At 39.3% G+C, this 56220-nt stretch carries 46 protein-coding genes, 1 pseudogene and 1 riboswitch; of the genes and pseudogenes, 27 read left to right on the top strand and 20 right to left on the bottom strand.

The window, feature by feature from the left end:
- Nucleotides 1-59: 59 nt before the first annotated feature.
- From RM529_RS03560 to RM529_RS03540, 5 genes are all read right to left on the bottom strand, one after another.
- On the bottom strand, nt 60-3152 hold the full coding sequence (locus RM529_RS03560; protein WP_311483380.1) for a type I restriction endonuclease subunit R: 3093 nt from the start codon (nt 3150-3152) through the stop codon (nt 60-62).
- Nucleotides 3153-3568: 416 nt separating this feature from the next.
- Nucleotides 3569-8059, bottom strand: coding sequence for an excinuclease ABC subunit UvrA (locus tag RM529_RS03555; protein WP_311483379.1), 4491 nt, complete (start codon nt 8057-8059; stop codon nt 3569-3571).
- Nucleotides 8060-8610: 551 nt separating this feature from the next.
- Entirely contained in the window at nt 8611-9228 is a 618-nt protein-coding gene (locus RM529_RS03550) for a hypothetical protein (protein WP_311483378.1), read from the bottom strand.
- 55 nt (nt 9229-9283) lie between these two features.
- Complete coding sequence (locus RM529_RS03545; protein WP_311483377.1) at nt 9284-9634, bottom strand: hypothetical protein; 351 nt, start codon at nt 9632-9634, stop codon at nt 9284-9286.
- A 1057-nt stretch (nt 9635-10691) separates the two neighbouring features.
- Nucleotides 10692-11222 (bottom strand): DUF4494 domain-containing protein, encoded by a 531-nt coding sequence (locus tag RM529_RS03540; RefSeq protein WP_311483376.1) that lies wholly within the window; start codon nt 11220-11222, stop codon nt 10692-10694.
- Between the two features lie 205 nt (nt 11223-11427).
- Between RM529_RS03540 and RM529_RS03535 the strand changes: the two genes are divergently transcribed.
- From RM529_RS03535 to RM529_RS03510, 6 genes are all read left to right on the top strand, one after another.
- Nucleotides 11428-11724, top strand: coding sequence for a type II toxin-antitoxin system HigB family toxin (locus RM529_RS03535; RefSeq protein ID WP_311483375.1), 297 nt, complete (start codon nt 11428-11430; stop codon nt 11722-11724).
- Nucleotides 11725-11726: 2 nt separating this feature from the next.
- Entirely contained in the window at nt 11727-12086 is a 360-nt protein-coding gene (locus RM529_RS03530) for a helix-turn-helix domain-containing protein (protein WP_311483374.1), read from the top strand.
- Between the two features lie 478 nt (nt 12087-12564).
- Nucleotides 12565-14031 carry a glycosyltransferase family 2 protein gene (locus RM529_RS03525; RefSeq protein ID WP_311483373.1) on the top strand — a complete coding sequence of 489 codons (1467 nt, stop codon included), beginning with the start codon at nt 12565-12567 and terminating at the stop codon, nt 14029-14031.
- Nucleotides 14032-14917: 886 nt separating this feature from the next.
- Nucleotides 14918-17179 (top strand): catalase/peroxidase HPI, encoded by a 2262-nt coding sequence (gene katG, locus RM529_RS03520; protein WP_311483372.1) that lies wholly within the window; start codon nt 14918-14920, stop codon nt 17177-17179.
- A gap of 259 nt (nt 17180-17438) precedes the next feature.
- The gene (locus RM529_RS03515) at nt 17439-18935 is read left to right on the top strand and encodes a GFO_1087 family putative carboxy terminal peptidase (RefSeq protein WP_311483371.1); all 1497 of its coding nucleotides are present in this window, start codon (nt 17439-17441) and stop codon (nt 18933-18935) included.
- 170 nt (nt 18936-19105) lie between these two features.
- Entirely contained in the window at nt 19106-19273 is a 168-nt protein-coding gene (locus tag RM529_RS03510; protein ID WP_311483370.1) for a hypothetical protein, read from the top strand.
- A gap of 51 nt (nt 19274-19324) precedes the next feature.
- On the opposite strand, the gene RM529_RS03505 is transcribed toward RM529_RS03510, so the two are convergent.
- Nucleotides 19325-20725 (bottom strand): exonuclease domain-containing protein, encoded by a 1401-nt coding sequence (locus tag RM529_RS03505; protein ID WP_311483369.1) that lies wholly within the window; start codon nt 20723-20725, stop codon nt 19325-19327.
- A 459-nt stretch (nt 20726-21184) separates the two neighbouring features.
- On the opposite strand from RM529_RS03505, the gene RM529_RS03500 reads away from it, so the two are divergent.
- From RM529_RS03500 to RM529_RS03470, 7 genes are all read left to right on the top strand, one after another.
- The gene (locus RM529_RS03500) at nt 21185-21973 is read left to right on the top strand and encodes a PhzF family phenazine biosynthesis protein (RefSeq protein WP_311483368.1); all 789 of its coding nucleotides are present in this window, start codon (nt 21185-21187) and stop codon (nt 21971-21973) included.
- 199 nt (nt 21974-22172) lie between these two features.
- Nucleotides 22173-23978: a mechanosensitive ion channel family protein gene (locus RM529_RS03495; protein ID WP_311483367.1), complete on the top strand. Its 1806-nt coding sequence runs from the start codon at nt 22173-22175 to the stop codon at nt 23976-23978.
- A gap of 199 nt (nt 23979-24177) precedes the next feature.
- Nucleotides 24178-25257 carry an endonuclease/exonuclease/phosphatase family protein gene (locus tag RM529_RS03490; protein ID WP_311483366.1) on the top strand — a complete coding sequence of 360 codons (1080 nt, stop codon included), beginning with the start codon at nt 24178-24180 and terminating at the stop codon, nt 25255-25257.
- A gap of 98 nt (nt 25258-25355) precedes the next feature.
- Nucleotides 25356-26684 carry an exodeoxyribonuclease VII large subunit gene (gene xseA, locus RM529_RS03485; protein WP_311483365.1) on the top strand — a complete coding sequence of 443 codons (1329 nt, stop codon included), beginning with the start codon at nt 25356-25358 and terminating at the stop codon, nt 26682-26684.
- A complete protein-coding gene (gene xseB, locus RM529_RS03480; RefSeq protein ID WP_311483364.1) occupies nt 26677-26895 on the top strand; it encodes an exodeoxyribonuclease VII small subunit in 219 nt (72 codons plus the stop codon). The genes xseA and xseB overlap by 8 nt, the downstream gene beginning before the upstream one ends.
- Nucleotides 26896-26928: 33 nt before the next feature.
- Nucleotides 26929-27708 (top strand): HipA family kinase, encoded by a 780-nt coding sequence (locus tag RM529_RS03475; protein ID WP_311483363.1) that lies wholly within the window; start codon nt 26929-26931, stop codon nt 27706-27708.
- Nucleotides 27698-28081: a DUF3037 domain-containing protein gene (locus RM529_RS03470; RefSeq protein ID WP_311483362.1), complete on the top strand. Its 384-nt coding sequence runs from the start codon at nt 27698-27700 to the stop codon at nt 28079-28081. The genes RM529_RS03475 and RM529_RS03470 overlap by 11 nt, the downstream gene beginning before the upstream one ends.
- 308 nt (nt 28082-28389) lie before the next feature.
- Here the strand turns inward: RM529_RS03470 and RM529_RS03465 are convergent, their stop codons facing one another.
- From RM529_RS03465 to RM529_RS03455, 3 genes are all read right to left on the bottom strand, one after another.
- On the bottom strand, nt 28390-28785 hold the full coding sequence (locus RM529_RS03465; RefSeq protein ID WP_311483361.1) for a helix-turn-helix domain-containing protein: 396 nt from the start codon (nt 28783-28785) through the stop codon (nt 28390-28392).
- Between the two features lie 4 nt (nt 28786-28789).
- Complete coding sequence (locus RM529_RS03460) at nt 28790-28978, bottom strand: type II toxin-antitoxin system HicA family toxin (protein WP_311483360.1); 189 nt, start codon at nt 28976-28978, stop codon at nt 28790-28792.
- A gap of 164 nt (nt 28979-29142) precedes the next feature.
- Entirely contained in the window at nt 29143-29835 is a 693-nt protein-coding gene (locus RM529_RS03455) for an arylesterase (protein ID WP_311483359.1), read from the bottom strand.
- A gap of 60 nt (nt 29836-29895) precedes the next feature.
- Here RM529_RS03455 and RM529_RS03450 point away from each other — a divergent pair, with 60 nt between their 5' ends.
- On the top strand, nt 29896-30582 hold the full coding sequence (locus RM529_RS03450) for an ABC transporter ATP-binding protein (RefSeq protein ID WP_311483358.1): 687 nt from the start codon (nt 29896-29898) through the stop codon (nt 30580-30582).
- On the top strand, nt 30579-33137 hold the full coding sequence (locus RM529_RS03445; protein WP_311483357.1) for an ABC transporter permease: 2559 nt from the start codon (nt 30579-30581) through the stop codon (nt 33135-33137). Before RM529_RS03450 ends, RM529_RS03445 begins: the two co-directional genes overlap by 4 nt.
- 119 nt (nt 33138-33256) lie before the next feature.
- Here RM529_RS03445 and RM529_RS03440 read toward each other — a convergent pair whose 3' ends face one another.
- Complete coding sequence (locus RM529_RS03440; RefSeq protein ID WP_311483356.1) at nt 33257-33751, bottom strand: VOC family protein; 495 nt, start codon at nt 33749-33751, stop codon at nt 33257-33259.
- Nucleotides 33752-33876: 125 nt separating this feature from the next.
- Nucleotides 33877-34491 (bottom strand): NAD(P)H:quinone oxidoreductase, encoded by a 615-nt coding sequence (gene wrbA, locus RM529_RS03435; protein ID WP_311483355.1) that lies wholly within the window; start codon nt 34489-34491, stop codon nt 33877-33879.
- A 261-nt stretch (nt 34492-34752) separates the two neighbouring features.
- On the opposite strand from wrbA, the gene RM529_RS03430 reads away from it, so the two are divergent.
- Entirely contained in the window at nt 34753-35310 is a 558-nt protein-coding gene (locus RM529_RS03430; RefSeq protein ID WP_311483354.1) for a hypothetical protein, read from the top strand.
- Nucleotides 35307-35735: a hypothetical protein gene (locus tag RM529_RS03425; RefSeq protein ID WP_311483353.1), complete on the top strand. Its 429-nt coding sequence runs from the start codon at nt 35307-35309 to the stop codon at nt 35733-35735. Before RM529_RS03430 ends, RM529_RS03425 begins: the two co-directional genes overlap by 4 nt.
- Here RM529_RS03425 and RM529_RS03420 read toward each other — a convergent pair.
- The gene (locus tag RM529_RS03420) at nt 35732-36835 is read right to left on the bottom strand and encodes an acyl-CoA dehydrogenase family protein (RefSeq protein WP_311483352.1); all 1104 of its coding nucleotides are present in this window, start codon (nt 36833-36835) and stop codon (nt 35732-35734) included. The genes RM529_RS03425 and RM529_RS03420 overlap by 4 nt on opposite strands.
- Before the next feature lie 185 nt (nt 36836-37020).
- Here RM529_RS03420 and RM529_RS03415 point away from each other — a divergent pair, with 185 nt between their 5' ends.
- From RM529_RS03415 to RM529_RS03395, 5 genes are all read left to right on the top strand, one after another.
- Nucleotides 37021-37371 carry a SpoIIAA family protein gene (locus tag RM529_RS03415; protein ID WP_311483351.1) on the top strand — a complete coding sequence of 117 codons (351 nt, stop codon included), beginning with the start codon at nt 37021-37023 and terminating at the stop codon, nt 37369-37371.
- 128 nt (nt 37372-37499) lie between these two features.
- Nucleotides 37500-38459, top strand: a complete 960-nt coding sequence (locus RM529_RS03410; protein WP_311483350.1) for a ring-cleaving dioxygenase — start codon at nt 37500-37502, stop codon at nt 38457-38459.
- Nucleotides 38459-39070, top strand: coding sequence for an alpha/beta hydrolase (locus RM529_RS03405; protein WP_311483349.1), 612 nt, complete (start codon nt 38459-38461; stop codon nt 39068-39070). The genes RM529_RS03410 and RM529_RS03405 overlap by 1 nt, the downstream gene beginning before the upstream one ends.
- A 680-nt stretch (nt 39071-39750) precedes the next feature.
- On the top strand, nt 39751-41898 hold the full coding sequence (locus RM529_RS03400; protein ID WP_311483348.1) for a M3 family metallopeptidase: 2148 nt from the start codon (nt 39751-39753) through the stop codon (nt 41896-41898).
- Nucleotides 41899-42200: 302 nt separating this feature from the next.
- Nucleotides 42201-42776: a pseudouridine synthase gene (locus RM529_RS03395; protein ID WP_311483382.1), complete on the top strand. Its 576-nt coding sequence runs from the start codon at nt 42201-42203 to the stop codon at nt 42774-42776.
- Here the strand turns inward: RM529_RS03395 and ggt are convergent.
- The 5 genes from ggt to RM529_RS03370 form a co-directional block, all read right to left on the bottom strand.
- Nucleotides 42773-44482, bottom strand: a complete 1710-nt coding sequence (gene ggt / locus RM529_RS03390) for a gamma-glutamyltransferase (protein ID WP_311483347.1) — start codon at nt 44480-44482, stop codon at nt 42773-42775. The genes RM529_RS03395 and ggt overlap by 4 nt on opposite strands.
- A 113-nt stretch (nt 44483-44595) precedes the next feature.
- Nucleotides 44596-45207 (bottom strand): GFO_1091 family lipoprotein, encoded by a 612-nt coding sequence (locus RM529_RS03385; protein WP_311483346.1) that lies wholly within the window; start codon nt 45205-45207, stop codon nt 44596-44598.
- A gap of 11 nt (nt 45208-45218) precedes the next feature.
- Nucleotides 45219-45746: a DUF4252 domain-containing protein gene (locus tag RM529_RS03380; protein WP_311483345.1), complete on the bottom strand. Its 528-nt coding sequence runs from the start codon at nt 45744-45746 to the stop codon at nt 45219-45221.
- 5 nt (nt 45747-45751) lie between these two features.
- Nucleotides 45752-46201 (bottom strand): PG0215 family putative anti-sigma factor, encoded by a 450-nt coding sequence (locus RM529_RS03375; protein WP_311483344.1) that lies wholly within the window; start codon nt 46199-46201, stop codon nt 45752-45754.
- Nucleotides 46182-46697 (bottom strand): RNA polymerase sigma factor, encoded by a 516-nt coding sequence (locus RM529_RS03370; protein ID WP_311483343.1) that lies wholly within the window; start codon nt 46695-46697, stop codon nt 46182-46184. Before RM529_RS03370 ends, RM529_RS03375 begins: the two co-directional genes overlap by 20 nt.
- Nucleotides 46698-46826: 129 nt before the next feature.
- Here RM529_RS03370 and RM529_RS03365 point away from each other — a divergent pair, with 129 nt between their 5' ends.
- A complete protein-coding gene (locus RM529_RS03365; RefSeq protein ID WP_311483342.1) occupies nt 46827-48266 on the top strand; it encodes a GFO_1087 family putative carboxy terminal peptidase in 1440 nt (479 codons plus the stop codon).
- 153 nt (nt 48267-48419) lie between these two features.
- On the opposite strand, the gene RM529_RS03360 is transcribed toward RM529_RS03365, so the two are convergent.
- The 3 genes from RM529_RS03360 to RM529_RS03350 form a co-directional block, all read right to left on the bottom strand.
- The gene (locus tag RM529_RS03360) at nt 48420-49457 is read right to left on the bottom strand and encodes a YncE family protein (protein WP_311483341.1); all 1038 of its coding nucleotides are present in this window, start codon (nt 49455-49457) and stop codon (nt 48420-48422) included.
- Between the two features lie 257 nt (nt 49458-49714).
- The gene (locus RM529_RS03355; RefSeq protein WP_311483340.1) at nt 49715-50755 is read right to left on the bottom strand and encodes a YncE family protein; all 1041 of its coding nucleotides are present in this window, start codon (nt 50753-50755) and stop codon (nt 49715-49717) included.
- Nucleotides 50756-50768: 13 nt separating this feature from the next.
- On the bottom strand, nt 50769-52604 hold the full coding sequence (locus RM529_RS03350) for a TonB-dependent receptor plug domain-containing protein (RefSeq protein ID WP_311483339.1): 1836 nt from the start codon (nt 52602-52604) through the stop codon (nt 50769-50771).
- Between the two features lie 31 nt (nt 52605-52635).
- Nucleotides 52636-52922: riboswitch (cobalamin riboswitch) on the bottom strand.
- Nucleotides 52923-52993: 71 nt separating this feature from the next.
- On the opposite strand from RM529_RS03350, the gene RM529_RS03345 reads away from it, so the two are divergent.
- The 4 genes and pseudogenes from RM529_RS03345 to RM529_RS03330 all read left to right on the top strand — a co-directional run.
- Nucleotides 52994-54133, top strand: a complete 1140-nt coding sequence (locus RM529_RS03345; protein WP_311483338.1) for an ABC transporter substrate-binding protein — start codon at nt 52994-52996, stop codon at nt 54131-54133.
- Nucleotides 54134-54166: 33 nt separating this feature from the next.
- On the top strand, nt 54167-55198 hold the full coding sequence (locus tag RM529_RS03340; protein ID WP_432264525.1) for an iron chelate uptake ABC transporter family permease subunit: 1032 nt from the start codon (nt 54167-54169) through the stop codon (nt 55196-55198).
- On the top strand, nt 55195-55989 hold the full coding sequence (locus RM529_RS03335) for an ABC transporter ATP-binding protein (RefSeq protein WP_311483337.1): 795 nt from the start codon (nt 55195-55197) through the stop codon (nt 55987-55989). The genes RM529_RS03340 and RM529_RS03335 overlap by 4 nt, the downstream gene beginning before the upstream one ends.
- Before the next feature lie 49 nt (nt 55990-56038).
- A pseudogene (locus RM529_RS03330) lies at nt 56039-56220 on the top strand (hypothetical protein); the annotation flags it as partial.

The following is a 56220-nucleotide window of genomic DNA, read 5'->3' as shown; positions in this document are numbered from 1 at the left end:
AGATTTTGTTTTTATTGTATTTTCTAAGGTCATTTTATTTTCTAAAATGTATAATTTTTTTAAGCGGGACGCTCATAATACTCGTCCAAATATTCCTTTACAATAACGTCTGATACAAACATGACTGTATCATAATCTAATTTTTGATTGAGTGTATTATTAAATTCCTTCATCACCATTCGGGCGACTTCTTTTTTAAAGTAATTTTCATTACTCAAACTATCCTGGCGTTGCAAAACAGTAAGATCTGTTTGTTCTTTAATACGTTGTAAGGCTTCCATTATTTGAGATTTGATCTTTGATGGTTTGCCTGCCTCAATCAAACGTTTTTCTGTACGAGCATATTTTGGATCACCCTTATATTTTGACTTGAGTAAATCATTCTTTCTATTTAGCTCTTTAACTTTATTATGAATTAGCTTCAAAGATTTCATATTTTCCTGCATCTCTTCCTGGCTTACTTCATTCAAATTTTTGTTTTGAAAGAGTCTGCGAAGTTCGTCATATAAACTGACCCATTCAGGATCTTTCGTATCAAAATTACTTGCAAGTCCTTCTCGAGTTTTTTTGAGAATATCTTTAAGCTTATCAGCTAAAATAAGTTCTTCTTCACCTACCTTTTTAAAATTGAATAAAATATCTTCTAAAGCAACATTTAGAAGGTTACCCATTTCTTCATTGTGTTCAAAAGCATGCTTGGCGTTAATAAGTTGCAAACGATTCGCAGCTTCATTTCTTAAGGTGCTAAGTTGCCGGAAATCTAATTCTTCAAGAAGATCATATTCACCAACTAATCGAATAATATTATACAAAGATCTTGAATCTTCAAGTGCTTTTTTAATTTCAAGCATTGTCTTCCTGTCATCAATTTGAGAAACTTGTTGTTGAAATATTTCGGCATTTTTTAAATCATAATCAATCAGCGTTTCTTTGATTTTTTGGATGGATTCCAGCATTTCCTCCCTGGACATAAAAAGGTTGGAATAGCTTTCCATTTCATCACCAACCGTTTCCTGTAGCTCATCAAAATAAGCTCTGTTGGTTTGGTCAAATTCTGTAGATATATCTGCAAAGTCAACTACGTATCCGTATCGATATGTTTTATAGGTTCGGTTAACACGAGTTAAAGCTTGAAGCAAATTGTGTTTCCTAATTACTCTACCTAAATAAAGCTTTTTTAAACACTTCGCATCAAAGCCAGTAAGCAACATATTATAAACGAAAAGGAAATCTATTTTCCCTGCTTTAAATGCATCACGCCACCGGGCTAAGTCATCCTTTGAACCGGAATCATAGAGAATTAAACCGGCGACTTTTGGTTTATAAGAAGCTTTTCTCTTTGCGTTGTAACTTTCAGAATCTTCTGCGGCCAGATCGTGGCTATTTTTCTCAAATGTATTTTCTATGTCCTCAAACCCACAGCCATATTTATTTTTAAAAATTTTATATAATTCTTCAGCCTGTTCACTACTATCGCAGATCACCATTCCTCCCAATCCGTTATCGTCATGTCTAGATCTGAATTGCTCAAAATCGTCTACCATATAATCGAGCATTGGTTCCACGAAGGATGGGTGTGCATAGAGTTTTTTCTTATCTGTATCTCCCCTTCTTATATCAATCTGATCTAAAGCTTTCTTTAACTTAATTTGATATTCTGTGGCTATTTCTTCTCTAATTAAACGTAAGGTATATCCATCGGCTATAGATTTATTGTAATAATACTTATGAATATAGTCGCCAAAAAGTTCTTTTGATTTAAGATCTGAACCAATTAGAGGCGTTCCCGTTAATCCTATTTTTATCGCATTGTTATCACTTTCTTTTAGATTAGCTAAGAAACTACCTTCCGGATTATAACTGCGATGAACTTCATCAAGAAAATAAACTCGCTGTATGGCTAGATTATAATCCTGATTCTGAAGTAAATCATGGTCATTTTCAAATTTCTGAATGTTAACGACTGTAATTTCAGTTTGTCCCTTATCGTTATTTATTGCGGTGGTTTTCTTTAAATCAGATAAAAACTCAGTTTTAGAATTAACCGTATGAACTTTTAATCCCCGTGCTGTAAATTCATCCCTAGCTTGTGTTAATAAATCTAATCTATCAACAATAAAATAAAATTTTGGAATGATATTTTTCTGCTGAAAATAATGCTTTAGATAATGTGTGTTATAATAGGCTAATGCCGTTTTACCACTCCCTTGAGTATGCCAAATAATTCCTTTTCGAATTCCATCATCTAATTTTCTCGCTATAGCTTTGGTTGCAAACAATTGTGGATACCGCATTATATGCTTTTGAATTCCAGCAGATTCTTTGACATAGGCCAGAGAAAATGACAACATGAATTTTAGACGATCTTTAGATAGTAAGGAAGTTAGCACCCTATTGGTCGGTGAATTCGGATTCTTGTTCGTTTGAAATTCCGGACTGGTTTTTACTACCTGATAATTTGTATCCTTTAAAAGATAATCCTCTGCTCCAGGCTCTAAAGGTTTAAGGATTTGTGTATAATTGAATCCGATTTCCTCTCTAAAATAATTGAATATAGGCTTGTGATAAGAAGGAGAAGCATAAAAAGCACCTTGCCATGGTTGAATCTCATTTTCATCATATTCCATATTATTAGAAAAAATCATAAACTGGGTAAGATTTACGAACTTTCTAAATTTCTTATTTTGAAAACGTCTATTTATACGCTCTCTCTCTGCAATAACTCCATCTTTATTATTAGGCTTTTTTACCTCGATAAAAACCAGAGGCATACCGTTAATCAAACAAATAATATCTGGCCTAAACTCATCTTCCCCATTTTTATAGGTTAACTCGGTTACTACATGAAAACTATTATTCTCAAAATTTTTAAAATCAATTAGTCGAACTCCAGATGTAGAAGTAAGCCTTTCATAAAAGGCCTTACCAAGATCGTCATTTTCCAGTTTTATACTAATATCTTGGTAAAGACGGTTAATCTCATCACTTCCCATTTTAGGATTAATCCTTGTAATAGCTTCTATAAATAATTCGGTGAATATATTAGTATCATTATCCCATTTAGCATCCTTGAGGGATATATACTTATATCCCACTTGCATAAGGTGTAAAATTGAAGGAAGCTTTACTCTTGAGTCTTCGTTAAATGCCATATTTGGTTAGTCGGTAGCGAAAGATAGGTTTCTTTCGGAAAACTTCAAACTTTTGGTAGTGGTTTGCTTAATCGGTTGTAACTAACACTTTGAGGTAAAATGAATAATAAATAATAATCAAGACTAAAAAATTTATCACTCCTAATATATAGGTTATTACTAGATTTAAATTATAACCATTAATAGCTATTCATATAGTGAAATATTCACTATACTATATCAAATTAGGTACTGGAGAAATTACCGGTGAATTCACCAATGATTACATATTTGAAAATATTTTGTGACTTTTTTTCAACATGTTAAAATGGCTTTGTACCTAGATTACACCTCGTTTTCGCCTAAGTCCAGTAAAAACGGGAACTGGTAACTTCTGTATTGGCAAATAGAAAACTGTATAGAAATTCTTGTTTAAACTATTTCAAAACCACCCCTGTTCCAATTTTCCCTAACAAATAAGGATTATGATCAATCACCAGAATATCATTCACATCACTGAGTTTTTTGAGTATCTTATACAAAAGATCAATATCAGCATAATGAAGTCCCGTGCTGGGTTCATCTAAAATATAAAGCACATCATTTGTCCGGTCCTGTAGCCAGTTCAGTAATAATAATCGTTGCTTTTCTCCCGAAGAAAGGGACTGTACCAGCTGATCCAGCCGAAGATGTTTCAAGCCTATTTCCTCTAACTGACTCAGTAATTCATAGCTTTTCAAAGCCAATTTAGCTTCCCTTAACCATGATTTTAATTCTGTAATATTCAGGGCGAGCACCTCAGCTATATTTTTGGAGGCTACAGTATAAGCCAATATATGTTCCTGGTAACGTTGCCCGTTACACACCTCGCATATTTCAATAGCATTCGCCGCCACATCCAGGCTGGTTTCCACATAGCCATTGCCTTTGCAGTTAGGACACTGACTCGTTTTTGTTTTATAGGAAAAATCACGAGGCTTAAGTGCTGTCTCGGTTGCAAAAATTTTGCTCAAATCCTTCAGCAGATCCAGGTAGGAAACTAATAATGTATTTGCGTGGGACCGTAGTTTTTTCGTTTCAAAATAATGTGCTCCAGTGTATTCCTTCGGAAACTTTATGCTCTTACAATTCACCGGTGTGCCCGTCTCTAAGCTTGGAATCAGGATCTCTTTCACCAGGGTAGTCTTTCCTATTCCCGATTTTCCAGTAATAGCTGTAATTCCACCCACGGGAAGGTCTAACGATTCCTTTACTAAAGTATGTTTAGAGAGATTGCGAATTACAATTGATTCCTTTCCTTCTTTTAAACTCACCCCCCTGGAAGGTTCCCGCAAGTAAGGATGAGACTCCGCCTGACTTAGAAAATCCGGGGGTGTGCCCTGGTAGGTAATATAGCCACCTAACTTACCTGCCTGTGGCCCAAGCTGAACCAAATGATCTGCCGCCAGCATGATCTCTTTATTATGCTCGATCACCATCACCGTATTGCCTTTGTCAATAAGTTCTTTCAGGATGTTAATCAGGTCGGGGATATTATCACTGGATAGTCCTGCGGAAGGTTCATCCAGGAGATAAGTAATACCTTGAAGCGGACTGTTTAGCTGTTTAATAAGCGCTACCCGCTGATTCTCTCCGCCGGAAAGTGTGGCTGATTTCCGATTTAGCTGAAGGTGATCTATATGTAACTGTTTTGCTCTTTTTATCGTATTGATCAAAAGAGGACGCATTCTGGAGAGTAGTTTTTCATCTATTTCTTCTCCCAGATCATCAGTAGAAAGCCATGGTTCTAAAAATTTAAAATCCATTGACCTTATTTGATGAATGGACTTCCCTCCTATTTTAAAGTCCAGGCGTTCCGGTTTTAATCCGCTTCCCGAACAATGGCTGCATTTTTCAAGAGAAAAAAGCGCCTTTAGTTTATCTATGTGCTTATTTTTCCGGGTCTTGTAATATTCTTCTTTTAGATAATGAAAAAGTCCTTCCCACGGCATACTAATCTCCTGTAGCCCCTGTCGGGTTTTTGTTCTAAAAACCCAGTTGGTCTTCCATACAGTTTCGCCCGTTCCATTAATTAATATATCTTTTTGCTGATCTGTGAGTTCTTTAAAAGGGGTTTCCGGTCTAAATCCGTACGTTGCTCCTACTTCCTTAACAATCGCCATATACTGGCTACCGGCATGGCCATAATAAGCCAGCGATTTGTTGTGTTCAAAGAGCCCGTCAGCGATGCTCTTTTCCTCATCAATTACTATTTTATTGGTATCTGGCAGCAACTCCTCGCCAATCCCATCACAAATTGCACATTTGCCCAAGTCGTGGTTATTGGAAAAATGACTGGCAGAAAGTTCTTCTCCGTCGTACTGAGCTTTACGGGAAAAAGCAAAACGTAAAATCTTATCTATACCTGTTTGCTTGGCAATATCAGAACGCTGGGTAAAGCCCTTCTCTTTTCTAGTAATACAGATAGTGGGACTAAGGCCCTGGATATGATCTACTTCAAACTGAAAATTCACACCTACCCTTGACTGCTGATAGCTTGAAAATTGTTTGGTCATTTCCTGCAGGCCATAACCATGCAACGTATCAATCACCAGGGACGATTTACCCGAACCGGAAATTCCGGTGATCACTGACAACTGGTTTTTAGGAAAATCTATATCGATGTCTTTAAGGTAATGCGTTCTGACCCCCTTTATGGAAATCTCATCCCTGCGCTCATCTACCATCTCTATCTTTTTTGTTGTACGGGCTTTTGGAGCATTATTTAAAAACCTGTCGCAGGAAGTTTGGAATAGCGGATGATTTTCAAAGCAAATAATACCTGCGGTCTGCTTCTTTAATTCGTGCAGAGCTTTAAGCAACTGCCTCACATTTTGCTGATGCAATCCAATCCCGGGTTCTTCCAGCACCAGAAGCGTCCTTTTTGATTGCTTCGCGAAATGTTTGGTAAGTTTAACGCGCTGTGCTTCTCCACCAGATAATGTGTTAGAAGGTTGCCCCAGTTTAATATACCCCAGGCCAAGCTGCTGCATTAAAGACAGGACTTTTGTAATCTTCTTTTCTTCTGAAAAATAATCGGATGCTTCAGATATACTCAAATCATATATCTCTGAAATATTTTTACTATTCCAGTGAACCTGTAATACCTCAGGCTTAAACCGTTTGCCATTACACCTGGGACAAACCTGGTTAATAGTACCCATTATATTCATCGAAAGGGTAATTACACCCGCTCCTTCACAGGCTTCACATCTTCCGGTTTTGTTATTGAAAGAAAAAGCTCCTTTTTTTAGGTTCCGGGATTTTGCTTCAGGGGATTTAGCAAGCAGGTCCCGAATTTTATCGGCTAAACCAGTATAGGTAGCCGGGTTACTTCTAGGGGTTTTTCCGATAGGTTGATCAGACACAGTAAGCATCTTTAAACCCTCTTTTTCAACATATACTGAAAGCTTTTTGAGGATTTGAGGTGTCTTCCTGCTCACAACCGTCAGCTCTTCCAAGGCTGGCTGAAACTTATCTGCTGATGACGATTCAGACGTCACTTCCTTCTTACCCGTTGCAGTTTTTAATTCAGCTAAAGTGGGGCTTGTAAGGTCTTCCGAATCTAAAAATTCCTTTATACTTCCATTAAAAATTATTTCTCCCCCATTCACTCCCGCTTCAGGACCCAATTCGATAACCCAGTCTGCAGAACGGATAAAATTCAGGTCGTGCTCCACCACCATCACCGTATTTCCCCGTATAATTAACCGGTCTAAAATACTGCGCAGGTAATGCTGATAGTCTTCAGATAGACCAATAGAAGGTTCATCAAATACATAAAGAATACCCTGCAGGCTGCTGTTTACCTGCTTTATCAACTTAATACGCTGGCCATCGCCGGAAGAAATAACTGTACTTGGAGTGCTTAGCTGATAATCTTCCATTCCCAACCTTATAAGGTCGTACAATTGTGTACAAATTTTTTCAACCAGTACTTCTTCCCCGGGAATCAACTCCAGACTTTTTAACCTGCTGTACAAATCATTTAAAGGGAGATCCAGCCATTCCTGAAAATTCAGACCATTCCATTTGAATTTAAGATGTTCCGGTTTTATACGAGCGCCTTTACAATTGGGACAAATACTGGAACTGGTAAATTTTAAGATACTGGGGTTGCGGTCCAGCCTCAAAATATTGCTCATAATGGGAAGTATACCTTTATAGAACCCCTCTTCCCTTGGCTTGGCCTTAAAGCCTTTCCACCTCAACCGCGACTCTATGCTATGTTTCCCATAAAAGACCTTAATCTTTTCACTTCCATTAAGCACTACATCTTTTTGTGCTTCAGACAGTTCTTTCCAGGGGACATCCACATTAAAGCCATGCGCTTCACACACCTTGTTTAATTCATCTACGGTAATCTGGGAGTATACAATGTAGCCATTAGGCAAGGTGGTTGTGATTGCTCCTTCCCTAAGAGTTTTGTTTTCATCACCAAGCAGCTTCTCCAGGTCAATATATTCTGCCTCCCCAATCCCGCGGCAACGTTCACATGCGCCTTTTGGATGATTAAAGGAAAACAGAGATTTACTCATTGCCTCCTCTGCGGAATAGCGGGCAAACAAAATCCGGAATAACGGTGCCAGCTCAGACAGAGTACCAAAAGTGGTGTTAATAGACTGAAAGCGTTTAGACTGTTCCACTTTAATAACCGGCGGCAAACCTGCAATATCATCTACATCTGCAGTGGGTATTAAGTTCCCGTTTTGTTGGTTATATGCAGGAAGGCTCTCTAAAAAATATCGGTATCCTTCATTTGCAATAACATCCATGGCCAGGGATGATTTTCCTGAACCGGATAACCCGGTTACCACAATCAATTGATTTTCAGGAATGCTTAAACTTATATTTTTGAGATTATTCTGGTGGGCATTGGTAATGCGCATAGAGGCTTTTATTTTCGCTTTTCAAAAAATTAAATATAAGTAGATAATAAAGCTTACCAGGGGATTTCCAGCCAAACAAAACACAAAGTTTGTGTATAAATTAATTTGCTACAGCCTATCGTATTGTACCTGCAACTTTTAGCAATTTTATTCCTGCTTCTTATACTCTTTGCAGTTTTTTAATAGAATTTTATAAATTTATACCCCCAAGTAATCTGCAGAATCTGCTCCTACCCTACCAGGTGAATTTTTCCAGTGGCAATCTATTCTATTTTTAAAAAGATATTCCTGCTTATGTTGTTGCTTTACAACTATTCTCAGTTGTGGATTGTCTCTCCAAACTCCGATCTAAAAAGCTTTAAACTCTTAATTGTCGAAAATTGACATTTTGGAGACACCATCTCTTTCAACTGTTGTCAGTTGTGGGTTGCTGAATATCGTAATAAAAGCGCTCCGGGCTGCATTCTTTCTGGTTTTACAGAAGTGTATTGCTCCTTTGCTTATATACCTTAATCTTAAAAAAGCTTTAATTGAAAAGTAATTCGTCCCTATTATTCACAAGTTGGCTCAAAATAAGGAACGCCATTTCTCGTTTCCATAACATAACCATTGTCCAGCATATGGTCAATATCCTTTTCCAGGGAAAGGTGCCACAACAAAAAGCCATAGCTACATTGGCTAATGCGCCCTGCCTTATATTCTTTTCTCATCAACCTTTTTATCTTTTTCCAATAACTTCTGGGAGCGTTCTGCAGGAGAACAAAAGGACTAAAATCGGAATTTCTGAATTTCTGGTCTGTATACTGGCTGATCCTTTTTATGGATGGAAAACCATATTTTTTAATAATGGCTATCATTCTGGCTGTATGTTCCTCTTCTTTACGCTCAATTTTTTTTCTGAAATTTTCCCTGCTGAAGTCCCCGCCCCCCAATTTTCGGTTAAAAGATTCTGATATTTGCATGCTGTCCGGCAGGTTTTCTGTGCGCTCAATATTACTCTTATCCAAAATTCTGAAATGGGCATAACTTTGCAGAAGCTCATCATATTCGTAGATTAATTCCATTTCTTCAACCACTGCCGCCAGATCCCGTTTAAATAGTTCTTCTTTAGCCGATTGGGAATAAACTGCTGGGCTAATAAATAAGAAAAGAAGTAAAAAAATTTTCATTAGGTTTTAATCTGGCTAGTTGTTGTGCGATTCTTTAGTAACTCCCAATCTCCTCCTAAGCCACTTCTGCCTGGCTCCGGCTGCTGTCTGCTGCATTAATGCGTTTAAAAGAATTGAGCAGTATATAAAAATCGATTCCTAAAATCGCCAGGGATGACACTAAATGAAATATTTCCTCCTGGAAGGAACTAAGGACAATGGAAGCACCGGCTATTTCTGTAAAGGCCTTGACGAGCACTATTATAAAGGTAACGCTAAAGACCAACACCGCCACGCGTATATTTGCGACAAAAGATATGGAAATGAAGCGTTTGAAGTAATCCCTGTTATCCCCTTGCTGATTAATTTCAAAAGTCTTTTTCACTCCCCAAATAACCGTGATCAAACTTACTATTAAATAAACCATGGCTACCCAAGGGTCATCATCACTTGAAATAGAGCCTGCAATGGTTATGAATATGAGATGGATTTATTAATAGTATTCTGTTTTTTTAACAATCCATATTTACGCACATTTCGCGGAGCAAGTATTTGAAGCTTCCTGAATTTAATTTCTGTTCCGTCTGCATGCAGAAATGGTTGCTAATAACAAGCAGCGTGTAGGGAATGCGGCTGTAGAGTAAACCAGATTTTCGCTTTTACGCTTCGCCTAAACTAATCAGCATTTCGGCTGCGTTAATTTTTTAACAATATAGCAAGAAGATTACAAAAGCCATGCGGGGGTAATAAAAAATCTTTCAACAACAAAAGTTAATAAAAGATTTACTGGCTTATTAAATCAATTAACCCAAAATTCTGACTAGAATTAAGAACCTACAGTGTGGAAAACTATACGATTTTGTGAAAAATATGGACAATTTTATAGCTTTATACTGTTCTGGTATTTCCTTATTTTTGTAAGAATTCTCAAAAAATTGTCTCTCACTCACTCCCCGTAATTCCAAAGAAACAAGAACCAACTCCTGCGACCACAGCGGTTTACCTAGTATCTTGTGCGTTATAACTGCGGCCAGGCCCCCTCCAAAATAGGTTGAGTTTTAAACTTTCTAGTAAGTTGTAGGAATTTTTGGTGCTAAATTTGCGTTTCTCCTATGTATATCTTAAAATCCTGTGAATCATGGAAGCAAAAAGAAAAAAATTCAGCAAAAAAGAATTTTATCTGTCTTATGCGGAACAGATTAGCTGGGACTGGCTTTTTTCAAGAGCTCTGTCAATATTCGGGATTATCTTCTTAGCGGGTTTGATTTGTTTTGTGCTATGGTTTACAAGCTAACTACCGGAAATTTAATGCAAACTAAAATTTGACTTTTTAAAGCCTCTTTTCTGTTTCAGAGCTTACAAAAACTACATTTTTTATATACTCCCGGATTATCACTAAAATATTTCAAAAAAACACCTCCCGATATCAAGAGGTGTCTTCACTGATGACCAGTTATTATCAATAGAAAATAATTAGAACAATTTTATTTTTCCTCGTCTTTCTGCTCTACCATTTCCGAAGTTGGTTGTGCTGTGGTTTTGGAAGTTTCCAGTACTTTAAATTTTTCTAACTGCTCTTCTTCTCCTGTAAAATATGGAAATACATCCAGAATAGGAGATTCTGTAATAGCAGGAATGGTATAATCGCCCATGGTAGTTTCCATAGCAATGCCGGTATTTTCAAAAGCTTCTTTTACATCATTGGCCTGCACAAGCAGATAAATATTCGTTTTCTTTTCCTTTCCGCTTTCCTCATCAAGTGCTACCAGCGAAACCTTGGACTTAAACCAACGATCGGAATTTTCAAAAGGATGCACCTCTGCAAAGTTTGCAACTTTTATATTCATAATCCTGAATTCCTCACTCGTGTAAGCCATCATCTCTTCGGTAATCCTGGATTCTGCTTCTGTATAAGATACCGCGTCCAGCAAATAAGTAACCGTAGTCATTTTCTGTTCTCCTGAATCGTGTGTTTTTCTGTATTTCACCTTACATTCATACCAGGTTGCGCTCATAATATAATTTTAGGGAGGCAAAAATATAATTTAAAACAGATCGGCTATTCAATCTGGCAAAGAGATATTCACAATTTTTTCCCGCAGTTTCATTTGATGGAGTTGTCAGGAAAAAGTAAAAACGAATGAAAGTTTTATTTTTCAAACTATTATCTCAAATTACAAAATATAGTATCTTTGCCAATTATATTCGGGTCGTTACATAATGAGGGTCGTTACTTACAAAAGGATAAAGGAATTTCTGGAAATTCATCCAGATGCTGAAAGCCCTTTAAAATTTTGGTATCACACTGTAACAGCAAAGAACTGGGATAATATAAATGATTTAAGACAAGATTTTAATTCTGTGGATTATGTTGGGAACCACCGTTTTGTTTTTAACATTAAAGGGAATGATTACAGACTTATTGCCGTTATTTCATTTAATGCTAAAAAGGTTTACATCCGGTTTTTAGGAACACACGGGAAGTATGATAAGATCAAGGATATTAAAAATATTTAGCAATGATACAGACAGAAAAAGAATACAATGCTATAGTTGAACGAATGGAAGAACTTTTACAGCTTTCTGAAAATATAGAGAATCAGGATGCTAAAGGTTATATTGAATTAAACCTCTTGTCTGAACTGGTGGCAGATTATGAAGAACTAAACCATCCGGTTCAAAGACCCTCTCTTACTGAAGTTATTAAATTGCGTATGGCTGAAATGGGATTGAACCAGAAACGCCTTTCTCAATTACTAGGAGTAAGTACTTCAAGAGTGAGTGAATACCTGAACGGTAAAAGCGAGCCTACTTTAAAGGTGGCAAGGGAAATAAGCCTGAAATTGGGAATTGATGCTTCTATTGTTTTAGGCGTGTAACTCCAGGAGACTATCCGGAAAGATTGAATTCTTTAAAATTAATTCTAAACCGAAACAATACAACCAGGAACATCCCAGTCTATATTACTACGCCGTAAACACAGCGTGAAATACTCAGCGGTTCGCAGCGAAGAACTTAAAATCCGTTGCGTTTTGTAATAAATCTTAAAAAATTTGGCCACGATTTAGCTTAGTAGATAGCTAAATATGGGCATCTGTACCCTTGTTTGAAATCCTGTCAATTACTTCATCAACCCTCACAGGATCCTCTGAGACTACTTTTATTGTGGATTTAATCCACATATTTTTCAGCTGTACCAGCATTTATTCCACATCACTCAAGATAAACAGCCTGATTTTCAACACCGTTACTCACGGTACAGAAATTGGTTTCCGCACTTCAGAAAAATGGAATAGTCTGTTTATTCTTTTTCAGTTAAGAAGCACGAAGAAACAGATGTGAAATAAAAAACTAAAGATGATAACACAAGAGCTTAAATTACCCCCGTCAACTTCGGGTAAAGATTTAAAAACAAATAATAACACACCACAAAAAAATAACATACTATCTGGCAACGAAAAAGAACAGGTTTCCGAAAGCTACCGCAAGGCAAGCTTTACCAAAAGGCATATTTTTACTTTGGCAGGTACGCTATTACTTTTAATTGCGGGAGCCTTTTCAGTTTACCTGCTGCAACCTCAATTTCAGGAAATGAATTTAAGCAGAATGAACACCGTGGGAGGAATGATCCTGCTAGCGCTTACAAGTTTCCTTCTAATATTCAGACTGAGCTTTTTAGCCTATATTTCCAGACTGTTCTTTCGCTATAAACCGGTCAATTCTGTTACAGATGAGGAGCTGCCATCCTGTACGGTTATCGTACCTGCCTATAACGAAGGCAAACAGGTTTATTCCACTTTACTAAGCCTGGTGAATAGCCTCTATCCTGCAGAAAAACTACAACTAATCGCTATTGATGATGGTAGTAAGGATGATACCTGGGGATGGATGAAGAAAGCCAAAGAGGAATTGGGGGACCGTGTTGCTATTTATCAGCAGCCGGTAAACCAGGGAAAAAGACATGCTCTTTACCGCGGATTCAAAATGGGTACAGGTGAGGTTTTTATAACTGTGGACAGCGATTCTATTGTAGAGAAAGATACGTTGCGCAACCTGGTTTCGCCTTTTGTAACCAATAAAAATTGTGGTGCAGTGGCAGGAAATGTTCGGGTTCTTAATAATGAGAAGGCAATCATTCCGCGTATGCTTAATGTGAGCTTTGTATTCAGTTTTGAATTTATACGATCTGCACAAAGTGTGTTGGGATCTGTATTATGTACCCCGGGCGCGTTGGCAGCCTATCGCAGTAAAGCTGTAAGGAACTGCCTGCCCGAGTGGATCAATCAGACTTTTATGGGGCAGCCCAGTGATATTGGTGAAGATCGCGCCATGACCAATATGATCCTGAAGCAAGGTTATCACGTTTTATTTCAGCGGAATGCCTATGTGCTTACCAACATTCCCGAAAAGTTCAGCAGCTTGCATAAAATGTTTACCCGTTGGGAAAGGAGTAATGTGCGTGAAAACCTCATGATGTCAAAATTTGCCTTTAAGACCTTTAGAGATGGATCAAAATCGGGTACGCGTCTTTTATTGGTAAATCAATGGATGCATATGATCACGGCTTATCCCCTGTTCCTGATGATGCTTGTTCTATTGCTTTTACATCCTGTATTATTCATCAGTTCCACACTGCTGAGTATATTGATATTTTCAAGTCTCCCTGCCTTCTTTTATGCCAGGAAGTACAATATTTCTGAAGCATTCTGGGCCTATTCCTACAGTATTTTTTATACGTTCAGCTTGTTTTGGATCACGCCTTATGCCATGGCCACGGCCAATAGAAGAGGTTGGTTAACTCGTGAATTACCGCAAAAGAAATAGTCAAAATTTCCATCTCTCTTCGTGCAATTTTCTGCGGAAGTAAACTGCTTCGGGGCAAACCCACGGAGCATTAAAATCTCGATTATCGAATAAAAAAGTTACCGGTACATTCTCGGTAACTTTTTTTATTTGGCAGAATGCCGGGTTTGTTTATTCTGAAGTATCAAAAATCCGGATTTTAACTGAAATATCTATTTCTTCTGAAGAGGTGTAGTAACTGAGAATACATTTAGAAAAGGTCAGTCTTCAAATTTGGCAAATATCGATCTTAATTGCTCAAATTGGTTAAGAAAACCGGTATTTGAGAAAGAAATCAAGTTTATAACTACCTGAATATTCAATTTCCGTGGTTTCCCTTCAGAAATTGAAAAAATTCTCCTGGTTTATTATAATGAGAAAGAAGACAGCTCTCAAAATTTGGCAAATATCGACCTTAATTGCTCAAATTCGTTAAGAAAACCGGTTTTTGAGAAAAAAATGAAGTTTATAACTACCTGAATATTCAATTTCCGTGGTTCCCCTTCAGCAATTGAAAAAAATTCTCTTGATTTATTATAATGAGGAAGAAGACCACTCTCAAAATTTGGTAATTTTCGACCTAATGATTGGAGCCGGACAGAAAAATTATGTTCAGAAAGAAAAAATGAAATTTATAGTTCACCGAATATTTCATTTCCTTATCTCTTCAGCATTGCAGGAAATCTTTAAGTAAAAATTCCTGGGAAAGGAACATCCTGTGATTTCCCTGGATTGTTTCCAACATATTTTTTATCTTACTACAATAGTTTTTCGCCTCCGGATTATAATTTATTTTTATAGATATATTAATTCCATAGTTAAAAATTATAGTAATTTTATCCTGTTAATCTTTAAAAACCATCCAAAAATGGAAAACAACGAACATCGCAATTCCCCCGGCACACATAAAGCCTGGGAAGTAAACGACTCCAGCAGGTGCCCTTTTTTAGGCGGGGCACTGGATAAATCTGCCGGTAGTGGTACTACAAACCGCGACTGGTGGCCAAATATGTTAAACTTACGTATCCTTAGACAACATTCCAGCTTATCTGACCCTATGGACGATGGCTTTAATTACGCCGAGGAATTTAAAAGCCTGGACCTGGCTGCTGTTAAAAAAGACCTTCACGATCTTATGACCGACTCCCAGGACTGGTGGCCGGCAGATTATGGCCACTACGGCGGATTATTTATTCGTATGGCCTGGCATAGTGCGGGAACCTATCGTATAGGCGACGGCCGCGGTGGAGCGGGTACTGCCGGGCAGCGATTTGCTCCTTTAAACAGCTGGCCAGATAATGCCAATCTTGATAAAGCCCGACTCCTTCTCTGGCCAATCAAACAAAAATACGGAAAGAAAATCTCCTGGGCAGATCTCTTGATCTTAACAGGGAATGTCGCATTAGAATCTATGGGACTGGAACCGTTTGGATTTGCAGGCGGCCGTGAAGATATATGGGAATCTGAAGAAGATATTTACTGGGGATCTGAAGGTGAATGGCTTGGTAATGAAGAACGCTATGCCGATGATAACAACCTGGAACAGCCTCTGGGAGCCTCTCATATGGGCTTAATTTATGTTAATCCTGAAGGACCTAACGGAAATCCCGATCCTCTTGGATCTGCAAAGGACATCCGAGAGACCTTTGGCCGTATGGCAATGAACGATTATGAAACTGTGGCTCTTATTGCCGGTGGGCATACCTTCGGAAAAACCCACGGAGCAGCCGATGCCAACGAATATGTAGGAGCAGAACCTGCAGGTGCGCCTATGGAAGAAATGAGCCTTGGTTGGAAAAATAAATTCGGAACCGGAAATGCGGGCAGCACCATTACCAGTGGACTGGAAGGAGCCTGGACAAATACTCCTACACAATGGAGCAACGGTTTTTTTAATAATCTGTTCGGTTATGAGTGGGAATGCCATAAAGGACCGGGTGGAGCATTTCAATGGAAACCAAAAGATGGTGGCGGTGAAGGTACTATTCCCGATGCTCACGATCCCGATAAGAAGCACGCTCCTTTTATGTTAACATCAGATATTGCACTAAAAGAAGATCCTTCTTACGGAAAAATTTCAAAGCACTTTCATGAGAATCCTGAGGAGTTTGCAGAAGCTTTTTCCAAAGCATGGTATAAGCTTACACATAGGGATATGGGGCCAAAAGCCCGTTATCTTGGTCCGGAAGTACCTTCTGAAGACATGCTTTGGCAGGATCCAATCCCAAAGGTCGATCATAAACTAATAGACCAAAGTGACGTTAAAAAGTTGAAGAAAAAGATTCTTAAATCTGGATTATCAATATCTCAACTTGTCACTACCGCATGGGGATCGGCTTCAACATATCGAAATTCCGATAAAAGGGGCGGTGCCAATGGCGCACGTATTCGTCTGGAGCCACAAAGACATTGGGCAGCAAATAATCCACCACAATTACAAAAAGTAATAAATAAACTTGAAGATATTCAGCAAGAATTTAATGATTCCCAATCTGGTAGCAAAAAAGTTTCTCTTGCAGACCTTATAGTCTTGGGAGGATGCGTAGCTGTTAAAAAAGCAGCTAAAGATGCAGGATATGGCATTGGAGTTCCCTTTGCACCGGGTCGCATGGATGCAAGCGAAGAGCAAACAGATGCAGAATTATTTAATCCTCTGGAGCCAGTTGGCGATGGCTTCAGAAATTATATGAGAAAGAGAAACAGCTTATCTGCTTCGGCTGAGGAGCTATTGATAGACCGCGCTCAGTTGCTATCGCTTACTGCGCCAGAGATGACTGTACTAGTTGGTGGGATGCGTGCTCTTAGCGCCAATTTTGATGGTTCACAGCACGGGGTATTCACCAAACGCCCGGGACAGCTTACCAACGATTTCTTTGTAAATCTACTGGATATGAACACCACGTGGAAAGCAACTTCAGATGCGCAGGATGTATTTGAAGGCCGCGATCGTGCTACAGATGAAGTTAAATGGACCGGGACAAGGGTAGATCTTATTTTCGGATCTAATTCTGAACTTCGTGCCCTTTCTGAAGTATATGCATGCGATGACGCCAAAGAGAAATTTGTGACAGAATTTGTAAAAGCCTGGGACAAAGTGATGAACCTGGATCGTTTCGATCTGCGTGATTAACTGTAGTATTGCACGAAAACTTTGATTATTAAAAAGGTGGTTTGTTACAAGCCACCTTTTTTGTGTTCAAGAAAACTAATGCTTTTATTTAGGAAACTCTGATTATAAAATTGACATTATTTATATTCAATCTTGGCACAATTGCTGCTTCATTAGTAGCAAATACTCTGAAAAACAGCAAAATAACATTTATTTACTTCCGCAGAAAATCATATTATAGCTGCAAAATTTTTGACTGTGACAGACTGAAATGACAACTATGAAGACGAAAAAGCTTAGCCTGATTACCGCCCTTTTTGCAATATTCCTTACCTCCTGTTCTAAAGACGATGAAGTTTTGGACCAGGAATTTACCAGTACAAATCCCGAAGATGAAGAAATAGTTGAAACCGGGGAGCTGGAAGTACAGGAGTTTATCTATAAAGGTATGAATAACATCTACTTATATAAAGAAGATGTGCCGGAATTAGGTGATGAATATTTTGCCACAACTACTGAAAAAAATGATTTCCTTGAAGATTTTAATGCTCCGGAAAACCTTTTTGCCGGCGTCAAATCTTACAGGGACCGGTTCAGTTTTATAACTGATGATTATAATGAACTGGAGGAAAGCTTCAGAGGAATTACAAGTAGTACCGCCGGAATGAAATTTGGCCTGGGCCGTATAAGCGGTTCCAATAACATCTTTGGCTTTCTTCAATACGTGATTCCCGGAACTTCTGCGGCAGACGCCGGACTTACCCGAGGAACCATTTTTACTGAGATCGACGGACAAAAGATGACTCTTAACAACTTCCAGGAATTGATGGAGGCGGAATCCTTTAGTATCAAAATTGCCAAAATTGAAGATGGATATCTTCAACCTTCTGATGAGCGTGTTACATTAGAAAATTTTTCCTACACTTCCAACCCCGTACAATTGGTGAAAACCCTCGATGTTGAAGGTAAAAAGGTAGGTTACCTTATGTACAACTCTTTTATTGCCGATTTTGACGAAGAATTAAACGCAGCCTTTGCACAATTAAAAAGTGAAGGAGTTACAGACCTTGTCCTGGATCTTCGTTACAATGGTGGTGGCTCGGTAGAATCTGCCATAGACCTTGCCAGTATGATTACCGGGCAATTCCAGGGAAAAATGTTTATGAAGGAACAATGGAACGAAGAGTACCAGGAATATTACGAGGCCAATAATTCTGAAAGGCTTGTAAACAGGTTTAACGGTAAAATAAGGACCGGCGAAGCCATTAACAGCCTTAACCTTTCCAAGGTTTATGTACTTACCTCTAACAGTACCGCCTCTGCCAGCGAACTTGTGATAAATGGTCTGGAGCCTTACATAGATGTGGTACAAATTGGGGAGAAGACAACCGGAAAATTTCAGGCTTCGGTGACGCTATATGATAGTCCGAATTTTCAGAAGGAAGGCGCAAACGAAAATCACACCTACGCCATCCAACCACTCGTATTTAAGTCTGCCAATGCTGAAGGAAAATCAGATTATGAAGATGGACTGGTTCCCGATATAACCTACTCGGAAAAGGTTAGCAACCTTGGAACCCTTGGTGATCCTTCCGAACCTTTACTCCAGGCGGCGTTAAATCATCTTCTTGGTAAAGCCCAGATTGCTCATAAAAAGGGGAATGAAAACCTCCGGAAGGTAGGCGAAAGCGGAATGTACAATGCCGGATATCAAAAAATGTATCTCGACGCTGTACCGGAAGTTTTACTGAAAAGAGCTGAAGAGAAAAACCAATAGTTACCGTTGAAAAATAAAAATCGCCTCGGCTGTAAGAAACAGAGAAAAAGCTGTTTTACAACGGCCCGGGGCTTTCATTCTTTGTCCTCAGATTTTTGTGCTACTCATTAAAACCGTAATTTGAAATCAGATCCGGAAGGACGAAAATTGCCAATTAAACACTAACAGTAATGTTTTATATTAGTTTTGGATGGGGTGCCGGATTTGCAATAATCATGGGTTTAGTCCTGCTTGTTGTAATTATTTATACCATTGTAAAAGTCAGAAAGCAGGCTCATAAAGCTGAAGCCGCAGAAAAAAGGAAAAAAGAAAATCCTTCAAAAAGAATGGAGAAATAATATATGAACAACTCCGGTCGTTGTCCTGTATTATTACAACAAAACCAACTCCTACCCTGCCATAAGCACCTCGTTAAAACGAATAACATTATCTGTCCCCTTCTTCCGTAGATAACTGCTTATAATCTGGTGGGTATGGAAGGTGGATTCCTGAAGTTTAAGAAAGGGCTCGTAATCATGAAAATTCTGAATTTGCACCTCAGCATCTACAAATCCGTAACCATAATATCGACCTTCTTTGATCAACACAAAAGCCTGTTCATCTTTATGTCTCCCCTTCTCTTTGATAACATACGTCTCTTTTTCGTTTTTGAGGGAAGTAATCGCTGCTTCCACTTTCGCATTGTAGTCTTCAACAGATTCTGATCCATCACAAACACCTTCACAATTCCTGATGCGGTAATGGGAACATTGGCTCACATTGGATTGAAGCGTGCAGTACTTAGGACATAAATTGAAATTCTCACAAAGCTTTTCCAGCATTTCCTGGGCCAGGGCACGATTATAGAAAGTGGCTGCAGAATCATGGATCTGCTTTGTCCTGCCTATGGCGAGCTGTATTATTCCGCGTTGATTCCTGTAATTTATGATCTGGTAGGTATACGTGGGGCGCTTTTGAGCCCGATTAAATTTTGGATATTTTTTCCTGATATAATCAGATTCCAGGAGGAGTGCCAACAGTTCGTTTCCGGTAGTTTCAAAATCTATATAAGAGGTTTCCTGCCCAAGTTGATATTCTTTTGTTTTCTTGTCATAAAAGTGGGACCAGACACGCTTTTTAATGTTTTTCGCCTTTCCGGCATAGATAATTTCATGCTGTTTATCCTTAAACAGATAAATTCCGGGGGTTTCTGGTAAATCTTCAATTTGCTCTGCAGAAAGATGCGGTGGTAAGGTCGCATTTTTGGAATGTGGATGTAAAAAAGAAGATAACACCTCTCCGCCTTCATCCAAATCAAGTAACCTTTGGAACAAAATTACGGTTGCATCGGTATCTCCTTCAGCTCTGTGCCTGTTGTTCAACGGAATATTGATCGAGCTGCACAACTTTCCGAGACTGTAGGAAAAAAGTCCGGGAATAAGTTTTCGGGACAGGCGGACGGTACATAGTTTCTTTCGTGTAAAATTCCTGCCAAGCGCCTTAAATTCATTCCGAAGCACATTGTAGTCAAAATTCACGTTATGGGCCACAAAAACAGCACCTTTAGTAAATTCCTCAATAGCATCTGCCACCTCATGAAATTTTGGTGCATCCTCAAGCAGCTCATTATCAATACCCGTAAGGGAAGTAATGTAATTGGGAATAATCTTTTCAGGATTAATAAGCGTAGTATACTTATCCAGGATTTCTGAACCCTGCAGCAATACAATACAAATTTCGGTAAGCCGGTTACCACTTATACCACCGCCGGTGGTTTCCACGTCTATTACAGCAAATTTTCTATCTTTCATCCAGACAAATATACAAAATTTAGGAATATTTCCTACAATTGGAATAAATCCAATTTTTTCAAATCCTGGGTTTGAATAAAATCATCAATTTTTCGGATAAAACGAACGGCAGATGCCGAAATTTGGCAATTTTCGATCTCCTATTATAAAGAGAGCCACTAAATCTTCAGAAAAAACGAAATTTACCTTTAAAATCCTTCCGAAGAGACAATTTTTCACGAAATAAAGCAGCTTTTATGGCTACTTCTGAAGAAAAAACTACTTCAGAAGCTAAAAAAGGTCGAAAATTGCCATTTTAGGATCCAGATCTTTTAATTTATCCGGAAGATGAAAATTTCATATTCCTTCGTGTTCTTCAATTTAAGGTCGGGATTAAAATTTGCCAGTTATCGACCTTCAGTTAAGATTAATGAAACGATTTTTACAGAAAACATTTTAACTTTACATAAAAAGCAAAAAATGCAATTACACCTTTACCAGATAGATGCTTTTACAAACGAGCTTTTCTCGGGAAACCCTGCCTGTGTCGTCCCTTTGTCCAGGTGGCCGGCAGATGATTTACTGCTGAAGATCGCAAAGGAAAATGCCGTTGCAGAAACTGCTTTTTTTGTAGATAATGGTTTGAGGATCCAGCTAAGATGGTTTACTCCTGAAGCAGAAATAGATCTTTGCGGCCACGCTACACTTGCAACCGCGCATGCGCTTAAGGAGATACGCGGTTACACCAGGAAAACAATTTTGTTTGACACAAAAAGCGGAGAACTTGAAGTGAAAATTGAAGATTCACACTACACGCTTAATTTCCCGTCCCGTAAACCTTCCCCTACTCCTCTGCCTTCGCTGCTGCGCGATTCCATAAATATACAGCCGCAGGAAACATTAAAAGCCCGCGATTTTGTTTTAGTTTATCCTCATGAAGAAGACATCAAGAATATTCAGATTGACCGTTTAAAATTTGACAAACTGGAGCTTGGCCCCGGCGGGGTGATCTTTACTGCGCCGGGCAAAAGCTGCGATTTTGTTTCCAGGTTTTTTACCCCGGGTGCTTCAGTTTTTGAAGATCCTGTTACAGGATCTGCACACTGCTCGCTTATCCCTTATTGGAGTAAAAAATTCAGTAAAACCGAAATGAAAGCTAATCAAATTTCAGAACGTGGCGGTAAACTCTTCTGTAAAAACAATGGTGACCGCGTTGCTATTAGCGGCAATGCCAGGACGTATTCCATAGGAAAATTGTGGACAGAATAGATTGTTGAACTTCACCATTTCTTCAGAAAAACCACAACTTTTTATCTTCATCTTAAATACTGCCGATAATTGCCATTTTAGAAGCGGGACCTTTTTATGGCCGTAATTGTTCATAAAATTTTATATGTTGGCAGATTTTTATCCGGATTTTTATTTTTTTTGATAGTTTGAAAAAGCATTAAAACCTATCTTCGTCGGCATGTTTTTTAGATCAAAATCCCGCTTTCAAAAATATTTCCTGGTTTGTTTTGTGACCAGTCTTTTAATTTCTAACCCTTTTAAAGGAAGCGCCCAGCTTATTCCCGGGACCCAAACCGAAAAACAGGAAGCTCCCACACCAGAGTGGGCGGCAGATCCTCTTGGCAGGCGTACTCCCAGGGGAACTGTTAGCGGTTTTATAAACGCAGTTTCTGAAAGGAACTACTCCAGGGCTAGTGAATATCTTAACCTGGAGCAAATTACCAGTGAACAGGAAGGAGAAAAACTTGCAGCAAGCCTGCAGAAATTGCTGGACCGCGGTGGGAATATTATGCCCTATTCCTGGATTAGTAATGAAAATAGCGGTAGTGAAGAAGAAAATTTACCTGCCAATGTGGACCAGGTGGGAACGGTCATTGCCGGCGGTGAAGAAATCCAGCTATATGTTGAATCAACAGAAGGCCCCGATGGTGGCCCTATCTGGTTATTTGCTTCTGAAACCATGCAGACTATTGCAGGTATAACTATTAGGGATACCCTGCTTCTGGAAAGAATAATGCCCGATGTTTTGCACGATAATCTTTGGGGTGGAGTCCCTGTTGGACAATGGATTGCAGCCGTTCTTTTGGCTGTCTTTGCTTACCTGCTTGCATGGAGTATTGTTTTTACAATTCGCTTTATAATCGGCAGAACCTGGAAAAAAGCACAAACAGAACCTACCTCGCATATTATCAAAGCACTGGCATTACCTGTACGGCTCTATCTTGCAGTGTTGCTTTTTGTAATCATCTCCCAAAGTATTGGAATTTCAATTATACTAAGGCAGAAGTTCAGCGGAATAACGCTTATTATTGGCTTGCTTGCATTTCTAATCCTGCTTTGGAGCCTTACCGAATTTATTGGCTCTTTTAGTAAACAGCGAATGAGCCACCGCGGAAATGTCTCTGGGGTTTCTGTTGTTCTTTTCCTGCAGCGGGCCGCAAAAGTAGCTATAGTGATCTTTGGCATAATTGCCATTTTAGGATCTGTTGGTGTAGATGTTACCACAGGACTTGCCGCACTGGGTATTGGTGGTATAGCATTGGCACTGGGTGCACAAAAAACAATAGAAAACTTTGTTGGGAGCGTCACGGTTATTGCAGATCAACCTGTACGGGTCGGCGATTTTTGTAAGGTGGGTGATACCGTTGGCACTGTAGAAAAAATAGGGATGCGTTCTACCCGCATCCGCACCCTGGCCAGAACTGTAGTGACTATTCCAAACGGACAATTTTCTTCAGAAAATATTGAAAATTACGCCCATAGAGATCGGTTTTGGTTTCATACTGTCCTAAGTCTACGGTACGAAACCACGCCAGACCAGATTAGGTACCTCCTGGTAGAATTACGATCGGTGCTTTATGCGCATCCTATGGTTTCTCCAGATCCGGCAAGGGTACGTTTTATAGAACTGGGTGCAGATTCTATAAACCTTGAAGTTTTCGCTTATGTTACCGTAAAGACTTTTGATGAATTCCTTGAGGTGAGAGAAGATTTGCTTTTACAGCTTATGGATGTTGTTGGAGAAAGCGGTACCGGCTTTGCCTTTCCTTCCCAAACAATTTACTTTGGCCGGGATGAAGGTTTATCTAAAGAAAAATCGAGAAATGCAGAAGAAAAAGTCAGGAAATGGAAAGAAGAAGGAGCACTTCAAATTCCCACTTTTGACCCCGGTAGGATTGAACAGATCAAGGACAAAACGCCTTATCCTCCGGAAGGCTCGACGAAAAGAAACAATGCCGGAACAGGAAAAATTCCTGGGTTGTGAGAAATTCTTTTTTTCTTCCGAAGGAATTGCGACAAAATTTTTATAGAATCTGTATTCTGCTTTAGCCCGGTATGGTGTACCGGCAGATAGAGGGACAAAAATTGCCATTTTTAGGATAGCACCAAATCATCGCAATTTTAAATACCTCTGAATAAAACAAATAGTATATTTGTTGATTTTTTGAAAGACATTTATTAATATGACCTTCCCCGAAATATTAGCTATTCTTTTTGGCGTCCTGGCGCTTATACCAACAATCGCTTCCCTTACAACTTTTGATCAATGGTGGGTTAGAGGTTTCGACTTTCCCAGATTACAGATTAGTGTCTTTATTCTGGCTGTTATTAGCTACTCCCTGTACATTTATTCCTTTGAAGATACGTGGGAAATCATAATTACATCGTTGCTCTTCTTCAGTTTTATCTATCAGGCAATAAAAATATATCCATACACGGTATTTGCCAGGAAACAGGTGGTAAAATCCTTACCTAACGATGAGAATAACCTTATTTCCATCCTGGTAAGCAATGTTCTTACAAGCAATAAAAATTATCATCTTCTCATTTCTCACATTCGGGATTTAGAACCAGATATCGTCCTCACGTTGGAGAGCGATGAGGTTTGGGAAAAAGAGCTGGAGGTTATAGAAAAGGATTATCCGCACACCATTAAGATTCCGCAGGATAATCTCTACGGAATGCACCTTTATTCCAGGCTGGAGCTTGAAGAAATAGAGGTTAAATATATTATTTCTGAAGAAATTCCTTCCATTCATGGCTGGGTAAGGTTAAGAAGCGGGAAAAGGGTGAAAATTCATTGTTTACATCCAAAACCCCCAAGCCCTTCTGAAGATCCTAATTCCACCAACCGTGATGCCGAGCTTTTACTTGTTGGAAGAGAGGTTAAAGGGAATGATCAAACCACCTTAGTATTTGGTGATCTTAATGACGTTGCCTGGTCGAGAACCACAAGGCTTTTCCAGAACCTTAGCGGACTTCTGGACCCGCGAATAGGAAGAGGTTTTTACAATACTTTCCACACGGGATATCCTGTTTTTCGCTGGCCGCTGGACCATGTTTTTCACACTGCAGATTTTTCACTAATCACCATAAAAAGGCTTAAAAGTGTGGGATCTGACCATTTTCCAATCTTTATTCGTCTTAGTTATGAATCTTATGCCGAAGATGTCCAGGAAAAGCCTGAGAGAGCAGATGAGGAAGAAAAAGAATGGGCCGAGGAAAAGATTGAAAAAGCTAACCCAATGGTGCGGAACTTATAATCTTACGGCTCAAAATTCTGAAGACATTTTGCGGTAGCTTATTTCCAACAGAACTTCTAAAAAATTAATACCTTTAAGAAGCTAACTTCAGCTTAAAAATGTCTGAAAAGAAAATATTTTCCTTATCCAGTCTTAGCAGGTCCATTGAAAAAGTGATCCATACCCACTGCAACAAGATTGTATGGATAAAAGCCGAAATAGTAAAACTTAATCATTATCCCAAAAGCGGCCACTGCTATCCCACGCTGGTTGAAAAGAAGAACGGAAAGGTGATCGCAGAAATGCGTGGCAACATTTGGGCTTCCCACTTTGAAAAGATAAATACAAAATTTAAAGCTGTTCTTAAGGAAGAAATCAAAAACGACATGACGGTAGTGATACAGGGCGCTGTCACGTACCATCCAACTCATGGCCTCGCCCTCAACATTATCGATATTGATCCTGAATATACTTTGGGTGAACTTGCCAGGGAAAAGGCAGAGACTATAGAAAGACTCAAAGCAGAAAATATTTTTGCTGAAAATCAAAATTTAAGCCTTCCTGATCTTCCAAAAACCATTGCTGTAATTTCTGTAGAAACCAGTAAAGGATATCAGGATTTTCTGGATGTGATCGATAAAAATCCGTGGGGCTACAAATTTCACCACCTTCTTTTCCCGGCAATTTTACAGGGGGAACGTTCTGTAAAAATGATCCTTGAGCAACTGGAAAATATCAGGAAATATCAGGAAACATTTGATGCTGTTGCAATTATTCGTGGTGGCGGTGGCGAAATAGGCCTAAGCTCATTCGATAATTACCTGCTGGCAAAAAGAATTGCGACTTTCCCACTGCCAGTTTTAACAGGAATAGGGCATGCCAGTAATGAAACCGTAAGCGAACTGGTAAGCTATCAAGGCTTTATTACTCCTACCAAAATTGCGGAATTCCTGCTTCAAAAATACCACGATTTTGCAATGCCGTTAAAGGAGGCGGAACAGAAAATCCAGAATCATACCGCGTGGTTATTCAAAGATAAAAAGAACAACCTCAAGGAGACTGCGAGGCTGTTTTCTTCATTTATCCAGCGCTCCCTGGATCATTCCAAAGCAGAATTGAACCAGTATGTTTTTCAGCTTAAAAATTTTTCCAGGGTAACTATCGAAGAACAGAAAATCAATCTCCTTCAAACACAAAAGGGAATAGCCGCCCTTGCTCAAAAGCCAATTACCGAAGAGCGGAGAAACCTGAAATTCACGCAGGAAAAAATAAACATGCTGTCTCCCGAAAATATTCTGAAAAGAGGTTTCAGCATCACGCGCCAAAACGGAAAAATTATTCGCAATACTGAAGAACTTGAACCTGAAATTTTGCTGGAGACGCAGCTGTATTCCGGTAAAATTATAAGCCGAATAGAAAGATCAACCAAAAAGCCTGAAAATGACTGAAAATATAGATTACACCAGTGCCAATGCCGAATTGCAGGAAATCGTTTCTGAAATGGAAAATTCAGAAATTAGTATAGATGAACTGGATATTAAAATAAAACGTGCTTCAGAACTTCTGAAAATCTGTAAAGACAAACTTTTTAAAACAGAAAAAAACGTTCAGGAGGTACTGGAAGAGATTAGAAACTATTCCATTGGCAACGCGAAATAATCTTTTAAATTTGCCCACCTTCAGAAATTACAAATGAATCCTAACGAATTAAGAACGGTCACCGTTACAAGATATATCACTCCTTTGCGTGAAGGCGGCTCCTTACCTGCCCTTGCTGAAGCTGACGACGATTTTAAATATGTGCTGAAGTTTAAAGGGGCGGGACACGGCGGAAAAGCCCTTATTGCCGAACTGCTGGGAGGTGAGATTGCCAGGGCACTGGGTTTTAAAGTGCCGGAACTGGTTTTCGCAAATCTGCACGAAGCCTTTGGAAGAACTGAAGGAGACGAGGAAATTCAGGACCTTCTAAAAGCAAGTCAGGGACTAAACCTTGCACTTCATTTTCTTTCCGGCGCCATCAATTTTGACCCTGTTGTAACCAAAGTAGATCCTTTGCTCGCTTCAAAAATTGTATGGCTGGATGCGTTTATTACCAATGTAGACCGTAGCTACCGCAATACAAATATGCTTATCTGGCACAAGGAATTATGGCTTATTGATCATGGCGCGTCCTTTTATTTTCACCATTCCTGGACTAATATGGAGAAAAGTGCAAAGACTCCTTTTAACCTTATAAAAGATCACGTTTTATTGCCGCAAGCGTCAAAACTGGAGGAAGTAAACCGGGAATGCAAAGCCATTCTTACTGAAGAAAAAATAAGGAATATTGTAAATCTTATTCCGGTAGAATGGCTCGAATGGGAAGGCGCAGAAGAAAGTCCGGAGGAGATAAGAGAAACCTACGCCCGGTTTTTATTAATAAGGCTGGAAAATTCAGAAGTATTTATAAAAGAAGCAAAAAATGCAAGATAGGCACTTATATGAATATGCTGTAATAAGGGTTTTGCCTAAGGTGGAAAGGGAGGAATTCCTGAATGTGGGGATCATCTTCTTTTGTAAAAGAGAAAAATTTCTGAAAGTTATCTACAAACTCGACGAATCCCGTTTAAAATGTCTTTCGGAAGATATTGACTTTGACCAGATTGAAAAGAATCTGGAATCCTTAAAGAAAATAAGCGAAGGCGCAAAAGACGGCGGACCTATAGCGCAACAGGACGTGCCCTCCCGCTTCCGTTGGCTTACCGCGGTACGCAGTTCTGTAATCCAAACTTCCCGACCTCATCCCGGGATGTGCAGTGAACTGGATGGTACATTTCAGCGGCTTTTCAGAGAAATGGTGCTTTAGATAAGACCTCACGAGGTTTTTAAAACCTGTGAGATCTGGTCGTTTGAAGCTCAACAAATTGAACTTATTTTTGAATTCGTGACACAAAAAATTAAAGATCGATAAATGTCAATTTTATGGCATCACCAAATTGGAAAGAAAATGAAGTACAAGTACTTTTGATTACTGAAATTTAGCATTTTCAACATATGGCATAACCGGCAGTTGCGGATTTGGCAGTCCCAATTTCAGGTTAGTTTACAAATTTTTTTCGTTATCCCAAACAATTGCGGTTATTTAGGTTTTTAGCAAGCATTTCTGAAATTCTGTTATGCCGTCTGCAACAAATTAATTCCAGAAAGTTCCTGCCCGATTTGGTGAATTCCATTTAATATCTTTTCAGTTTGTTTCGCTGAAGGTTTCTTGGTCCCTGAAACATACTGAGAAAGTAAGGTAGTGTTCATTCCAATTTTTTCGGCCAGGAATTTTGCGTTAATCACTTTGTAATATTTGAAAAATTGCTGAAAATCAATTTCAAATTTAATGTCGTTGGGTTCTACCTTTACCTTTTCTTCCTCAAAGTAAAACCCGGTGGCCTCGTAAGTATTATTTATCAATTCGGGAATAGATTGTCCAGTCGTGAAGATTGGATATTCGTTTGAAAATGCTGAAAATCCCGTATCGGTTTTTTCCACTGTCATAATGATTTTTTTCTTCTTAGTCATAACCCTATCTTTTAATTCCAGCGTCTTTTAATATTTTACTTTCCAGTCCCTTACCCATTTCCTGGCTTCCGTGATTTGGAAAAATAATCGTTCCCTTCTTTGTATTGTGTCGCATTTTCACATGCGAACCCTTTTGCGATACTGCATACCAACCGTCATTTGCCAGTATTCGATAAAGTTGGGAACATTTCATTTAGAATCACCATATTTTCCAGATCCTAAAGGTAAACTATAATTTACTTTTTTCAAACAAAAATTTTTTGATTTGACCCTTTCAGCATCTTTAACAACTTTTCCAAAATCCGTAACAAGTCTAAACCCAAACCGGAATATTTTCAACTTCAGGCCTCGTAAAAGCTATTCTGTAATTTCCGGCTCCAAAACCTCCCAAACATTCTGCGCCAGGATTTTCTGACCTTCAGCGGTTGGGTGTATCCCGTCCTGCTGATTCAATTCCGGGTTACCTGCTACGTCTTCAAGCAAAAACGGAATAAGTGCTACGTTATTCTCTTCTGCCAGTTCAGGGAAAATATTCCTGAATTCCGCAGCATATTCCTGCCCTAAGTTTGGTGGGATCTGCATTCCTGCGAGGATAATTTTGATATCCGGATTCTCTTTCCGAACGATATCTATTATCGCCTGCAGGTTTCTCCTGGTTTCTTCCAGTGGCACTCCGCGCAAACCATCATTGGCACCTAGTTCCAGAATAAATACATCAACATTTTGATTCAGCACCCAATCGATACGGTTTCGGCCACCGGCAGTGGTTTCCCCGCTCAATCCCGCATTTATCACTTCATAATTAAGATCTAAAGAATCAATTTTTTCCTGAATCAAGGCTGGAAATGCTTCATTGGGATCTAAACCCATACCGGCCGTAAGGCTGTTTCCGAAGAAAAGAATGGTTTTAGTTTCATCTTCAACAGTAGCAATCTTTTCAGAAGAAATCTCCTCCTCTACTTCATTCTCCTTTTCTTTTTGGGCAGCATCCCCACAGGAAATAAAAGAAAGGAAAAAAAACATCGAACAAATCAGCATCAAGTTTCTCATAGCAGGGGTATTAAATCGAAATCATTTCTTTATTTTGTGATTCTCGAAAAGAAAATAAAGATGGCAAAAATTTTAGAAGTGCACAACCTGGTAAAAAGCTATTCCAGCGGATCAAAAAACCTCACTGTATTGCATGATATTAGTTTTGACATAAAAGAACGTGAAACTTTTGCCATCGTTGGTCCTTCCGGAAGCGGAAAAACCACTTTACTTGGCCTTTGTGCGGGACTGGACAGAGCAGATTCGGGTAATATAACCCTTTGCGGGACAAGTTTAAATTCGCTTAATGAAGATGAAAGGGCTCTGCTTCGAAACATGAATATTGGTTTTGTTTTTCAGGATTTTCAATTGCTGCCAACCCTTACTGCATTGGAAAATGTTGCTGTACCTCTGGAACTCCGGGGTGCAAAAAATGCTGCTGAAAAAGGAAAAGAACTTTTAGAAAAAGTGGGACTCGGAGATCGTTTTAATCACTATCCCTCACAACTTTCTGGTGGGGAACAACAACGGGTAGCGGTAGCCAGGGCTTTTTCCAACGAACCAAAGATCCTTTTTGCAGATGAACCTACGGGAAATCTGGATGCCGAAACCGGCGCAAAGGTAGAGCAATTACTTTTTGAGCTTAACAGGGAAGCAGGAACCACGCTGGTAATCGTTACTCACGACCTGGAACTGGCACAGAAAACTGAGCATGTTCTTAAACTAAAAGGCGGAAAAATTGTTGAAAAAGAAAATTCAGCAATATGAGCAACGAAGAGAACAGTAATCCTAAAAAACCAGGTTTTAGCTGGATTGCAAAAATGTCCTGGCGTGACGGCAAAGCCAGCGGAAAGAAATTAAGCCTGTTTATGGCTTCTATTGTACTGGGAATCGCTGCTGTAGTTTCCATACAGTCTTTTGGCGAAACGCTGAAAGAAAATATCGCGTTGCAGTCCAAATCACTTATGGGCGCCGACTTTATAATTGATAGTGATAATCCTATAAACGAACGGGTAACCGGAATTATAGATTCTCTGGGTGGCGCAGATGGTCGCGAAATTAGCTTTGCGTCTATGGCTGCTTTTCCCGAAAATCAGGGTACTAAACTAGTGCAGGTACGCGGAATTGAAGGTGGTTTCCCCTACTACGGAATAGTGGAAACAGAACCCCAATCTGCTGGAAACGCATACCAGGAAGAAGATGCTGCTTTAGTTGATGAAACCCTGATGCTTCAGCTGGGGATTGCAATTGGGGATAGTATAAAAATTGGTAATGTGAGTTTGCCTATTTCAGGTGCTTTAAAATCTGTGCCTGGCAGCACTTCCCTTTTTAGTTCTGTGGCACCGCCTGTACTTATTCCGTATAAATACATTAGTGAAACCGGGCTGGTACAAACCGGAAGCCGTATAGATTATAAATACTACTTCGTGGCGCCACAAGCCGACATGGAGAAACTGGACGATGAGCTGGATCCTATTCTTGACGAAAACGACGCCGACCTGGACACGCATACTTCCACTAGTGAGCGGCTGGGGCGGCGGTACGAGAACTTTGGGAAATTTCTAAACCTCGTGGCTTTTATAGCACTACTACTGGGATGTGTGGGAATTGCCAGTGCGATAAATATCTATATCAAAGGAAAACTGCGTGCCGTTGCCATTCTTAAATGCCTGGGAGCTACCAAGAGACAAACCTTTCTTATTTACCTTGTACAAATTGCCGCAATGGGACTTTTAGGCGGAATTATTGGTACTGCCGCAGGTCTCCTGCTTCAGCAACTTTTTCCATTATTCTTACAGGATCTATTACCTGTAGATGTAGAGATGGCATTTTCGGTACAGGTAATAGTTATGGGTATTCTCCTCGGAATATTTATGTCGGTATTATTCGCGCTATATCCTTTGATGAGCACGTTGTACGTATCGCCTTTACAGGCTTTGCGGGTACAGGCTGAAGGGGCATCAAAATCGGGAAAAGCAGGGATTTTAGTAGGTCTCGGGATCTTCCTGTTTATTTTCCTTTTTTCATACTGGCTATTGGAGGACTGGCGCTATTCCCTTGCTTTTGTAGCAGGTATTATTGTCACTTTTTCTATCCTGGCGGGTATTGCACACCTGTTTATGAGGGGAATAAAGAAATTTTTTCCCACTTCCTGGGGTTTTGTCCCAAGACAGAGCTTGCTTAACCTTTTTAGACCACAAAACCAGACGCTTACGCTCATTTTAGCCATTGGAGTGGGTACTTTTCTTATCAGCACACTCTACTTCAGCAAAGATCTCCTGCTGGCACAGGCCACTTTAGAATCACAAGCTGAGAGTCCGAATATTATTCTGCTGGATGTTCAGAGTGAACAAAGAGAGGCCGTCAAAAAGGCAATTATCGGCAATGAGCTTGAGGTATTGAGCGATATCCCCATAGTAACAATGAGGGTACAAAGCATCAATGGAAGATCTGTAAACGAAATAAGGGAAGATACCACTTCCCGTGTGAATGGTTGGGTGCTGCACCACGAATTCCGGGTGACGTACCGCGATTCTCTTATTGCTTCAGAAATGCTGGAGCAGGGCGAATGGATTTCCACAGCATCTTCCCGGGATGGGCCGGTGCCAATTTCCATTAGCGATAATTTTGCTGAAGACGCCAAAGTTAGTGTTGGGGATGAACTCACATTTAATGTCCAGGGCGTAATTCTACCGGTTGTTGTTAAAAATGTTCGTACGGTAGATTGGGCGCGGATGCAGCTAAACTTCTCTATTGTTTTTCCTGAAGGTGTCCTGGAAGACGCCCCCCAATTCAGGGTGCTCACTACAAAAGCTGACAATCAAAATGCTTCAGCAGCATTGCAGCAGGAACTTGTTCAGAATTTTCCAAATGTCACGGTAATTGATTTAAGGCAGGTGCTGAGTGTGATCGAAAATATTCTGGATAAAATCTCCTGGCTCATCAATTTTATGGCATTCTTTAGTATTCTTACCGGAATTATTGTGTTGCTGGGCGCTGTAAGAACCAGCAAATATCAAAGAATAAGGGAAAGTGTTCTTTTAAGGACAATAGGTGCTAAAAACAGCCAGATCCTGAAGATCACAGCGCTGGAATATTTGTACCTCGGAATTTTAGGAAGTTTGTCAGGGATTATTTTATCCTTAGTGAGCAGCCAGCTACTCGCCTACTTCCTTTTTGAATCCCCTTTTACTCCTTCATGGATTCCGTTTTTAATCTTGTTTCCGGGAATTACTTTACTGGTACTTATTATTGGGGTTGGCAATAGCTTAAGCGTGATAAAGAGTCCGCCGCTGGAAGTGCTTCGGAAAGAAGTACGATAACTGGCATTTTTCGGGCCTGGCTTAGATTTAGGAAAAAATGCGTTGCACTGCGTAATCCTGAAATAAAGATAAAGACCTTTAAAAGGAAGCATTTTAAAACTGAAGAAGTTATAATCAAATCATTTGTCCAACTCTGCCAGTAAATCCTGAATATCCAGATTCCGGGTGTACATTCTAATTGAACCATCGGGCTTCTTTGGCCATTCGTCTCGTGGCCGGTCCCAGTACAGCTCTACTCCGTTGCCATCGGGATCGTCCATATATAAAGCTTCAGAAACGCCGTGGTCTGCCCCGCCAGTTAGCTTATAATCAGCTTCCAGAAGGCGTTTCAGCATTGCAGCGAGATCTTTTCTAGCAGGATACACGATGGCCGTATGAAAAAGTCCGACTCCATTTTTGGAAGCTGCTGGTGCATCTTTACTGTTCCAGGTATTAAGGGCGATGTGGTGGTGATAACCCCCGGCAGAAAGAAAAACGGCCTGGTCTCCCATTCTTTCTGTAATTTCAAATCCCAGAAGATCATGATAAAAAGTAAGCGCATTATCTATGTTGGAAACCTTCAGATGAATATGACCAATCCGTGTTTGAGCAGGTATTTTATATTTTTCATTCATCTTTCCAAGTTAATAATTTCAGAAATAGCTTCCGAAGAGGTCTTTCCTCAGCATAAAAAATTCTGCAAAAAAAACTCCGGATCCAAAAAGCATCCGGAGCAATGAAATTTTTTAAAACAAAAGGGCTATTTATTCAACCCGCTTTTTATATATCCTGCAAACTCCAATGTTCTTTTGGTCTGATGTTTTATAGCCTTGTGGATAGCCTCGTTCAGGTTATCTGTTCCACCCTTAGAACTTACCCCATATGGGTTACCTCCTGCTCCAAACATCACTTCATCTGTATATGCCGGTGGTACTGCAATAGCACCCCAGTGAAACATGGTTTTGTATAAAGCGAGAAGCGTACTTTCCTGTCCACCATGTGGATTTTGAGCACTTGTCATTCCGCTCACGACTTTGTTTGCCAGCTTCCCCTGGAACCATAATCCGCCCGTCATATCAAAATACGATTGCACCTGTGATGGCAAACTTCCATAACGGGTTGGTGAACTAAAAATAATAGCATCTGCCCATTCCAGGTCGTCCACAGAGGCCGTTGGAACGTCCTTCGTTTCTTCAACATGTTTCTTCCAGTCTTCATTTTGGTTTATCGCTTCCTGCGGCGCTGTTTCCTTTACTTTAAGAAACTTTACTTCAGCTGCCCCCGCTTCCTTTCCGGCTTCGGCTGCCCATTTTGCCATTTGATGGTTTGTCCCTGTAGAACTGTAATAAATCACAGCAAGTTTAACGTCTTTCATAACTTGTTTTTTTGGTTTAAAGTCCTTTAAAATAAGGTTAATATCACAAAAATTTGATAAACAAATTATAAAATATATAAAGCAATTTTTTCTCCAGGAAAAGATTTCAAATGACCTAAAGCAATTTATTGTTGAACAGGCTGAATAAAATAATACCGAATCCTCAATGGAGAAATGAATTCAGACTATTTGAAATAGAAACAGAAGAAGATTATTTCTTCCGCATCATATTTATTAATTTCGCCGAAATTTTCAAAAGCCATGATGAAAATCGCCCGGAGAATAGCATTTTTTCTTTTTATAGTTCTGCATTTCTCCTTTCTGATGGTTAATTTTTATCACGATTCCAATCTTTTTCTCTGGACAGGGCTGCTTTTAATAATCTCCGTTTTAATTGGTGTTGCCTATTTCAAGGCTCCGCGGGAAGATGAAGAACATTTTTTTGAAGATCTCTATACTATTGTTTTTGTGGTTATTGGTGCCGGCATCACATTTTTTCTAAACCAGAAAATACCAATGGGGCCGGTGCTTGCCGCGGGAATCACCGGAACTATTGCCTCCTTTATTCCGGATTTTTTTCGCCGAAAAAACAATTTTATAAAGGAAATTCCTGCTGCTATCTATTGTGGGGCTTTTTTGGGAATGACAGGTCCGGCGGTAAGCGAGAGCTGGATGTTCATTATTCCTGCAGCCGTTATCTCGGGAGTTTTCTACATTTTTTCAAAAAATATTTTTCAGGGCTACGGTGGCAAATTAGGTTCAGTCGCTTTTGGCGGAGTAGTAATAACCTCATCAATTTTATTCTTTTTTTCCGCATGAACACCTTCATTATATTACTAACAGGAGCGGCCGGGGCCACATTAACATACCTGGCCAACCACCGCTTCAGGATGGGTGCGGTAAGAGCTTCTGCCCTGCTCTCCCTGGTGGTGGCTTTAATTTTCTATGTATTTCCCAACCTTCTTTCTTCCTATCTTACAATACATATTCCCCTGGTATTTATGGGCAGTAGTTTTATAGGAATGGTTTCAAGAAAAGTGATGGGGAATATTGTACTACTTGTTATTTCGGGAGTTATTTTTTCTTTGATTTACCTAAATTCAGGTCAGTTTTTCGCCGGTTTTGGAGGCGCTTTGGGAACAACTGCCTGTATTTCCGTTTTAGTTTCTGCAGGCCTTGCTTCAATCCAGAAAAGCAGGCCAATTAAAAAATTTAGACAGTTTAGAAAAAGAAGAAAAGATTAGTATTCGTGAAAAGACATATGCTGATAAGCCGTCTGTAGATTTTGCCATTTTTGCTGAAGTGGCTCACCTTTTTCCAGAACCTTCATGCCCAACTTCGGAATAATTGCCGCTACAGAGTGATAGCAGAATTCTGATAGTTGTAAACCAATGCTGGATACTTCTTTTTCTAAAGGATCTTTTCCGTCGAGATGATTCTCCCAGCTTTTTTCCAGTTTTTGATAAAAAGCTTCGGTTAATCCTGATTTCTGTTCTGAAAATTCTCCAATTTTTCTTGCTACATATTTATAGCGATCCGGCTGAAACTGTTGCCAAAGCTCCTTTTTCTCTTCGAGTAATCCTGAAATTGAATTCCACACCGCCTCACTTATCCCACAAACCACCGGCACAAAACAGGCTCTGGCAAATAGCATAAAAGGATAAGTCGCAAGCGGATAAGATGATTCTCGTGGTTTTTCTAAAAGATTAAAAAAACATGAAGAAGGAATTTCCGCCTCTTCCAGAATAATAGAATGGCTGCAGGTAAGCGGCAGACCTACTGCATTCCAGTCGGGGTCGATATTTACCAATTTTCGAGGCACAACAAATGCCGAAATCTCGCCCTCCTTTCTTGTTACAGCGGTGTACATAGAAGCCTGTTCGCTGCCGCTGCAATAGCTCCACTTTCCGCTAACTTTATATTTCCCGTTGTTCAACTTAATCGCTTCCCCAAAAGGTTTTCCGCTACCCGCAACCAGCGCATCTTTCGGACTAAAATATTTTTCGGCAGTTTCAGTATGCATATAATCTGCAAAATACGCCCCTCCCACTCCTATTGCCAGCAGCCATCCCCAATTTCCGTCCAAAGCAGCAGCATTTTCTATCCATTTGCTGCCTTCAGGTAAAGGAAGTGCGAGTCCGTTATAGGGTTTCCCCAGGAACATTTTAAATAACCCGGCATGGTAATGTGCCGCTAAAGCTTCAGCATTTAATTTACCCTGGGGTCTTTCATTTTCCCTTCTGAAGAAAAAGGAAAACGCATGCTGATTGTCCTTTATCCATTTTTTATCTGAAGTTTTTATGGCTTCAATTGCCTTCTCCCACATGAGATATTCATTTTTCATTTTGTAAAATGCTAAGGAATAAAAAAATAGAAACACTTTGCTCAGGAATTATCAAAACCTTACTAAAAGTCCAGAAGCGTACCAAAATTAACATGGTGTTATAGAAAGCTTCAGAGTATCTTTTTGTGAACCTGAGGGATTATCACGAAATTGAAGAAAAGAAGTTTAATTAAAAGCCAAAAAAAATGATTCAACTTTCAGCAGAAGAGAACGTAGTATACACGATTGCAGAAGAAAAATTAACCGATGAGGATTACAATAAGATCATTCCTTTTCTTCAGGAAAAAATCAGGTCATTTGGGAAAATACGTTGGTACTTTGAGATGCAGGATTTTGAAGGTTGGTCTTTGAGTGCTATGTGGCGGGACGCAAAATTCGATTTTGAGTATAACGAGAATATGGAAAAAATCGCCATGGTGGGAGCTGATGAATGGGAAAAAGGCCTTACCCAATTGATGAAACCCTTTGCCAAAGCCGACGTTAGATTTTTCAAAATTAACGAAAAGCAAACAGCAAAGACCTGGATTAAGGAGTGAAAAATTAAACTCTGTTAAGCAATTCTTATGTGGTAAGATTCTTCAGAAAAAATTAGAAAAAGAATAACATTTGTATGTACAAATATTGTTTAAACATGAACTATATTCGTATTTCAAATACTTCATTTATGGGAAATTTACTTACAGGATTGCACCACGTTACCTCCTTTGCATCCAATCCGCAGAAGAACGTGGATTTTTACGCCGGCATACTTGGACTGCGAATGGTTAAAAAAACAGTGAACTTTGATGCTCCCCATATTTATCACCTCTATTATGGAGATGAACTTGGGCAGCCGGGAACCATCCTCACATTTTTTCCTTATAATGGGATTGGCAAAGGCCGCAAAGGGAATGGACAGGTGACGGTTACCTCCTTCTCTATCCCTGAAAATTCGCTGGAATACTGGATGCGTCGTCTTGACAAATTCAAAATTTCCTATCATAAACCTGTTCAATATTTCAGTAAGGAAACCTCTATATATTTTGAAGATAATGACGGGATGGGAATTGAACTTGTTGCTAATAATAACGATAATCGTCCGGGATTTTCCTACGGACAAATTCCGCAGGAATTTGCAGTAAAGGGATTTTACGGGGTGACGATTGGGCAAAGTAATCCCAAAGCAACATTAGCACTTCTAACTGAAGAAATGGAGCATCAACAAATCCTGGAACAGGAAAACAGGATTCGGCTCACCACTACAGACAAAGCCGGAAGTTATGTGGATGTTGTTACAGATCCCGGTGCGCCAAGAGGTTTGGGAGGTGCGGGAACGGTGCACCACGTTGCTTTTGCCACTCCAAATGACGCTACTCAGCTTGATTTTAGGGAAAAATTACTACAAAACGGAATTTTGGAACCTACTCCTGTACTGGACAGGCAGTATTTCCATTCGATTTATTTTCGGGAGCCGGGCGGAGTATTATTTGAAGTAGCGACCAATGATATTGGCTTTACTATAGACGAAACTGAAGAAAAACTGGGTACAGAATTGAAATTGCCTTCCTGGGAAGAGAAAAATAGAGCCGCGATAGAAAACGGACTCGATCCTATTGAAGTTAATATCGAAAAATTCAGAGACTAATGCACGACTATAATATTACAGAAAAAGGAGCTCTCCTCACAGAAGCTGAGCATTCCATAATTTTGCTGCACGGTCGCGGTGCCAGTGCAGAAGATATTTTGCCGCTGGCAAAAGAATTCAGCATCAAAAATTGCTATTTAGCTGCTCCGCAAGCCACTCATAGCACATGGTATCCCACAAGTTTTATGGCTGAAGAAGAAGCGAATGAACCCTGGTTATCTTCAGCGGTAGATGTTGTAAAACGGCTTATTGACGAAACTGCGGAACATATTCCACTAAATAAAATTTACATTATGGGATTTTCTCAGGGTGCCTGTCTCACGCTGGAAGTTGCTGCAAGATATGCCGCTGAATATGCAGGGATTGCGGCCTTTACAGGTGGACTGATTGGCAATGAGCTGAAAACGGAACGGTACAACGGCAATTTTAACGGAAGTAAGGTTTTTATAGGATCGGGAGATAAAGATCCTCACGTTCCGTTATCCCGAATTAAAGAATCTAAAGAAATCCTGGAGAAAATGGGAGCTGCTGTGCAAATGGAAATTTATCCTGATCGCGCCCATACTATTACGCTGGATGAAATTAACAAAGTAAATCAGCTTCTGTTTTAAAGTGTAGGCCGAAATTTGCCAATTATCGGGCTAAAACTGAGCTGTTTTTAATAATTTTTCTCTTAAGAACCAGACCTGTCAGGTTTTCAAAACCTGACAGGTCTAAAAACAGTAGTACAAAATTGCCATTTTGAGAGGTGCACCAAAAACTGCAAATATCAACCATCAGGAAATCTAACGATATACTTAGATAAAGATTCTAAAGTCTGTCTCCTTCAATCCTGCGAGGTTCTGACAACCTCGTAGGTCTGGATAGACTTCTATTTTTTAAAGTAAAGTTTATCTACAAGGTCAAAAAGGACTTTGCAGGAATTTCTCTTTCTTATAAATTCAATAAACTTTGTATTTGCTTTCAGCTTTGGTAATAAAAAAATGTAACCTAAAATTTGACAATTATTGACCTGCTGTTGTGGAATCAGTTTCGGACCTCATGGGTTTTAAAAACCTATGAGGTCTTTTTAGAAGTGTAGGCCGAAATTTAGCAATTATCGACCTCTTTTGTGAAAATGATCTTTTCAGAAGAAAAATGAGTTCTTTTACAAGAAATTTTTCAAATTAAATGCCAGACCTGTCAGGTTTTAAAACCTGACAGGTCTCTCCAGATAACAGTGTACGCGCCGGAATTTATTATAAACTTTCAGCGATAGTCCGTATCTTTATCTTCTTTAAAACCACACAGAATGAAATTAAAACCACTTAAATTAATCGGAATTTTTGCCTTTGCATCAATCACCACATTGACGCAGGCACAACAAAACGACCAAAACCAAATGGATAATACACTACTGCAGGAATGGGACGGACCTTATGAAGGAGTGCCCTATTTTGATAAAATGGAGGTGGATCTCATAAAACCTGCCATAGAAAAAGGTATGGAAATGCACCTGACTGAAATTGACAAAATTGCCAGCAATCCAGAACCGCCTACTTTCGAAAATACGATTATTCCTATGGAAAAAGCCGGAGAAGCTCTGGATCGTGCTTTTACATATTACGGTATTTACAGTAGCAATGTTTCCAGTCCTGAATTTAGGGAAGTTCAAAAAGAACTTTCCCCTAAAATTTCAGAATACAGTTCAAAAATTTCTCAAAACGAAGCTCTTTTTCAGCGTATAAAAAGCGTATACGAAGAGGCTCAGAAAGATTCCCTGGAAGCTGAGCAGCAAAGGACCATTGAGCTTATCTACAAGGATTTTGAAATGAGCGGTGCAAACCTGAGTAAGGAAGACAAGGAGCGATATGCCGAAATTAATAAGGAACTTTCAAAGCTGTATACTCAATTTTCAAACAATGTACTGGCCGAAGAAGAGAATTACGTAGTTTACCTTGATGGCAATCAAATTAGCGGATTACCGGAATCTTATGTAAAATCCGCAGCTACGGCAGCAGCTGAGCGTGGGCATGAAGGCGAATATGCCGTTACAAACACCCGATCTTCTATGGATCCTTTTTTAACTTATTCTGATGAAAGAGAACTTAGGGAGAAAGTTTGGAGAAATTACTATTCGCGTGGTGATAACCAGGATGAGTTTGATAATAATGAAGTTATTTCCCAAATTCTGAAGCTAAGGGACGAGCGTGTAGAATTAATGGGCTACGACAATTATGCGCAATGGAGATTGCAGAACAGGATGGCTAAGAATCCGCAGAACGCGATGGAACTTATGGAAGCCGTCTGGCCGGCGGCACTTGCAAGAGTTGAAGAAGAAGTAGCAGATATGCAGGCGATTGCAGACAAAGAAGGAAATGATATTACGATCAAGCCCTGGGATTACCGCTATTATGCAGAGAAAGTGCGCCAGCAAAAATATGACCTGGACAGCGAAGAAGTAAAACAGTATCTTGAATTAGGAAGTCTTACCCAGGCGTTGTTTTTCACTGCCGGGGAATTGTTCAATTATAATTTCTCACCTGTAGAAAAAGGTACTGTTCCGGTTTTTCATGAAGATGTGAAAGTTTGGGAAGTGACCGATAAAAATACCGGTAATATTGTAGGTTTATGGTACCTCGATCCTTACGCACGGCAGGGAAAACGTTCCGGAGCGTGGGCTACGACTTATAGAAGTGCTACCGAGTTAAAAGGAGATAAACCGGTATTGTCCTCGAACAATTCCAATTTTATTAAGCCCGCACCGGGAGAACCAGTTTTAGTTTCCTGGGACGATGCTGAAACTTTTTTTCATGAATTCGGGCATGCACTGCATTTTCTTTCTGCAGATGTAAAATATCCAACTTTACAAGGTGGCGTAAGGGATTATACCGAATTTCAATCTCAGTTACTGGAGCGTTGGTTATCTACAGATAAGGTGATCAATCAATTCCTGAAGCATCATGAAACCGGGGAAGTTATTCCGCAGGAACTTGTTGAGAAAATCAAGAAAGCCTCAACATTTAACCAGGGATTTGCTACTACAGAATTCTTGGCTTCTGCACTTATGGACATGAAATATCATACTACAGATCCTGAAAATATCGATCCCAGGGAATTTGAAAAAGAGCAGTTAAAAGAGCTAGGAATGCCGGAGCAAATTGTAATGAGGCACCGTTCTCCACATTTTGGCCACGTATTTTCGGGTGAAGGTTATGCTACGGGTTACTACGGATATTTATGGGCAGACGTTTTAACCTCTGATGCTGCGGAAGCTTTTGCTGAAGCGCCGGGAGGATTTTACGATAAGGAAGTTGCACATAAACTGGTGCGTTTCCTGTTCGCCCCCAGAAATGCCATGGATCCCGCTGAAGCATATAGGAAATTCCGCGGAAGAGATGCCAACATTGATGCTTTGATGAGGGACAGAGGTTTTCCTGTGCCTTCAGATTCTAAGTAAAATTCCGTTAGTTGAGCTGAATTTTAATGTAAAAAATCCCGTTCTGAATATTCAGAACGGGATTTTTTTGTTTCTACTTCATCTGAAAATTCGGAAGAAAAATTATATTTTACTCCCTATACCTACAACGTTTTAAAAACCTTGCAGGATAAACTGGTAATTTCAGAAAGTTAAAAGATTCTAATTTCTGATTATCGGGATTTGGTTTATAAAAAAATTACATTAATTTTTGAACTGAAATATTTCCCAGGCACTTTTAAGCCGATGCTCAAAAATGCTAATTATCGACCTATATGCTGAAGATACACAGCCATTTTAAATTGTATAAACCCTACGGATATTTAAGTCAGTTTATCACGAACGAAAAGCCGAGGAAGAAGAACAAAAAGCTTCTAGGAGAGCTGTTCAATTTTCCCGAAGGCACAATGTCTATAGGACGGCTGGACCAGGACTCTGAAGGTTTGCTTTTACTGACTACAGATGGCAAAGTGAGTGCAGAAGTGACCGGAAAAAAGGTTGAAAAGGAATATTTTGTGCAGGTAGACGGACAAATTACGGAAGAAGCTGTTGTAGCGCTTTGTGAGGGCGTGGAAATTAGCATAAACGGAAAAAAGTACCAGACGCTGCCTTCAAAAGCACAATTATTGACTGAAAAACCTTCATTTCCCGAAAGAGCGAAAAAGATTCGGGACGAGCGGCATGGCCCTACCAGCTGGATATCCATTACGATTACAGAAGGCAAATTCCGGCAGGTAAAAAAGATGACTGCAGCCGTAGGTTTTCCTACATTGAGATTGGTAAGAGTAAGAATCGGCAACGAAAAACTTGAAAAGATGCTACCGGGAGAGGTAGTTGAAAAAGCCAATTTTCGGCTTTAATGACCTACAGCTTTACCATCATAACTCCTGGAATCTGCAGCGCCATAAAGCAATCCGCTTTCAGGATCAATATAAATTCCCATGGCCCTGCCTTGTGTGCTCCTGGTTTTCAGCTCGTGCCCTAATTCCTGATAAATCCTTTTCGTGTCCGGAGAAAATCCCCATTCTTCAAAATAAGTGGTGTCCGGCAGCCATTGATGATGAATTCGTGGAGATTCTATCGCTTTTGCAATGTCTAAACGGTGATCTATTACATTTACAATTACCTGCAAAACGGTATTGATGATGGTCCTGCCGCCCGGGGAACCAATAACTAAGACTGGTTTGCCGTTTTTTGCCACAATTGTTGGGGACATGCTGGAAAGCATTCTTTTTTCCGGAGCTATAAGATTTGGCGCTGTCCCAATTTTCCCTTTGGAATCTGTGTAACCCGGAATAGGATTAAAATCGCCCATTTCGTTGTTCAGCAGAAAACCTGCACCTTCAACTACATGTTTGGAACCGTAGGATTGCTCCAGCGTGTACGTAAGGGAAACGGCATTCCCCTCTTTATCTACTACGGAAATATGCGTGGTTTCCGGACTTTCATATTTTAAATGTGCTTCTGAAAAATTTGCAGAATCACTTACTGAAGCTATATCTAAATTAATCGTTTCCCGAAGTTTCGCAGCATAATCTTTGGAGGTCAATTTATCCAGGGGCATATCAGGATTAAAATCGGGATCACCGAGAAATAACGCCCTGTCTGCAAAGGTACGGCGCATAGCCTCTGTCATTACATGCAAAGAGGCTGCCGAATTTAAGCCCATTGCTTCTATATCGTAAGCTTCGAGAATATTCAGCATTTCTATAACCGCAACCCCGCCAGAGCTTGGCGGCGGCATTCCAATGATTTTGTATCCCCTGTAGTTTCCGGTAACCGGCTTTACTTCCTGTGCTTTATAAACGGCGAGATCTTCCGAAGTAATAATTCCGTCGTTTTCCTTCATATAATCAACAATAAGCTTCGCTGTTTTACCCTGATAAAAACCCGCAGCACCTTTCTTCTGAATTCTTTTGAGTGTTTTTGCCAAATCCAGCTGCTTCAGGGTTTCTCCCGGCTGATAAGCTTCTGTCCTGTTCTTCAGAAAAACTTTTGCAGTAGAAGGATATTTCTCTTTATTATTCAATAGCATTTCAGAAAAAAAGTTCATATCCCGGCTGAACGGAAAACCATCTTCAGCTAAATTTATAGCAGGATTAAGCAAATGTTTCCAGGATAAACTTCCGTATTTCTGGTGGGCCAAAAATAAGCCTGCGACCGTGCCGGGAACTCCTACAGACAAAAGCCCTTCGTGATTGGAGTTATCTTTAATTTTACCATTTTCGTCCAGAAACATGTCCCGGCCCGCCGCCAATGGTGCTTTTTCCCGAAAGTTAATAGCAGTTTGCATTCCCTGATTATCATGATAAACCAGGAATCCGCCGCCGCCAAGATTACCTGCAGAAGGCAAAGTCACTGCCATGGCAAAAGCAGTGGCCACTGCCGCATCTATCGCGTTCCCTCCCTCGTATAAAATCTGATTTCCCGCTTCTGAGGCTAAGTAATGGCTGGTCACTACAATTCCATTTTCTGCAGGAACAGGAATCCTTCCGCCCTGTCCCAAAAGAGGGTTTAGAAAAACTGATAGCGTAAAAATTGTAACGATTGCAAACTTTGTTTTCATATGTAATCATTGAAGCTTAAACCTACAGAAATTGTGAGTAAGAAAAAATAAAAACAATACCGGGAAATAAAAAAAGCCGCAAAAATGCGGCTTTTTGTATCAACTTTTAAATATTATTCTACAGCTTCTAAAGAATCATTTTCCACATTCACAGTATCTATTTCTACTGCTGAAGAATCTGCCATATCCTTATCTTCTCTGAATATTTCTCCAATACTATTAAATGCATCCAGGTTTACGTCTCCTTCTTCCATGCTCTTCAACAATTTCATTAAACTCGCAGGGTTCATATCCTCACCAAGCACGCGTGCAACACCCATACCTTTAGAATTATCGAATCCAAATACAATAAATTCATCGATCGCCTCTTCATCTCCGGTAAAATATACCTCTGCCCCGCGTTCTCCAGATCCATACCTAATCAATAGTTGGTACTCTTCATCTTTAAGAATATTTTCAAGTTCCGCTTTTTCTGTAGTAAATTTTTCGTTCCCATCCTTAATTGGATAAGCGAGAACGTTCACTTTTTTTACAGTTTCCAATGTTGCACGTTGATCTTCACTTAAAGATTCGCTGTTTGCAAACATACTTACAGGCAAATCAATCGCTAAAAATTCTTTATCACTCTGATTTTCTACGTAGTACTCCTGAAGTGTAGGTTCATTATTACAGGAAAGAAGCACTAAAACCGCTGCCAGACAGCATACTGTTTTTAAGATTTTCATGATGAATAGGATTAGGATTTATTATTTACATTTTTCAACTCTTCGGCACCCGGCACTTTTAAGTCAGAAGCCAGTTTGGAAAGTTGGGAAAGGTCAATTTCACCGGTAATTTTTACGATCATAGACATGGCATCCCCCTCGTTCTGCCCTTCCATAAACATAAATAGTTCGCTTACAGAAGTATCGTTTTTCCCAGGCCTGGAATAAAATTTAATTGTTTTTCCGTTCTCGGTGACCCTCATTAGCTGTTCAAGGGAACCTTTCTTCAGGTAAGCCGTTACATCATCATTCATCTGAGATCGTAGTCGCGAATCTTTGGTGGTAAACATTTTTATTTCCTTCAGATTTTCGATTAACCTAAGATATTGCTGAGCTTCGGGATCGCTGTCGCTAAGATCCAGGTCTGCCAGCATTTTAAACATTTTACTGGTCATTACCACGCCGTCTACTCCTTTCATTCCGTCATATTTTTCAAAAGACTGGGCGTTACTAAAGACAGAGCTTAAAGCTATTACTACTAAAAAAATAATTGTTCTCATTTGTGTTATTTTAGATTGATAAATTTGTTTGCGCTGTTAATTTCTTTTAAATGTACAAGTTCTTCTTTGCCATCGTTCATATATCCTGAAACCAGTAAAAGGGTTTGTTTAGCTTGCTTATAGGTTGTTTGCTGTTCTTCTGTCATTCCCATATCTCTGTGCGCTGTACCGGCATGTGGTTTATTTTGATAAATAAAAACTCCCAGTGCAAGCACAATGCTAGCAGCAATTGCCATCCAGGTATAATTTTTCTTTGCTTTTCCCCCAACAGGATTTTTGCCCTGATAGGTTTCTTTTCTCACTCTGGATGTATACCCAAAAATAATACGGTAGGGTTCCAGATGCGAAGGTACTGTGCGCGTCCTAAAGAATTCGCTTAACTGTTTTTCCTCTGCAAGGGAAGTTTTCCCTTCCTCATACTGCTCTATTAATCTTTCAACTTCTCTTAACTCCATAATCATGTTTCTTCTTTAAACCTTCTCTTATTTTTTTTCTTGCCCGGGATAAGGCCACCCGAATTGCTGTAAGCTCCATTCCCACTACTTCAGCAATTTCTTCAAATTCGTACTGTTCCACATCCCTAAGCTGAAATATCACCTGTTGTTGCTCCGGAAGTTCTTTTAAAATTCTCTCTACCCAGGAGAGTTCGTCCTTAACTTCCATTTCCTTCTGAAGTGAAATCGTATCACTCTCGTAATTTTGATGAACAATCCTAAGATTATTGTTATATTTTAACTTTAACTGGTCCAGGCAATAATTTTTAGTTACCGTCATGGCATAAGCCTCTACATTGGCATACTCCTTGATATTTTGTTTGCGACCCCATAGTTTCAGCATAACTTCCTGGGTGGCATCTTCTGCTGCTTCTTTCGAAACCAGCAGCCTTAATGCCAGTCTGTACATTTTATCCCTTGCGGGATTAACTTTACTAAGGAACTCCTGTTGTGTCATTTGGTTTTTGGTCGGTTGTAAGAACCCTTACATCATTACGACGAATAGGAAATACTTTTGTTACAATAAAATTTTGAAATAAAAGGATTGTCCTTACATTTAAAACAGATATAATCTAACAGTAAACATATGAAATTAAATAAATTGTTATTGCTCCTTATTTTTAGTACCACACTTCTTACCTCCTGCTCCGAGGATAACAACGACGAAATAAATCTCGAAAATCTGGAAGTCGAACAATTTATTTATAGAGGGATGAACGATTATTATCTTTACAAAAGCGATGTGCCGGAATTGGCCAATGATTTTTTTGCTAGTGGGGCAGACCGTGATGAGTTCCTTGCAGATTTTGCAACACCCGAAGATCTTTTTAGCGATGGGCTGCTAGCTCCACAGGATCGTTTTAGTTTTATTACCAGCGATTATATAGCTTTGGAAAACAGCTTTAGCGGAATTGCAACAACTACCGGAGTGGATTACCGACTTTATGGTTTTTCCAATACCAATGATTTGTTTGGAGTAGTGAGATATATTATTCCAAACAGTAATGCAGAGGGAGAGAATATTAAGAGAGGGGATCTTTTTACCCGGGTAAATGGAGAAAACCTCACCAGAGATAATTACCGTACGCTACTGGCCAGTGATCAAGTTACATTTACTTTAGCTTCTATGGAAAACAACACTGTTTCTGAAACTTCTGAAACAGTAACCATCGCCAATGAAGTGCTGGTCGAAAACCCTATTCTTATCACGAAAACTCTGGATGTTGAAGGAATGAAAATTGGGTACATCATGTACAACAGTTTTGTAGCAGATTTTGATGATAGATTAAATGCAGCTTTTAGCCAATTAGATGCTGAAGGAGTTACAAAATTAATTCTCGATCTTCGTTATAACGGTGGTGGCCGCGTAAGTTCAGCAACAAGGCTGGCGAGTATGATTACCGGCCAGTTTACAGGAGAAGTATTTGCGAAAGAACAATGGAATGAAGAATATCAGAATTTAATAGAAACCGCCTATCCTGATCGCCTTTACAACAGGTTTACAGAAAATGTAGATGATGGAGAACGTATAAACAGCCTTAACCTTACCGATTTGTACGTGATTACCTCATCTTCTTCGGCCTCAGCAAGTGAATTAATAATTAATGGGCTGGATCCTTATATCGACGTTCAAAAAGTGGGTGATACAACAACCGGAAAATCTCAGGCTTCAGTCACGTTGTACGATAGTCCGGACTTTGATCGTGAAAATGCTAATCCAGATCATACTTATGCTATCCAACCACTGGTCTTGGAATCTGTAAATTCTGAAGATGTTTCTGTACCTTATAATGGCATTATTCCAGATGTGGCTATTGAAGAAATTATATCAAATTTGGGTGTTCTGGGAGAACCTTCAGACCCTCTATTATCGGCAACCCTGGATCTAATTACCGGTAACCGAAGATCTTATCCTGAAAGAAATTACAATTTTAAAGAATTCAGCGAATCTGGTAATAATAAACCAAATTACCAAAGGATGTATATTGATGAGCTGCCTCTTATTTCAGAAAAAAAGCTGAATTAAAAGGGCTATTGGTTTAAAAAAGAGATCGTCCAGGAATTCCAGTCTTCGCCTTTAGCTTCAGTCATTTATAAGCTGAAAGAGTTAAAATAAGCCGAAAATTGCCATTTTTAGGCGGTCTCTTTTATAGTTATTTTTTATTGAAACCAGAAGTAATTAGTCATTAAAATAGAACCCTCCTGGTTCTACCCCAACCTGTATTTGCTGAACAAATTCTCCACCGGTAGTATAAACTTCTATATAACTACCTTCTCCATCATCGGCTATAAAAATCCGCTCATTTTCTACTTCAAAAATATTGATAATTCCCTCTTCAGAATTGCTGTTGTAAGTTAAAACTGGTTCTCCAGGTCCTTCAGTAGTTACCAGAGGCAGCGTATAAACTGAAGCTCCCGCAGTAAAATAAATGGTCCCATCTTCAATATCGATATTAGAAGCCCCGGCATGGATGGCCGAAAAAACAGTTTCTGATCGCACTGTTCCTGTAGTTTTATCTATTTTTTGCAAACCACCTGCAGACATGACGTAAATAGTATTCCCTTCAATTTCAAAGGAATCATAGCCTTGCTTTGCAGTAATCCTCCTTAAAACAGCATTGGAAGCAGGGTCGAAAACACTAATATTACTTCCAGCTCCCGAAATTGAACTCTTTATGTAAAATAATCCAGAGTCTTCAGTAATATATTCGGCATAATCCCCAACAATTATTTTTCTTCTGGTCTGCAGGCTTTCAGTATCTATAATAGCCAGATAATCATCCTCTTTAGTATCAGGATCAGCGAGGTTGGTTACGTAGGCCTTTCCGTTTTTCACAAGGCCGTACATGGGTACAGAAAGACCGCTGTTTATTCTTCCCACCAATTCAAAAGTATACCTGTTTATAACCGTGATCATGCTGGTATCACTGGAAATGATGTATGCATTTTCATCATCAAAAAACATGGACTGCGGAGAAATTCCAATACTGTCTTCTACATTTACGGTCGCAAATATGTCCTGCTCTACTTGCTGTAAATTATCACTTATATAAGTAACTGTTCCTGTAGTATCCCGGCTTTTATTTAACACAAAAAATCCGTTGATATATTCCCCATCGGGTTCTATTTCAGGTACATCTCCATCATCATCATTACTACAGGAATTTAGTAAAAGCAGGCCAAAGAGGCCCAATGACAGTAATTTGGCAATTTTCATAGCAGGTTAAGTTTTTAATAGTAGATAGTTACAAATCAGCCGCCGACTCTGAGGCTCGAATCAGCAGCTGTTTTTAGTCTTTAAATGAACAAAAATCTTACCACAGAATGGCATAGGACACTCATAAAATCTTAAAAATTTTCCTTCTGATCTGTTACACAATAATATAGGTATAAATTTCATCAGTTTTCAGCTAAAAAAAAGCCCCGTGAAATTCACAGGGCTTATCAATTATTACAGGGCGATATTTGCCAATTTTAGTCGTTGAAGTAGAAGCTGTTGGGATTTATTCCTACCGAAAATTCATTCATCAATTCACCTGAAAGTGAATATAATCTAACTGCTCCGGCTGAAGAATAATCCCTGGCATCACCTGTCCAAATAATATCATCCTCAACCTCAAAGGAGTAAAGTGTAGTTACTTCATCTAAATCAAATAAACTCTCCTCAGGAAATTCAGTGGCATCTTCAGCCATCATGTAAACAGACTTACTTGCTGTAAAGTAAATCATATCGTCTTCAATATCTAAATTCTGAGGGCTGGTGATATCTTCAGGAAAATTTATAGTGGAAATTTCTTCATGTGAATTAATATCGAATACCTGTAATTGAGAACCTGAAAGTGCATATAAGTTATCATCTTCAATTTCAAAAGAGCTTAAACCCTGGTTTGTTGTGAAGGTGTAACTTATAGAATTTGAAGATGGATCAAAGACATGTACCGAATTTCCATTGCCAAAAGATGATCCTTGTACATAAATAAGCCCATCTTCTTCCAGAACTTTATCAAGATAGGTACCCGCAACAAGCGTTTGTTCAACTTCCAACGTTTCTAAATCGATAACGGCGATATAATCATCTTCTCCCGTATCAAATCCGGCCAGGTTAGACACATAAGCTTTTCCATTATGAGCTACCCCGTAATATGGAATATTTAAGCCACTATCTACACTTGCTACATATTCAAAAGTATAACGATCTACTACTGTAATCAAATTAGAGCCGTTAGAGATAATGTATGCTAAGTCGCCATCAAAAAATATTGACTGCAGATAGCCGCCTAATCCCATCCCAGGATTCACGCTTTCAAAAATATTATTTTCTACACTTGAAAATTCTTCATCTAAAAATGAAACCGTACCTTGAGATTGGCTACCTTCATTTAAAATAATTACGCCTTCAGAATAGCCCCCTTCAGGTTGTGGCTCTGGTTCATTAAAATCGTCGTCACTGCTACATGAGCTAAAAATTAAAGAACCTGTAAGAGCCGTAAATGCTAAGAATTTGTTGATTTTCATGTTTAGTTTAAGTTTAAAATTTAAAATTTAGATAAAGATTATAGTTGATTCCCGGCATCCACCGGTCTTCCACATTTTGATATTCTGTATTGAACAGGTTATTTATTCTTCCTCCTGCCTCCCATTTGCCTTTCTTATCAAGATCATAACTGACTCCCACATTCGCCAAAACATAACCTGGAAGCTCCCCGCTATAATCGGTCCTGGTATAAACAGAACCATTATAAAGCACCTGCACTACAGGCGTAAACCGGTAATATTTATAACTTACATTCGCGGTGATCTTGTGATATGGCACATAAATTAACTGCCGGTTGGTTTCAGCATTTTTAGAAATGGTATAGGCATAAGTGGCGTTTGCGGTGAGCGTTTGGTTTTCTGTAACCCGGCTGTTCCAGTTCAGGTAAGACTCCAGGCCGTAAATGTTTACTTCATTTTCGTTTATGGGACGCCAAACCCCGCCTTCTCCCGGTAACCAACGTATCATATCATCAACATGGTTATAATAGGCAATAAGTCCGCTTTCGAAATTTTTAAAATTGAAAACGTTTCCAATTTCCGCCTGTAACGAAGTTTCAGGATTTAAATTGGGATTCCCGGCAGAAGACCAGTATAAATCGTTGTATGTGGGAATTCTAAAGTTTTTGGAACCATTAAACTTTAGTGTGTAAAAACTATTAACCTGATAAGCTGCGCCAAGGGAATACAACAGCGGACTCTCATAATTATTGGTGATCTCTTTTCTTAGTCCCGCTTCATATTGAAATGCTGAAGTTACATAATGCTTTCCAAGGACTGCTGCAGAAAAAATATTTCTGTCGTTATTACCCAGGCTACTGCCTTCCCCGTTGGTGTGAGTATTCTGGATTACTGCATTTAAAAGCACATTTTCGCCTGCTTTATAGTTCAAATCATATTTGGCAATAAAACTTTGTGCTTTTCCGTAGGAATAATTATCCGTTTCAATATTTCCAAAATACCGGTAATTTTCACTTATAAAAGCCAGTCTTGCAATTTGTTTAAAATCTGAAAAGTTAGTGCTCCATTCCAGTAAATTCCTGTTATTAAGATCAAGGTATTTTGTACGATTTTCCGAAGGACGAATCAGCGAGAAATGTCGTTCCCCATCATAAATTTCACTAATAAATTTTAAAGTATTATTGGAACTAAATCGGTAACCTAAAGCAACATTTGCAGCATTATTGAAATATTCTCCATTTAAATTTTTGCCGCGGTCATTGGGATAATCATAATCGTTATCACTGCTGTTCCTTGAAATTGCCAAATTCAAACTCCAATTATTTTTCGATAATTCGAGATTATAACGCGCATCAACAGTATTAAAACTGCCATAGCGCAAAAGAAGATGTTGTTGCTGCTTGTTTTTGAATGATAAATAATTGTTTAGATGAATGCTCCCGCCAATCGCGCCGGTACCATAAACCACACTTCCCCCACCTCCGCGAACCGAAATCTGATCGTAAGCGGCGGTGTTTACCGTATTGAAATCCAGCTGACCATTAAACTGAGAATTAATATTGATCCCATTCCAGATCACCGCTGTTTGCGAGGCGGTTGTACCACGAAAAGATGGTGATGATACCATTCCGCGCCCATTTTCTTTAAAATAGATATTGGAGTTAAAACTTAAAGCCTCCGTTAATAGCGGTTCATTTTTAGAAAGTAATGAATCTGAAAGTGCATTGATATGTTGACCGGTAGAAAACTTATAAAGCTTAACATCGCTAAGCAAAACCTCGTCCAGCTGAGTTATGGAATCTCTTTGTGCACACGCTGGTATCGTGCACCACAAAACAAGAAATAGAATAAAGAATTTTAAATTTTTCATCTGCCTCTGACTCTTATCCCGAAAGTCTCGATTTTAAAGTTGAATTTTGGCAGGTCTCCTGGCTTGCGTCTTGTTGTTTACCTTCCCATTCCAAAAGAACAGTGGTATTTTGAAGTAGTAACAACAAGCATCCCTTATCGGGACTTAGCTCACAGTTGCGGGAACAGCTCAGGCTTAAATGAAGTTAGAGATTAGAAGTATGAAATACGAAGTAAAAATTTACTTCTAATTTCCAATTTCTTAATTCTAACTTCTTCCTGATTCCCTTTTAATCGATGCTGAAAACAACAGCATCAAACCAAAAAATTTCACTGCGAAAATAAACATTTAGATTTGTTGACCGCATAAATTTTTAATAATCTTACTTTTGAAAATCTAAAATGTTTCTTTTGAAAAAAATACACTTTCTTTTAATCCTCCTGATTTTTACCGCCTGTAAAAATTCTGAAGAGCAGTCAGAAAAAAGGCAATTATCACAAGGTAAGCAAGTTGAGATTTCTCATGCCACGGGTTTTGAGATTGAAACGTTCGGGAGTTATTCAATAATTGAAGTAAAAAGTCCCTGGCCGAACGCTGAAGAAAGTTTCAAATACTTATTAGCTGAAGAAGATGCAACTATTCCTGAAGGAGTTAAATACGACCAAAAAGTAGAAATTCCGGTAGAGAACGTAGTGGTTACCTCTACCACCCATATTCCCGCACTGGAAGCTCTGGAGGAAGAAAAAACCCTTAAAGGTTTTCCAGGACTGGATTTTATTTCTTCAGTGAGGATGCGTGAACTTATTAATGACGGAGCGTTAAAAGAGCTGGGTAAAAACGAAAATTTAAATACCGAAATCTTAATAGATCTTGAGCCCGATGTCGTAATAGGTTTTAGTATAGACGCAAATAACAAGGCCTTTGAAACCATTCAAAAAACCGGAATACCCGTAGTTTACAATGGCGACTGGACAGAAGAAACTCCTTTAGGTAAAGCAGAATGGATTAAGTTCTTTGGTGCTTTTTACAATAAGAATGAAGAATCAAAAATTATTTTTGAGCAAATTGCTGCAGGTTATGCTGAAGCTAAAGAACTAGCAAAAACTGCAGAAAAGCAACCAAAAGTAATTGCCGGCTCGATGTATAAGGATCAGTGGTACATGCCTTACGGAAATTCGTGGCAGGCAACATTTATAGAAGATGCCAATGCACAATATGCCTATGCTGAAAGTGACGGTAATGGCAGCATGTCTTTATCTTTTGAAAGCGTTCTTGCAGACCATCAGGACGCAGATTTTTGGATTAGTGCCGGACAGTTTACTTCTTACGAACAGCTTTTTTCTACTTCAAAACATTACCGCCAGTTTAAAGCGGTACAGGATAAGAACGTTTACAGCGTAAGTTTGGTTAAAGGAGAAACCGGCGGAGTGGTTTACTTTGAACTTGGTCCACAACGGCCCGACCTTGTTCTTAAAGATATGATCTCTATTTTTCATCCCGATTTGCTTCCTGATTACCAACGCACTTTTTATAAAGCTTTAGAAGAATAGCATTTTTAGAACCAGATTAAAATTTGAATTTAGTTGAATTATTCCAAAAATTATTTCCTACTACTTTTCCTCCTTTTTTTTGGAGTAATTTTTCTTATATTACTTAATATCGGACTGGGTTCTGTAACTATTCCGCTAAAAGATATTTTCGCTTCTATTTTTAATGCTGAAGTTTCGCGCGAAACCTATAGTTACATTGTGTTGGAATATCGGCTACCTAAAGCTATAACCGCAGTAATAACGGGTTCTGGCCTTGCTATTAGTGGTTTACTCATGCAAACGCTTTTCAGGAATCCGCTGGCAGGACCTTATGTCTTGGGACTTAGCAGTGGCGCCAGCCTGGGAGTCGCAATAGTAATTATGGGAGCATCCATATTTGGCGGAGCGTTTACAGGTCTTTTTCTCTCAAAATGGAGTCTGGTGATCGCCTCCAGCCTTGGAAGCCTTTTGGTGTTGATCGCGGTAATGTTAGCTTCAGTAAAACTTCGGGATACGATGGCAATATTAATTATCGGACTAATGTTTGCCAGTCTTACAGCAGCAGTGGTAAGCGTACTTTCCTATTTTAGTCCCGCAGCACAATTACAACAATATGTCTTTTGGTCCTTTGGCAGTTTAGGAAATCTTTCCTGGGGAGAGGTCTCTATTTTGGCAATTTTCTGGTTTGTGGGAATAATTATCGCTATTTCATGTATAAAAAACCTCAATACACTGCTCCTGGGAGAACAATATGCCAGAACCCTGGGAATGAGTATCCAGAAGAACAGGTTTAAAATTATCCTGGCCACCAGTCTCCTTGCAGGAAGTATTACGGCCTTTGTTGGGCCTATTGCTTTTGTGGGACTGGCGGTACCACACCTTATCAGGCAAATTATACCGGTAAACAATCACAGTATTTTGCTGCCTGCGGTAATATTGGGAGGCGCTGCCCTAATGCTTATATGTGATATTGCAGCACAATTGCCGGGTAATGAGTTTACATTACCAATTAACGCCATCACTTCCTTAATTGGGGCCCCTGTGGTCATCTGGTTGCTGGTAAGAAAAAGAAGGTTTCTATTTTGAAAGAAAAACACTCCCATAGCATTTTAAAAACCGAAGCTTTAGACATTGGATACAAAAAGAAGGCTTTTGTAAATAAAATTGCTTCAAATATTAATATTGAAGTAAATGAAGGGGAACTGGTAGCTGTTATTGGAGTTAACGGGGTTGGAAAATCCACCTTCTTACGTACTCTCAGCGGAATTCAGCAGCCACTTTCCGGAAAGGTGCTTGTAAATAATACCGAAATTGGTAAAATTGAAGCCCTCGCCATGGCGTCCCTGATTAGCCTTGTTTTTACAGAACAACCTGTTTCTAAAAACTTAAGTGTTTTTGAACTCGTAGCGCTGGGAAGGCAGCCGTACACAAACTGGATTGGAAGACTTGACAAGAACGATTTAAGGCAAATTGTGAAAGCACTTAAACTCGTAAATATTGAATCCATTCAGGAAAAAAAATGTTATGAACTTAGTGACGGCCAGATGCAAAAGGTGCTTATAGCCAGGGCCCTTGCGCAAAATACACCGTTAGTTATTCTGGATGAGCCTACCACACATCTGGATCTTTACCACAAAGCCTATGTTTTTAAATTACTGAAGGATCTTACCAGGAAAACCAAAAAAGCTATTGTATTTGCTTCTCACGAGATTAACCTCGCAATCCAGCTTTGCGATAAAATTATTTTGATGCAGAAGGACAAAATTCAGATGGGAACCCCCATAGAGTTGTTAAACTCCGGCGTGTTTTCTAATGTTTTTCCTTCAGATGTTATTTTTTTTGATGATGACACTTCTTCTTTTAAGATTAAAACCTGAAGACAATTTAAACAGGTCGTATTTATCTGGACAAAACATTTAATTATCTTTGGAAAGAAATAGCTTTCCCTGGATGAACGAATATCTTCTTTTCTTTTTAATTTTTATTACCGCTCTGGTTTTGGGTATTTTCATCGGAAACCTTTTTACGCGCTTGAAGAACAGAACCGAAAAAACCCTGCTTCAGGAGAAAATAAATCAACTTTTACTACAGGTAGAAGAGTTCAAAAA

This window comes from Autumnicola edwardsiae (assembly GCF_031846505.1).
GTDB lineage: Bacteria > Bacteroidota > Bacteroidia > Flavobacteriales > Flavobacteriaceae > Autumnicola > Autumnicola edwardsiae.
This window is presented reverse-complemented; position numbering and strand designations above follow the sequence as displayed.

Coding starts and splice junctions, on each gene's coding strand:
- RM529_RS03560 (WP_311483380.1), bottom strand. CDS start 3,152: ATGGCATTTAACGAAGACTCAAGAGTAAAGCTTCCTTCAATTTTACAC.
- RM529_RS03555 (WP_311483379.1), bottom strand. CDS start 8,059: ATGCGCATTACCAATGCCCACCAGAATAATCTCAAAAATATAAGTTTA.
- RM529_RS03550 (WP_311483378.1), bottom strand. CDS start 9,228: ATGAAAATTTTTTTACTTCTTTTCTTATTTATTAGCCCAGCAGTTTAT.
- RM529_RS03545 (WP_311483377.1), bottom strand. CDS start 9,634: ATGGTTTATTTAATAGTAAGTTTGATCACGGTTATTTGGGGAGTGAAA.
- RM529_RS03540 (WP_311483376.1), bottom strand. CDS start 11,222: ATGAGCGCAACCTGGTATGAATGTAAGGTGAAATACAGAAAAACACAC.
- RM529_RS03535 (WP_311483375.1), top strand. CDS start 11,428: ATGAGGGTCGTTACTTACAAAAGGATAAAGGAATTTCTGGAAATTCAT.
- RM529_RS03530 (WP_311483374.1), top strand. CDS start 11,727: ATGATACAGACAGAAAAAGAATACAATGCTATAGTTGAACGAATGGAA.
- RM529_RS03525 (WP_311483373.1), top strand. CDS start 12,565: ATGATAACACAAGAGCTTAAATTACCCCCGTCAACTTCGGGTAAAGAT.
- katG (WP_311483372.1), top strand. CDS start 14,918: ATGGAAAACAACGAACATCGCAATTCCCCCGGCACACATAAAGCCTGG.
- RM529_RS03515 (WP_311483371.1), top strand. CDS start 17,439: ATGAAGACGAAAAAGCTTAGCCTGATTACCGCCCTTTTTGCAATATTC.
- RM529_RS03510 (WP_311483370.1), top strand. CDS start 19,106: ATGTTTTATATTAGTTTTGGATGGGGTGCCGGATTTGCAATAATCATG.
- RM529_RS03505 (WP_311483369.1), bottom strand. CDS start 20,725: ATGAAAGATAGAAAATTTGCTGTAATAGACGTGGAAACCACCGGCGGT.
- RM529_RS03500 (WP_311483368.1), top strand. CDS start 21,185: ATGCAATTACACCTTTACCAGATAGATGCTTTTACAAACGAGCTTTTC.
- RM529_RS03495 (WP_311483367.1), top strand. CDS start 22,173: ATGTTTTTTAGATCAAAATCCCGCTTTCAAAAATATTTCCTGGTTTGT.
- RM529_RS03490 (WP_311483366.1), top strand. CDS start 24,178: ATGACCTTCCCCGAAATATTAGCTATTCTTTTTGGCGTCCTGGCGCTT.
- xseA (WP_311483365.1), top strand. CDS start 25,356: ATGTCTGAAAAGAAAATATTTTCCTTATCCAGTCTTAGCAGGTCCATT.
- xseB (WP_311483364.1), top strand. CDS start 26,677: ATGACTGAAAATATAGATTACACCAGTGCCAATGCCGAATTGCAGGAA.
- RM529_RS03475 (WP_311483363.1), top strand. CDS start 26,929: ATGAATCCTAACGAATTAAGAACGGTCACCGTTACAAGATATATCACT.
- RM529_RS03470 (WP_311483362.1), top strand. CDS start 27,698: ATGCAAGATAGGCACTTATATGAATATGCTGTAATAAGGGTTTTGCCT.
- RM529_RS03465 (WP_311483361.1), bottom strand. CDS start 28,785: ATGACTAAGAAGAAAAAAATCATTATGACAGTGGAAAAAACCGATACG.
- RM529_RS03460 (WP_311483360.1), bottom strand. CDS start 28,978: ATGAAATGTTCCCAACTTTATCGAATACTGGCAAATGACGGTTGGTAT.
- RM529_RS03455 (WP_311483359.1), bottom strand. CDS start 29,835: ATGAGAAACTTGATGCTGATTTGTTCGATGTTTTTTTTCCTTTCTTTT.
- RM529_RS03450 (WP_311483358.1), top strand. CDS start 29,896: ATGGCAAAAATTTTAGAAGTGCACAACCTGGTAAAAAGCTATTCCAGC.
- RM529_RS03445 (WP_311483357.1), top strand. CDS start 30,579: ATGAGCAACGAAGAGAACAGTAATCCTAAAAAACCAGGTTTTAGCTGG.
- RM529_RS03440 (WP_311483356.1), bottom strand. CDS start 33,751: ATGAATGAAAAATATAAAATACCTGCTCAAACACGGATTGGTCATATT.
- wrbA (WP_311483355.1), bottom strand. CDS start 34,491: ATGAAAGACGTTAAACTTGCTGTGATTTATTACAGTTCTACAGGGACA.
- RM529_RS03430 (WP_311483354.1), top strand. CDS start 34,753: ATGATGAAAATCGCCCGGAGAATAGCATTTTTTCTTTTTATAGTTCTG.
- RM529_RS03425 (WP_311483353.1), top strand. CDS start 35,307: ATGAACACCTTCATTATATTACTAACAGGAGCGGCCGGGGCCACATTA.
- RM529_RS03420 (WP_311483352.1), bottom strand. CDS start 36,835: ATGAAAAATGAATATCTCATGTGGGAGAAGGCAATTGAAGCCATAAAA.
- RM529_RS03415 (WP_311483351.1), top strand. CDS start 37,021: ATGATTCAACTTTCAGCAGAAGAGAACGTAGTATACACGATTGCAGAA.
- RM529_RS03410 (WP_311483350.1), top strand. CDS start 37,500: ATGGGAAATTTACTTACAGGATTGCACCACGTTACCTCCTTTGCATCC.
- RM529_RS03405 (WP_311483349.1), top strand. CDS start 38,459: ATGCACGACTATAATATTACAGAAAAAGGAGCTCTCCTCACAGAAGCT.
- RM529_RS03400 (WP_311483348.1), top strand. CDS start 39,751: ATGAAATTAAAACCACTTAAATTAATCGGAATTTTTGCCTTTGCATCA.
- ggt (WP_311483347.1), bottom strand. CDS start 44,482: ATGAAAACAAAGTTTGCAATCGTTACAATTTTTACGCTATCAGTTTTT.
- RM529_RS03385 (WP_311483346.1), bottom strand. CDS start 45,207: ATGAAAATCTTAAAAACAGTATGCTGTCTGGCAGCGGTTTTAGTGCTT.
- RM529_RS03380 (WP_311483345.1), bottom strand. CDS start 45,746: ATGAGAACAATTATTTTTTTAGTAGTAATAGCTTTAAGCTCTGTCTTT.
- RM529_RS03375 (WP_311483344.1), bottom strand. CDS start 46,201: ATGGAGTTAAGAGAAGTTGAAAGATTAATAGAGCAGTATGAGGAAGGG.
- RM529_RS03370 (WP_311483343.1), bottom strand. CDS start 46,697: ATGACACAACAGGAGTTCCTTAGTAAAGTTAATCCCGCAAGGGATAAA.
- RM529_RS03365 (WP_311483342.1), top strand. CDS start 46,827: ATGAAATTAAATAAATTGTTATTGCTCCTTATTTTTAGTACCACACTT.
- RM529_RS03360 (WP_311483341.1), bottom strand. CDS start 49,457: ATGAAAATTGCCAAATTACTGTCATTGGGCCTCTTTGGCCTGCTTTTA.
- RM529_RS03355 (WP_311483340.1), bottom strand. CDS start 50,755: ATGAAAATCAACAAATTCTTAGCATTTACGGCTCTTACAGGTTCTTTA.
- RM529_RS03350 (WP_311483339.1), bottom strand. CDS start 52,604: ATGAAAAATTTAAAATTCTTTATTCTATTTCTTGTTTTGTGGTGCACG.